The organism is Mesorhizobium sp. M0830 (assembly GCF_040319965.1).
Lineage (GTDB): Bacteria > Pseudomonadota > Alphaproteobacteria > Rhizobiales > Rhizobiaceae > Mesorhizobium.
In genome coordinates this window covers 1-50,354 of record NZ_JAMYOR010000049.1, presented here as the reverse complement: position 1 = coordinate 50,354, position 50,354 = coordinate 1, and the positions used below count along the sequence as shown (strand labels likewise).

Here is a 50,354-nt window from a genome sequence, read left to right as displayed (position 1 = left end):
ATTCACGCAGCTTTACGCTATGGTCTTAGTTCATGTTGAACTCCTTCCGCTGCTCTGCAGCACACTCTCATCGATGAAGACCAGCCGCGCCAAAGCTTTGTGAAGAAGCGCTTTCGCCGCCCAATCCACAGCTGGCGCACGTCGGCTCGTTGCTGCTCGCTGGCCTGCAGAGTTGGAATGATGCACACTCACCCCGCGCATCTCCAGTTCGACGCAAAGCTCGTCCAGCGAATGGCTCGCCGCCCGACAGGACGAGCTTCTGCCTGTTCCCAACTTCCATTTGGTGTTTATTGCCGGCAGAGCTCGCCGCCATGGCCTTCCAGAACAAGGCTGCTGCCTACACGATCCTGTTCAAGGCGGCCGCCGAGACACTGCGCACGATCGCCGCGGACCCCAGGCACCTGGGCGCCGAGATCGGTCTCATCGCAGTGCTGCACAGTTGGGGCCAGAATCTGCACTACCACCCCCACATCCATTGCATTGTGCCTGGCGGTGGCATCTCCCTCGATGGAAGGCGTTGGGTTGCTTGCCGGCCAGGGTTCTTCCTGCCCGTGCGCGTGCTGTCGCGCTTGTTTCGCCGCCTTGGGGCAATTGTCGGGCGAAATGAGAATTGACCTCCGAATGAAACGAAGAACTGACCCCTCTCTATTGAGAGGAAGAATCGATGACGAGAGGGTTTTCATCGCAACCTGCATTGTCTGGAAACGATGCGGGTTGAGGAAATGCGATCGGGGGAAGAAGTTTTGGCCAGGGTAGGGCTTCACGAACGAGGCTGGGGAGCGAAACGAATTTGCGCAGAGTTTGGATGCGCGCGCACGCAACACGCCACTATGGCTTCCTCGCCAACGGTCATCGCGCTGCCAGGCTCGATCTGTGCCGCCGGCTGCTGGCCAGCCCGCAGCAGTTCGAACCGAAGGCCGAAAGCGCCACCACTGAGGGCCCTGCGGTGGCGCATCGCTGCCCCTGCTGCGGTTAACCAATGATCACGCTCGCCATCTGGCGGTACGGACAGACGCCGCCGAGCCCCTTCTGGAACGACACCTCATGATCACGCCTGGTGCGTCCACATCACCCGATACGGTATCCGTCGCCATGCGCGCCGGCACCCCGATCCTTGTCACGCCGCACATAGCCGCAAGCAACCAGCCCGGCAATAGAAAGCATCGCAGCCTGTCCGACGGCTCGCGCCATCACGGTTCCGCGTTCCACCGTACCTTCGCTGTGGCCACATCGTGAACGCCCTTCATCAGCCTGGCACCGACGATCCCGACCGCTCCTCCAGGCTACAATCCCCATAGTAGCCAGACCGTCCCGCGGCTTTGTTCAATCCGGCTTGCAACGGAGCTAGGGTCGGAATTGGGTGACGAGGCCGATCAGGCGGCGCGGTGGTCCGACGTCAGCGAGTCAGCGACACCGTCGGCGAATTTGACGCCGGCTATGACCCTTGGCAACTGATTTTCGCCCTTCAGCCGACGCTAGGTTTTGGCAGCGCTCATGACGAGCTTGAAGACCATGAGCCGGGCCGTCCTGTGCGACAGGCTTCCCTTGGTGCGCACCGTGCGGTGCCGGACGGTGGCGAAGACGCTTTCGATCGGATTCGAGGTGCGCAGATGGTCCCAGTGCTCGGTCGGGAAGTCGAAGAAGGTCACCAGCGCCTCGCGGTCCTTCGTCAGGCAGTCGACGGCCTTGGGATATTTGGCCTCGTATTTGTCGACGAAAATGGCCATCGCAACCTCGGCGGTCGCCCGATCGGGCGCGTCGCGGATCTCCCTGAGTCGGCCTTCATGTTCGGCTGCACCGATTTCGGCACCTTGTTGAGCACGTTGAGGACCTTGTGCTGCCAACACCGTTGATGCCGGGTCGACGGAAAAATCTCCTCAAGCGCCTTCCAGAAGCCGAGCGCGCCGTCGCCGACGGCGATCTGCGGTGCGACCGAAAGCCCGCGGGCCTTCAGATCAACAAGCAACTCGCGCCAACTCTGCGCGCTTTCTCGCACGCCAACCTGAAAGCCGACCAGTTCCTTCCTGCCTTCCGGCGTCGCGCCGATGACAACCAGCATGCAGGCGGCATCATCCTCCATGCGCGCCTGGAGATAGACCCCGTCGGCCCAGATGTAGATATAATGGCGGGCCGAGAGGTCGCGGCGCTGCCAGCGATCATAGTCGACCTGCTACTCCTCCTTCAGCCGTCCGATCACCGACGGCGACAGGCTTGGTGCGTCCTTGCCGAGAAGCGCGGCAAGCGCCTCCTGGAAATCGCCGGTGGAGATGCCACGCAGGTAAAGGACCGGCAGCAGCGCGTCGAGGCTCTTCGTCCGCCGCGCCCATTTCGGCAGGATCGCCGAAATGAAGGTGATGAGGTCCTCGCCGGAGGCCTCCGCGGCCCGGTCGCGCAGCTTGACACGGCTCACCGCAACCGGGCCGATCCCCGTCTGGATCGTTCTCTCAGGACCATGCCCGTGGCGCGCCAAGCGGGCCCGCCCATCGGCCAGGCGCTCGTCGGCCATGGCGGCCAGGAATGCCTCGGCTTCCGCCTCGACGGCCTGCGCCAGAAGCCGCCGGGCGCCCTCGCGCAGAACCGATGTCAGGGGATCATCGAGTGTGTCGGGATGCGGAAGGGAAACAAGGGTGGTATCTGTTTTCATGGCATGTCGCTTGTATGGGGCTTTTTCTATCAAGCGAATAATTCTCCTCTTGATCTCCCCTTTTCTTGACAACGATCGATCGCAACCAGAAGCAGCGGCGATGGAGTTACACTGATGGCTGCGCACAAGTTGTTGATCCGAGGAGAGCCCGCCCTGTCAGCGCTAACCGTCGCGCCGGCATGCTTGTCGGTGGGTCCGTTGGACCCGGACGATGATGCAGTAATCCGCATCGGCAGCGGGGCTCCGAGATTGGGGACCATTCTCCTTGCGGCACTGAGGCCATGCGATATGGCGGGTTCCCACCACCTCGGATCGAAGGAGGATGACGGCCTTTCCGTCACACCCTCATCGACCTGGTCACGATCTTCAGGATGCCGGTCGCAGCAAAACCCCTTCGGAAACCTGAGCGGTCGTTGCCAACTGCCACAGGGATATCAACAGTTTGCGCGCGAGCGCGACGATCATGGTTTTACGCGTGCTTGAACGCCGATCCGCGGTCCGTTCCCGATACCAGTGAGCGAGCGCGCTCTCCTTCTGGAACTGCAGAAAACGCCAGGCCAGTTGGATCATGCCGCGTCGGACCCGGGCATTTCCAGCTCGAGAGAGCCCCTTTTCGCGCCGACGGTTCATCCGGTGAGCCGGTCAGGCCGGCGTAACGCGCGAGCGCCTGTCGATCTCGAAGGTTTCTCGACAGGATTTCGTGGACGAGCATGTCTGCCGTCTCGACGCCGATGCCGACGACGCGCGCGATCAGGCGAACCCTTGCATGGCATCCCGTCTTGGCGGAGGAAGCCGCCTCGAGGTCGCGCAGCCGTTGTTGCTCGATCCCCTTGATCTGCTCCTGAACCATCCGCAGCCGCGCCAAATCGCGACGCAATTCCGCCCGCGTGTTTTCCAGCAATGGAACGCCTTCGGCTGTGCGCAACGCTTCCAGGCGTTCCTCTGCCTTTCGCAACGTCGGCTTGTATGTGCGGATGCCAAATCGAATGAGTATCGCCTTGATCCGATTGATGATACGCGTGCGGTCGCCGACCAGCTTCTCGCGTTCGCGGTTCGGCCGCCTGGCATCCTCTTCCTGAGTGGATGGGATGGCGGCCATGCTGCAGTGTCCCCGCTCGCCCCTCAACCATCCAAGGAGAGTACGCTTGAGCAATTCTGTACCGAGCCGGTCGGTCTTTGCTCGTCGATGCTCGCGGGAAACGCTGACGCTCGCGGAATGAAGACGTGCGTTTTCAAAGTCGTGAGCCCGAAGCCAGCGTGCCAGCCAGAAACCGTCACGTCCCGCCTCGTAAGCCAGGCAAACGCGCGTGATGGAGCTGCCGGCTCGGGAAGCTTCGTCCGTCCAGCGGTGGATGAGAGCCAATAAAGCATCTTCGTCTGGGCCGAGCTTCTTCAGCGGCTGACGCGCAACCGGGTAAGATCCCGGCCACAAGCCAGCTCGAAAGGCTGATCTCAACAACCACAATCAGCGTGTTGTCCTGTTCGAAGCCGGTAAATGAACGGCTCAAGTCGTTTATCCGAGGCATGCGGGCGCTCCATCATTTTGTTCAACAGCGCCGACAGTGCCACTCTCGCCGCTCGCCCCATAGCATCTCCTTCGTGAGGTTCTGGCAGGCTTTGTCACCCGCCTCGATACGCCGCCTTCCTCAAACCGTCATCACCCAGTTTCCGCCATGGCTCCATGCAATGAGGTCCGACATTCAGCCGGCCGCTCCGTCGAGCATGCGGACCTCAGAGAAGCCTCCAGATTCCCCCTTTTTGAGATCGTGATTCATTGCGGTTTGAGAGGAAACCGCGATAGGCAACCGCTACCGCTTGAGTTGCGGAGGCGTGTTGTTGCGTCTGTCGATGAGGGACATGGTCACCGCGAGGCTGCGCGCCATTTCCGCGTTTCGCCTCGCTTTGTAAACAATCTGATCAAACTGCGCCTTCACGAAGCTATCGGCGAACCGGCAGCTTTGAAGAAGTTTCTGCATTGTGGCGGGTCGAACAAGGTCGCATATTTCCTTGAGAGCGTGGCATAACGCGTCGAAGGACCGAGCGGCCTTCTTTTTGAACAGCGCCTTGAGTTTTCTTGCCCCGCCGCTGGGTTGTCGAGCGCACCTTCGGCTGGATGTCGATATGGCGCCGCCTCGTGCGCGACTATACGAGAAGCGCATCGACGTCTCTCACGCCATGATCCTTGTCGCAATGGGCGGCAATCTTAACACCGAAACGCCCATCCCCGATTCTCAAATCGGACTCTAAGCCTACAAAAAAGCCAAGAATCTCCTTCAGCTATGTTGAATTATGATCTCAGATCAGGTCGAAAATGGTGTAATCGACCAATCGATTAAGTCGACGGCACGCTGAAGTATCACCTCGGTCTCAGCAAAGCTGGGTGCAGCGGCGATGACATATCCGATCCAGTCGCGCAGGTCGCCTTTCCTGACAATTGGCGTCTTGGGTTCAACATAGAGTTTAACCTCGGCTATACCTGGTACGGCAGCCGCCCGACTGTCGCCGCCGATCCAATCGAGTGTGCCATCGCGCTCAGGCACTAGGAACCGTGCGGTCGCGGTATTCGATTGCTTTTTGCCCAAGTCCCATTTCTCACCGATGGCAAGCTTGATGTGCTCAGTGATGAGATCGACACCGTCAGCCGCTTGGACGAGTTGAGGGATGGGCGTGCCAGCAAGACGCGGATTGACTTCAATGACAACTGGGCCCTGCTTCGTCCACCTGAGTTCAACGTTCATTGGCCCCCAGCCGAGGCTGAGCCCTCCCAAACAGCGCAGGCAGACTTCGGCGATACGCTCATGGACGTCATCAGTCAGCACGGCGGGGAAGGTGCACTCACGAAAGACGAAATGCGGTGGGGGGCCGCTGTCAGCGGCGGCAATCCCGAGGACCTCATTTCCCATTATCTCCACGCTATAATAGGGGCCGCGTGCGAATTCTTCGACCAGGATCCTCGGCGGTGACCCCAATATGTGCTGCCCACCCAACAGATAGCTCGTATGTTCAGCTAACTCATCAAGGTCGCGGCACAATCGGACACCTCTGCTGCCGGCGCCTACGGTTGGCTTAAGAATTACCGGTAGGCCGAGCTCCGCGGCGGCGCTTTCCACCTCCGCGGCACCCGCTGCCAGGCGATAAGCAGGTATTGGAACGCCGGCCTCTGCGAGGAGCTGGCGTTGAGTGAATTTGTCGCAGCATCGTTCAATGGATATGGGGTCCGGTCCCGGCAGATCGAAATATTGGCAGAGCTTGCCAACTGTCGCATAGAACGGGTCCCCGGCGCACGTAATGCCAGCAATGTCAAAGGTCGCACTCAGCCGAGAACATTCCCGGATCAGTGCATCGAGATTGTTTGTATCGACACGAATTGCCTCAATGCCTTCCGCCGCAAGATAGTCGTACTGAGCTGGATCAGCCGACAGGGTAATTGGGTGAAGATCAAGACGCGGGGCCGCTTGGACATATAGGGGACCGTTATACCTTGAACCTTCAAGCAGAATGAGCGCTCTTCTTGCCATTGACGAGTTGCCTCCAACGTTGTGATGTGCGGCGGTCCGAGCGTACATCGGCATAAGCTGTTTCAGCCCTGCCTGACGTCAGACCTTGTGGTGAACTTACCATTGTCAGCGATTTGCGGTCGCAAAGTTTCTGTGAATATGCTTGAAGAATTTGTTGCCCCGATTTTCCTGCCGGCGCTGTGGCACGGAGCGTCTTGTCGAATTTTCGGAGGGCTGGGAGGTTCAAAGCCCGCCGGTGACCGCTCGGCGATCGTCACCGGTAAATTCTGCGCCGTGGCGTGAGCGTCGCGCATGGGTAAGGCGCCACGCAAGAGGCCGCCCTCCCCCTTTACGAAAGAGTCGTGGTCGAGTAGCTCAGCCATTCGGCTTTCGCCCTCACAGATCCGGGCGGGCGGATTTCCCGCACCCGGCTCTTCCCGAGGGTAACCCGCGTCATATCCGTGCCTGCGCCCAAGTTCGAGTGATGCGCGGAGTTGGCAGGGGAAGCGCGCCGTCAGGGTCTCGAACTCCGACCAGCCCATGCGCCGGCTTTTCTGGCTGCGCCGTCTCAGACACTGTAGTCATATCCGGCGCATTTGCCGATGGAATCCGTTGAGCGCTGGGTAGTTGTGCGGCCTGCCGTAGTAGCCGTAGTCTCCACGCAGAACGGCGGCGAACCACCTGTGCTGCGCAGCCATTGGCGCGTGCATGAGCCGCCAGGCATCGCCGTCAGCTTGCGCGTCAGGCGTTTCCTTCCCTCTTGTGCTTCACCGATGAACCGGCCATCCCGGGTCCGCCCGCAGTAGTGGGTGAAGCCCAGAAAGGCGAAGGTCTCGGGTCGCCGCTCGCCACGCCGCTGTCGTGAGAGAGCCGCGAACCGCCCAAACTCGATCAACCGCGTCTTGTCCTCGTGGAGTGTCACGCCAAAGCCGGCCAGCCGCGCCTTGAGGGCCAACAGCATCTCCTCTGCATCGGCCTTCTTCTCAAAGCCCATGACGAAGTCGTCAGCGTAACGCACGATCACAACGCGACCGTGTGCATGGCGACGACGCCATTGGTGGGCCCAGAGATCGAGGATGTAGTGCAGGAAGATATTGGCGAGGAGCGGACTGATGCCCGCCCCTTGCGGGGTACCCCTGTCCGTCTCTTGCTTTCTCTCAAGGACGCCAGCCCGCAACCACAGCCCGATGAGCCGTAGGATACGAGGATCAGCGATCCTGTGCGCCACCATCCGCAGCAGCCACTCGTGGCCGACCGAGTCGAAGAAGCTGCGAATGTCGGCATCGAGCACCCAGTTCACACGCTGGCTCATGATCGCTGTATGCAGGGCATCAAGCGCCATGTGGGGGCTCCGCCCCGGCCGGAGGCCGTAGGAGAACCCCAGGAAGTCGACCTCGTAGACAGCACTCAGCACCTCGGCATCCGGAGATACCCAAGTATGGCTACGAACACTTCTGTCGATTTTGTCGACTCCGCCACACAATTTACTTAACCAATGCCCCTTCTCGCCACGGCTGAAGCAGCTGAAATGAAACGGCGACATACTTCTCCGGTTGGATCAGTCCGAATTGGCACGAGATTTGAATCGTTCAATGCGAAGCTGCGGGAGCAGTCTACCGGCCTTGCCAAAAAAGTAGCCTGAACGGAAGGAACACAGCGTGTCGGGTAGGTTTGCTTCCATTCCTGATTTGCGTGATTCGAGTGCGGATGGGCCATTGCGTCTCTCTCACCGCAGTAGCGTCCGGCCTGAGGCGTCTCCGCAGGGCCTTGACTACAAACGGCAGGATTCGAAACTAACTGCACAACCAACTACGGCGATGGACGATCTAGACCGAAGGATCCTTGCGGTACTACAGGAGAACAACCGGCTCTCCTTTGTCGAAATCTCGAAACTTGTCGATTCCTCGGCTGCCTCCTGTATGCGGCGAGTGAACAAGCTGCGTTCGACTGGCGTGATCGTTGCGGATATCTCAATCGTTGATCCTAGGGCTCTTGGCAGATCGCTTACCGTTGTCGTGACAGTAGAGCTTCACCGCGAACGTGCGAACTCTGCTGATTGCTTCAAGCGCGCCATGCGGGCGGCCAGGGAGGTTACGCAGTGCTATATGGTCACGGGCGATGCCGATTTCGTCCTGATCGTCGCGGTCGAAGACCTCGAGGGCTTTGACGTCTTCGTCAGGACAAAGCTCTTTACCGACCCCAACGTGCAAAAATTTAAGAGTCTGATCACGCTTGATTGTCTCAAAATGGAGCCTCGGATCGCTGTGTAGTTGTAGGCTGGTTGCGCTAATCCGGGCCGCTTTTTTGAAGCGCCCACTGCAGATTTTTGTCGGATTGAGTCTAGGATGATAACGGTATCATTCGGTCAAGGCTAGTTTCCGTCCATAAACGTCGGTATTTCGCAGCATTTACGATGGTTTGTGTGCGGCGGGAAGCGCCGTTGACGGGTATGGACAGGGTCAGGAGGTTTTGATGATCGACAAAATGCCGTGCTCGGCCACGATCAGACGCACACCATTGCGGGCGGCGCAGCCAGCGGGACAGCTGCTCAGGTCGGCCTGCGGCGAGTGAAGAGGACGAGATTGTAGGCCACGACCGAGGACCAGACGTAGGTCTTGAAGTGATCAAGGCCGCGCCAGGTGCAGCACCCAGGCCGTAGGCGCGTTTGAGGCAAGAGATGCCAGCTTCGATGCTGGCACGGAAGTTGCGTAGCTTGCGATAGTCCCAGTTGCTCTGTCTGATGATGCGTTCGATCAACGGCCGATAGTGACGAACCTGAAGCTGCCACACCGCGATGAGCGGAGTGCGCGCCACGGCCAATCGCTCACTCGCCTGCTTCAGATTGGCCAAGTCGCGCGGGTGATAGCGATCAGATCGCGGTAGAGTTGGACCTGATTGGGTCGACCGCGGGGCGACTGGATCTTGCGGGCGTGCTTCTTGGCTGCGCGGCAATGATCGCGCCATGATGAGCCCGCTATCGGCCCGCTTCAAAAGGCGCACCATGGCCCGCACGGCATCCCAAGCAGGCTGCTGTCGCTCGGCCCGTGCATAAGTACTGGCGACCCTGTCGTCGCAACTGCATTTCTCGATCGCCTGCTTAAGATTCGGTGGTCGTCCAGTTCGAAGGATCGAGCAATCGACTCCACCAGCACACAGACCTCATGCCCGAACAACCTGCGATCAAAAGGCTGCATTACGCCGCGGACACTAAGTCCACCATCGCGCGTACGGGTAGGCGGCTGGTTCCACATTGGTCAGCGATCTCGGCTTGCCGGAGGCAGCTCCCTTACGGCTCGAGAGTATTGCGTCCGGCCCGCTGATGAGCGCTATCGCGCCCTCATCGCCATTCTCATTTTTGCTTACGCTAGGCCCGGTTGTGCCTCGGTGGTGGATTAGGTTGCGTTCTCGATCGGGTTGGTCTCGGGCCGTATCGCGCTGATCGTCTTTTGCAGCGCCTACTTCTGCGGGCTGCACGACCATGGCAGGCGGGCAAAGGCGCGAACGAGGCTGAGCCCTCTAGGTGGAACGCCAGGTCTTGGTAGCTCAGTTGCCGGTACCGCTTGAGGATCGCGCAACGCAATACCGCTTCGGCGGGCAGGCCCTGCCGTCCGGTGGCTTTGACGCCGACCCGAACCAGGTCTCGCGCCACCAAGCCAAGCAGATCGCGATGCCCGTCCAGCCATTGCTACATCGCCTTCAGCTCGTGGCCGATCTGTCGGTAGCATTTCAAGATGTCCGGTTTTTGCAGCACATCAAATGTCCGCTTCTGTTGGTGGCGTCGAAGCGGTTCACGCCCCGCTCCTGACCTGGGTTTGGCCACGTAGCGACCCGTCTGCATCGTAACGGGCGATAGGTCGTGGTCCGTGGAAGACGGCGAGGGTGCTGCTGGGGGTATTGGCGCACCTTGACAGTGGCCTTGACGAAGTGATGGCGGATCGGGCTCGGCGGCAACTGCAACCTGAGGCGTCCGAAGACGGTGGTGTTGTCGCGGTCGACGATGCGCTCCACCTCGATGCACAGGAGCTTCGAGAAGCGAGCATTATGGGCTGGCAGATACGTTTCGGCGATGAAGCGGTTGGCCGCTTCGATGCCTGCGATACCGGCCAGCGTCAATTCCTTCGGCAGCCGCTCCTGCAGCGTGGAAAAGGCCCGCTCCGAGCGGCCGCGCGCCTCCGGCGAATAGGCAGCGATGTGCTCGATGCCGAGCCTCTGCAGTGCCCCGCCGACCTGGTCGGGCGCCTCCGGTCGTAGAAATAGTGGCTGCCGCGGTCGGTGTAGAGGGTCGACGGCAGACCCTTGCTCGCAAAGGTCTCAATCAGGCCCTTGAAGCTCGAGGCCGTCCCTTCCTCTTAGATCGTGCTCGTCGCGTCCTCCATCGTCACGATCAGGTCGAGCGGCGGCTCACCCGCCAGCCACTCGTGCCGGCTGCCGTCCTGATGCAGCAGCATCCCCTCGCACGGACGCCGTGGCCGCTTGATACGCGCCGACGCGCCTCGCGCCGCTTCGCACGCTCCAAGAAGCCCGCCGCGTGAAGTTGCGCGCCTAGGTAAGGTGTAGCCCCACGCAAAATTGTGGTCGCAAACCAGGTGTTCGTGGAAATGCTTCACGTTCCAGCCAAAATACCGCTCCCGGTAAAGCAAAAGCACCCTGGCAACAGGTCAATCGGACACTGCTGTCGGGCGCCCGGCAGGCGAAGTTCGAAGATGGCGCGGCCGTGCGGCTGGATAGCACCGTGACCTCTGTCGGCATCCGGAAACGCTCGACTGGCTCGAATCACCAAGTCACCCAAAAAAGACGGCGCCGCGCGCATGAACGCATCGGCAAGCTCCTGCCGCCTCGATGACGATCTCGACATCCTGCGGAGTCGCCGGGGACGAGCCCCATTCGCCATCGGCAAGGGTCAGCGCAAACGCCTGCAGCAACTCGACAGGGTCTTGCTGGATGCCCGCCATGAGCGTCCGGTCAGCAATTCCCTGGTCGGAAACGGTCGAGAAAACGCCGTTGTAGCCGACGGTCGCGATCAGGTGGGCAAGAAAGACCCTACGAAAAAGAGCCAGCAGCTCGTTGTCGAGTCTCGGGAATGCAACAAGAGGCGTTGGCGGTCAATTCGTCCTTGATTGCTTCCTGATCGGCTATCCATGAGGCGTGCGCAACCAAACCGTAATCACCGACAGGTCCAATGATCGGACAGAACGCAAGCGCGTCTGCCCCGTTCCGGGAACCGTTGGAAAGATTCCCGGTTTAGCCCCCCCGGGCTGTCGCGGAGGGTGTCCATTTTTCGGTGGCCGGCCGCGCGGCCTGCCCAACAGGCGCAACATGGTAGTTCAAAAGAGGGAATTCGTGATCTAACCGAAGAAATTCTTCGATGTCCTGGGCCGCTCAATGGCCGCACGAAGACTTTCCACCGTCCGGATGGTCTCATCCGTGAGCGCCAGGTTCGTTCATTTGTCCCAACGCCTCTCGCTCGCTCACATCCAGTCGACTCACGACGACTGCCAATCTTCGTGTAGGCGAAAAAGAGATCGAAGTGATGGATGCCGCGATTGTTGTTGAATTCAATGCGCAACGCGAGCAGCGCATCGATCTGGCAATCCACGTTCAGATAATAGTGCTGGACGGTGGCCTTGGCCTCCAGCAGCCTCCGGGCGATTACCTTGCGGGTGGCCGAGTGCGGAACGCGGTTCCCGTCCTGCTTGGCCAGCACGATTTCGGCATGAGCCTGTTCAATCGGAGGGGCGGGGAGAGCTGGTTCAACGGAAGGGGGAAGGAGTTGCAGCCTTCTGATCCTCTTTCGCGCGTTCGACATCCCCCCGGACGATGCGGCTACGCGGACCGTTGCCCTTTAGGGTCGACACGTCGATGTCGTATTCTCGGGCGAGACGGAAACGGGATTGTGTTGCAACGTTTTGAATACCGGCACTGTAGCAGGAGAGCCCATGACATTTTCGGAGGAAGGACCGCCAGTTCGGTCCGTCAGTGATCCTGCTTTGTGTGCGCTGTTATCTGGCCTTCAGGTTGCGTTCTTGCCAAGCGCCGTATTGCGGCGCGACACGGAGCGGCGCCCTTTTTGGGCAGGGGTATCGTCGCCCCCAGTTTGGCGATCAGCTTCAGCCAAGTAGCGCCGCCTCCAATGGTGCGGGCGTTCCATACGCCGCGCGATGAAATGGCGCAATTGGTGAGAGCTAACGATCTGTGCCGCAGACGGGCACGGCTGCGTGCTCTTGCGATCGCCGGGGCCGATCAATCCCTCAAGGCCGCGAAAAATGGCGCTAGCCGGCGCTCTAAATCAACTTGCCTGTTCCCACCCATGGTCGGTCACTCGAAAATCCGACTTCTTATGAAACACCGGTGCTACCTCTTGAGAAGCCTCAAAACGCCACTTGGCCAAAAATCTGCAAAGAGTAATGTTAAATATAAGTGCGTATCCTTAAATTATGAGATAAGTTGCGGTATTTCATTTTTATCTCGACCAATTAACAACCTTAACAGTTTCTTCACTTGAATTTTGGGAATATTGTTAAATAATTGCGGCATCCTAACCCCGGCAAGATGAGCGGGCTGATCGAAATTCAATTTGCTAGCTTGTTGAGGAATGCGACGGGTGTTAGCGGCGTGCACGCGCGCTGTGAAGCAGCTCTCAGCGCGCCGAGAAACAGTTTCTTAACAGGAGATTGATATGGATTATGTGCAATATTTTGCCGAACGAATCGAGCAACTCAAAAGCCGCGGCGACTATCGTGAATTTGCCGACCTGGAGCGTCAGTCTGGCAACTTCCCTAAGGCTTGGCTCAATGGGCCTGATGGCCGAAAAGAGATAACCAATTGGTGCAGTCACGATTATCTCGGCATGGGGCAGCACCCCAAAGTGGTATCGGCAATGAAGCGCGCCATCGATGCCAACGGTGCAGGATCGGGAGGATCCCGCAACATTGGTGGCACCAACCATTATCATGTCTTGCTCGAGCGGGAGCTTGCAGATTTTCACAATAAGGAAGCAGGATTAATTTTTGTTTCCGGCTTCAGCTCAAACGATTCATCATTGAGTACATTAGCATCGCTGATGCCAAACACAGTTATATTTTCCGACGCGCACAATCACGCTTCGATAATCAGTGGATGCCGAAATAGCCGGGCCGAAAAGCGCGTCTTCCGGCATAACGACGTTGCGCATTTGCAAGAACTTTTGGGCAATGTAGATCCTGCAAGACCAAAGATTGTTGTTTTTGAATCCATATATTCAATGGATGGTGATATTTCGCCGATCAAAGATATCTGTGACGTGGCGGACGAATTTCGCGCGATGACGTTTCTCGATGAAGTTCATGCGTCGGGACTCTACGGTCCGAAAGGAGCCGGCATTGCCGCAGAACGTGGCATCATGAATCGTCCAACCATCATCGAAGGGTCGCTGGGTAAAGCGTTCGGCTCGATGGGCGGTTATGTGACCGGACCGGCTTCCATTGTTGACAGCATACGAAGCTTCTCGACCGGTTTTATTTTCACCACGTCGCTTGTACCGGCGGTGGCGGCGGGTGCGCTGGCTGCGTTGCGCCATCTTCGCGGTTCAGATTCAGAACGAATTGCTCTGCGCCGGAAAACGAACCTTCTAACCGGATTGCTGAAAGAGGCGGGCATCCCGGTCATGCCGACGGAAAGCCACATCATTCCTGTGTTGATCGGTGATCCGTTCCGTTGCAAGGAAGCGTCCCGTCAGCTTTTGGATCGGTATGCGATATACGTTCAGCCAATTCTGGCGCCTAGTGTTCCAGCGGGAACCGAGCGGTTCAGGGTGACGGTTACGCCCGCCCATAGTACGACAGATATTCGCAAGTTCGTCGATGCGCTCAGGCAGGTTCTGCTGGGGGACAATCTCGGCAAGGTTGTCTGAGGCATAATGCAGGGGATGATAAGGCGGCGCCGCTTCGTCGCCGCGATCCGGCGGAGGTTCAAATTCGCCCCTTCGAGATGCGGCTCGAGACGCCGCCAGGATACCACGCACAGGTCGACTTCGCGCGAGTCCAGCGATCACCCTGGTGCGATACGCGCTTGTGTGGCTGTTCTGGCTCATGTATTCGAAGGCATTGGCGCGGAAGAGTTCGCCGTTTGCTATGGCCCTACTTGATGAATGGCACGGCCGAGCCGCCGCGCCGGACGTGGTGAATTGGATGCCGTAGCACCTACGGAATGAAGGAGCGGCGGCAGCCGAGACAGCGGTGCGCCCAGTGAGGGCCACCTTCATGCGTACCCTTGTTTGTTATGGACGAGACCTTTTCCCTTGCCGGTGGAAGCCGCCTGGTTCAATGACTTGACCAACGTCACGCAGCAACAGCATGTTGCCGAACAGAGAGGCCTTGACAGCAAGCTCCATTTCCGCGCTTAGGACGTTGTCGGTGCGTACGGTGTGAATCTTGTAGGGAACAGCCGCGATCAGGTGCAACAGGGAAGTCTCTCGAGATTGGTCGTGGCCGTCGTCAACCCGCTGCATGATAGGCTGTTTGCCGAGGCCTGCAGCCAGTTCGCCAAGACCGACAGGATGGACGCTAGGTTGTTGGCGGTGATGGGGCTGCTCTCAATCCAGCCGAGACGATGTCAGCTTAGCTTGCAATGGAAGCGCTGCAGGAGATGATCGGTGCACGCAATGCCGCCAGTGCCGAACGCATCGCGCTCATCAACCGCTTGGCGGCGCTTCAAAGCCCCTTCCTGCGCGCCGAACTCAAGCGCAGGCTTACAGCGATCGAGCGGCATCTCGTGCGTCTCGAAACGGAAACCGGTCGCCTGATCTCGCACTCCGCCGCTAGACCATCTTGATCTCGATCCCAGGCATTGGGCCGACCACTGCCATCACATTCCGGGCCGGCCTCGAAGAGATGGGTACACTCAACGCCAAGCAGGAGGCCATGCTGACGGGCCCCGCCTTGTCGTCCATACAGTGTCCGCGCCAAGGACAATGCACAATCAGAGGCGGACGCACACAACTTCGGCCTGCGCATGACGCTCGACATGCCCCCTGAGCAGGTCTGTTTGGACCGGAGACATCGCGAACAGGTGTGCGAGGACATCGCGAACAGTTTGGCGTGCTTTGCGCCGGGAGGTTCGCGATGCCATTTGGGAACACCAGCGTGATGGATGGGAAGTTGGAGTTTGTGCGTCTTGCGGTGCAGGATGGCAGCAATGTCAGTGCGCTTTGTCGTCGTTTCGGGATTGGCCGACCCTGTGGTCACAAGTTGATCGCGCGGTATCGCGCCCATGGCGAGGCCGGGCTTGCGGAGCAATCGCGCCGTCCAGCGACGAGCCCGGCGCGCAGCCCGGATGCGGTCGAGGCGGCGGTTCTTGGCATGCGCCGGGCGCACCCAGCCTGGGGCGGACGCAAGATCTCCAAGGTCCTGCGGCGCGAGGGAACCGGTTCGCCTGCGCCTTCCACGGTGACCGGGATCCTGCACCGCAATGGCGTCGAACTGGGTTTGCTCGGGGGTGGAGCCAAGCCGTTCGGGCGCTTCGAGCATGCCGCCCCCAACGATCTGTGGCAGATGGACTTCAAGGGCCATGTCGCATTGCGGCAGGGCGGCCGGCTGCATCCGCTGACCGCGCTCGACGACCATTCGCGCTTCTCCGTCGTGCTGCAGGCTTGCATCAACGAGACCGGCGAAACGGTCAAAGCCCACCTGATTGTCGCCTTTCGCCGCTATGGACTGCCGCAGCGCATGGCTTTCGACAACGGCCCACCGTGGGGAGATGGCGGACGAAGCAACTTCACACGCTTCACCGTCTGGCTGATCGAGCACGGCGTCGCCATCTCTCATTTCAGGCCTCTGCATCCGCAGACGCTGGGCAAGGAAGAGCGCTTCCACCGCTCGCTCAAGGCCGAAGCGATGGCCGGACCTGCTTTCGAAAATCTCGATCGCGCGCAGAAAGCCTTCGATGCCTGGCGCGACCTCTACAACACCGAAAGACCTCACGATGGCCTCAAGGGTTGCGTCCCCCTCGACAGACACACACCCTCGCCGCGATCCTTCTGCGAGGCCGTCGAAGCTTTCGACTACCCACAAGACGCCATCGTTCGCAAGGTCCAGAAAGAGGGCCGCGTCGCCTTGTGCGGCTACATCCTGCGCTTCTCCAAGGCATTTGGAGGGAAAGCCGTGGCCTTCACCCCCACCGGCAAGGACGGCGTCTTCCAAGCCTTCTTCAGACATCAGAAAATAGAAACAGTCGACCTCAACCTCTGCAGACGATAAGTGACAAAACTGTTCGCGATGTCCTCGCACACCTGTTCGCGATGTCTCCGGTCCAAACACAGGTCAAGGCGATTGTGCACGATTGCATTCGGCGCAGCGGATTAAGAAACGCCTACGTCCAGATGATGTGCACCCGGGGCGTACCGCCCCAACGCAATCGTCACCCCCGTGCCTGCAAGAATCGATCACAGCCTTCGCCCTTTCGTCTGGATTGCCAACGAGGAACGGCAGCAGACCGGCATCGCGATGATCATCGCCAAGACGGAGCGAATCCCACCGGGTCGCTCACCCCGCGTATCAAGCACTTTCATTGGCTCGACCTGACGATGGGCATCTTCGAAGCCTACGACCGCGGTCCGTTGGTTCCCGTGCTGCCCGATCGTGGTGGCCAAGCGGTTCTTCACAAAGGCGCTGGGCGTCATGGCCGACCAGACCGCGTTGTTATCGACGGACCATCCGGGAGGCTATCATTTCCTGTGACGCCAACAAATCGCTTGCAGCATCGCTCTCGGCGCAGGCTCAAACCGATCAGTCAAACAGGACCATCGGCGTATCAACCGCGTCGGGCCAATGCTCGGCTTCAACTCATCCACATCAGCCGCGATCATCCTGTCCGGCATCGAAATGGTCCATATGATGCCCAGGCCAGATACGCCTTCAATCCGTCCGTCCTTGGCCGAGCAGTTCGAAATTTTTTTCCGCTTAATTGGCCTCGTTTCAGACCTTTTTGCGTTTCACTTCAATCGTTACAACAAACCTCCGCCGACTCCCTCGGTTTGCCGGGCGGCCCTCGACCGAATTTTCGAGGCATCGCCGGCACGGGCAGGACGGCGCGATCGCAATCTGTCGAGCGTCAGCCGTTGCGGAAGGTATAGCCGTAACCGTTGATCGCCGGCGCGCCGCCAAGATGCGCATAGGGGATCCTCGATCCTTTTGGAAAGAAGCCTTTCTGAATGAGTCGATCATCCCTTGCATAGATTTGCCCTCGTAGACGGGATCAGTAATCATACCCTCAAGCTGCGCGCACAGGCGGATGGCTTCATGGAATGCCATAACACGGGCCTGCGTACTCCTCGAACAGCACCACGTCATCGTCGACGAGTTCCATTCCGAGATCGATAAGCTTGGCTGTATGGCCTGCTGCCGGTTTCGTGGACACCGAGATAAGGTGTTTAACGGAACTGGAGAGTTGGAATGCAAAGAAGGAAGTTCAGCCGCGAGTTCAAGCTTGAGGCGGTGACCGTGCAAACGACAATGTAGTCGAAGGCAAACCCCAGCTGCTTCTCCTGGGCGCGCACCTCCTCCGCAAACCCGACATAGCCGAGGCCGCCATTCTCGTGCACAGACGCCCCGGCAGGTATCGCATAGGGTCTGCCGCCCCTTGCCTTTGACCTCATAGAGCGCTTTTCCCAACTGCGGCGGATGCCGATGTCAAAACCCTCGTTGACCAGGCGCACCTCTGCTCCCTTGATCCGGCTCAAGAGAACTTGCCGACCCGGTCGTAGACGGCATCGTCATGTGGCACCCAGCTCTCCTGAACCAGGAAGCATTTCATGCCGATCTTGGCGGCGACCGCGGCGACCATCCGCGTGTGGTTGGACTGCACGCCGCTGATGCAGACAAGCGTATCGGCATCTGAGGAGATCGCGTCGGGAATGATGTATTCGAGCTTGCGCAGCTTGTTTCCGCCGAACGCAAGACCGGAATTGCAGTCCTCGCGTTTAGCGTAGATTTCCACCCTTCCCCCTAGACTAGACTAGATGCTTGCCGAGGCCATCGAGCTCTCAATGGGCGTGGGTCCAAAGGTGAGCGGATAGCGTTCGAAATTTCCAGCATATCTTCTCCAGCAACACGTGATCGAGTTTGAATTGAGCTATGCACGAGCCTTTCCAATAGACGTGTTTGATGGCCAGCTGCGCCCGGACGTTCCAGAAAGAGCTTCACCATTGCCGCCAGTAGAAGTTCCGGGATGCGGTCACCTTTGCCCATGTCAAGCGCACCTATTCATCGACAATCAGCCCAACATCCGCGGTTCATCCAAGTGGCGGGAACCGAGCTCTGTTCTTGTCACTGATGAGCCTCAAGGGAGCAAAAGCGATATGGCTAGCATTTGATTTTGGACCAAATCTGCAGATCCACTCGTCGCCTCATCATGGTCCGGCGGCTGGGATCCAACCCCCTTGCAACTGTCGAGATGCTCAGCCCTTTGCCCAGCTTCGCGAACGCCGCCAGACCGCCAGATCAGAAGAAGCACGCTGCCGAAATACGCCGACTGAAGGAGCAACGAACAAGCCAGCGTCGTGACGACTACTGTGCCGATGGAATGAGAAGCGAAGTAGACAGTCAGTGCGGTGCTGCACAGCACCAGCCCCAGGACGCGACAAAAGATTTTTAAGGGCAACGCCGTTCTCCTGGTTTGTCTCCTCAGATCATGCTGCGACCTGGTCGGCCGCAACATGGGTCTGGCAGTTCTTCGGGCAGACGCGGCCGCAGGCTCCGCAGCCAATGCAGCGGCCGGCATGGTCGACGACCATGATCATGCGATTGAGCTCGCCGTCGAAATCGTCGTCTTCGCCGTCGCAGGCGCCGAGGATTTCACCCGCGTCATCGACGCCGTAAAGATGCATGACCTCGCGAGAGCAGACTTTGAAACAGCGGCCGCAGCCGATGCAGGTCGTGCCGTCTATGGCGGTGAGATATTCCGGCATCCATCCGGAGCCGTCGCGGGTGATGAATGTGCTCCTCATCGTAACTTCTTCATTGCAGCGAGCTCTCTCTTGGCACCATCCAACTCGGCAAAAACGGCCGACGTTTCCTCGGCAACTTCCTCTATCGCCGTCCATTTTCCCGGGAGATCTTCTGCAAGGTCGCGCAATTTCATCTTGGCAATTGCCGCGCGCAGCTGAAGCTTTCGGACTTTCGTTCCCATCTCATCCAGCTTTGACATAGATCCTCTCGAAATCGGTGTCTTCACGCCCGTGCCACGTCGCGATGGGCTTCAGTGGCTGAGGTCGCATCGTCGACCAGTTTCGTACCGGCCTCCGCGAGTTGCCGGAACGTATCGAAGCCGAACCGATGGACGTCTGGACAGAACGACGAGCTGCCCGACCGTGAAAGGCACGGGCTCGAAGTTTTTACGGTTTTCATCTCCACGATTGGCGATGTCACCGGGCGGAAACGCTCCGCAATCGCAAGCCCGACGGCGGTGTAAAACATATCGAGCCTCCACAGCAGGTCCGGATCGGGATCGCGATGATGGGGATCGCACGGCGCTGTTTTCTGGTGATGATGAAGTCGCCCGGCAGTTCGGCGTCCGATTTGCCTTTCCCACGAGCCATAGGCGTCTTGAGCACGGATTAGCCGCACGAGGCATCTGACAAAAGGCATGGCAAGGGCCGCCTCGTCCGCGTTGATAGCCCGGCTGACCAGCATCAGACATTTCGCCCTTCTCCTTATTTCAGTCCTCTTCCTCGAAGCACGATGTCTGTTTTCTGGGACGCCTACTTCGGGCACACTTGCGCAGCCGACGCATGGCTCGGCGCCGCTGATTCCACGCAATTGATGGCCTCGTGGCCGACTTTGAACACCTCCTCGACTGCGAGATCTTCCACGCGAACTCGCGTCGAACATCACTTCCGCCGCAATGCGGCCACAGGTCATGAAGATTCGAGCCTCGATCCTGCTGCAAACAATCGGCCAAGTGCTGCATGGACCCTCCTTGCCGCGGTCATGCCAGGGAAATGGACGAATTGGCCAGGTAAGGCATTCGACCAATTACCCTTTTTTATCTTTCTTCCTCGGCCGACCGCGCTTTGGCACCTTCCGGAAACTGTTTTGCGCAGCGGCAAAGAGAGCGCCGCAACAAGCCTTCGCACCCCTGTACTTGGCGAAGGCCTGCAGCAAATCCGGCAAATGCTGCTCTTTCAATTCGGCCGGGATAGGCTCCGGACAGTCCAGCGACGTCAGTGCCAGTTCGACCAACTCGATCGCGCGATCATTGTTGCCGTTCTCGTGATAGTACCGGGCGACTGCGGGATAGGATCGGAACTTCGGACTGTCGCCTTGCGGGGGATTCAGCGCCAGGATGTGTTCGGACAGCTCCTTGCCCATCGCGAAGCGCTCGGCAGGGGGAAGGCGCGAATGGTCATTGACCGGATGGAAAAGTTGGTCTAGCGCCGAAACCATCCAATCCTCGGAATTTTTGTCGATCGCGTCGCGAACCAACTGGCGCATCACGGGCAGGCCGGTCCACATGTCTTCTATTTTGTGAAGCAACAGATGTGCATGGGCCAGGCGCAAATTGAGGTCGTCCGGCATCAAGGCAATGCCCTCTTCGATAGCCCAGAGCGCCGTCTTCCAATCTTCCAACTTCACCGCCGCCCAGAACCTGTCATCGATCGGCTTCGTCAACGCTTGTCCGCGCGCCAGGGGTTCGCTTGTTGCGATCCGCTCCTGATCGGCAGCTTTCGCTTTGTTGCTGGTACGCCAGCTGCCGTTGAGCACTTTCGGCAAAACCTCACCCAGTTGGCTCGGATGACCGATAAAGGCAATGCAGCCGTCTCGGTCGACTACGAACGAGGTCGGAACCCCGACGCAAAAGCTGGGTTCCCTCCAAAGCTTCTTCATTTCGCCTGTGTAGTCGAACGCAATCCGATGATTCAGATCCGGGCACTTTTCGGCCAACCACGCGTCCAACTTGGTCCGGGCCTCGATGGCCGTTGGAGCGTCTTCATCAGCCGCGATCCCGACGACCTCAAGTCCGCTGTCCTTGTATTTCTCCTGTAGCCGCATCAGCTCAAGCATCTCCGCCGCACATAGTTCGCACCAAGTTGCCCAAAATTCGACGATATAGACTTCGCCGGGCTGGAAGTCCGCAAGGGGCTCGCCACGCAGCCAGTCCTCCACTTTGATCGAAGGAGCCGGAGACCCCATCCACAACATCATCTTGCCCTCCAAAGCTGTTGCCAAAGGTTGCGTGACCTTATGCGCAAGCTTGTTCCCTCTTTGAGACGGGGCACGAGGGTTCAGCGAAGAGAGACCATCGCTCGTCTTGCGCATCTGCGTGCAGTCAGCCTTCACTCAGTTTTGCTGAATCTCAATTCGCAAAGGCCGTGCCAACGCGCTCAGCGTGCGGTAAACGCTGATAAATATTAAAAAAGCTGCCGGGGGGCGCCGAGATAGGCGGTTGTATTAGTCGCGACATGTTTTCTGTCACTGTCAGGTCTTGGACACGCATCACCCGCTTTCCGTCGGCACAGAAGCGCGGCCACGGACGTCTCGACATAGGCCGAACAGATGCATGACCGTTGGCTACCGCCAGCCTCGTCATCATCGTCCCGCCGCAAGCCTTGCTTTAGCTTCTTGCCGTTTCGGTCGCTCAGGTGGTAGCGCAACGCCATTGCGATTGCAGCCGCCGCTCCATCCGAGCATCGCCTCTGCCCTACCTCTTCCGCTTTGCGCTTGAATTCCTGGTGGCGACGCAGGAGTTCTTCACGACGACGCCCGTCATGTCCGGCTGCGGGTCGCGAGTACCGTCATCGCCAGATGATGATCGTGGCGAAGGCCAGGATGAGTGCCGGCGTGCCGGGCCGGTGACTCTCCCGGATTCCTACTTTTGTTGTTCTGTGTCCCTGTGCACAGGCCCTATAGGGACCGCCTGGTGCGAATGTGAGCGTTGTGGAAATTGATCGGCCTCAAGGCCACTCGGTCGCCACGCGGTGGGCCGGGCAGACTGAAAACGCCGAAGATGCGGCCGCCCTCGCCGCTGACCCGGTTACCATCCCAGGCGATCACACGTGATTGATGCCACCGTTCGCGCCGAGGGCCGGCAAGAGCGCGACCGTCGGACTCAAAGGTCGGTGCCTTGGCCGCTGCACGGTCGTTGCGTGTTCCGTTCCCGGCCAGTGGTGAGGGAAATCGTGATAACGCCAATACGATGAGGCTACGGTCCGTACGCGGCCTGCCGCGCTGAAACGACTCTCTTTCTCGACCTGACGCCGGCTCAAGTATTGGTGTTTTGAGCGCATTGAGGACGCCTGGGCCTCAGCCCGGCCGTTTGTCTGCGCGTTACCTTGTCTCAGCGAGCAGACACCGAGCGCGTTAGAGGCGTCCGGCAATGTTCTTCGCGCCTGCGCTTGCAAATTGCTTATGAGCTTCGCGAAACTTGCTCGTTTCCGGCGACCTTTCTCCGACTTCGCATCAGGGTAGGTGACCAGGGGAGTAGAGCTTGGAACAGCATCGGTGCTACTTCAGAACCCGTCAGCGGGCCAAAAACAGCGGCAAAGGCGTGCCAACTATCCATCTTATCACGCTACCGGAGAGCCGCTCGCGCAACCAGCGGCTGCCATAAGCGCCCATGACGATCACGTCGGCAGACGTGTCGATTGCGTGCTGCGCTAGCACCTTGGCCACCGGTTTGCCGCGGCTCGCCAGCCGGTCGACCCAAACCCGAGCACCGTGCCGAGTGAGATAGGCAGCGATGTCGGCTCCCGGCTCGGCGCCGTTTCCGGTGCAGGTCGCCTCCGGATCGACGACTGCGACACGAACTTCCTCAGCACCGGCTAGCAGATGCAGCGCTTCTCGAATCGAACGGGACGCCTCGACTCGCGAATCCCAGCCGACCAGCACGCGCCGTGGAGACAGAGTCGCCTCAGCGCCCTCCGGTACGACAAGCACCGGCTTTCCCGTGTCGAACAAGCTGCCGTTGATAACAAGGGGTCCGAGACTAGTCTCGTTGAGAAGTGCGGGGCCGACGATTGTCAGGTCGGTGCAGAGCGCCCGCTGTCGCACCGCGTCACCGACGCCAGCCTTGTCGCAGTGTTCGGTGTCGACATCATAGCAGCGCCACGTGGCTCTCAGCACTTTGTGAATTTCCCTGCATGTCTTTTCCAGGTTGGCCATCTCCTGTGAAAATTGTTCCCGTGCGGCAATGTGGTGTGTGCGATGTCTAGACCACTCGGGGATGCCACCGCCCAACGGCGGAGGGGACCCAATAAGCGGAGGCGACATCAGGAGCGGCGGAGGCGATATAATTAGTACGGAAAGATACGCGCCGACCTCGGCGCACAAGCGAGCAGCTATTGCGACGTCCTGATCGGAATGGTCAGCTCCCGTCACACTGAGTATTTTCTTGAAGGCCATCTGACTGCTTCCCCCTGAGATGTCGGGCCCGTAGCGCGTTTCGCACCGCAAGACTTGCCTTCCAACGAAGACGGAGAGTGGCACACCATCCGTTCGCGATTCAGTCGTCCAGCTTCTCGAGCGAGTAGCCGGCAGACCTGACAGTACGAATGACGCTACCTGGCGAGGCCGCCTTCAGCGCCTTTCTGATCCGGCTGATATGGACGTCGACAGTGCGTTCACCGACATGGATATTGTCCGGCCAGGCCGCGTCGATCAGCTCGTCTCGGCTGAAGACCTTGCCGGGAGCCTCAAGAAATTGCCGCAGCAGGTTGAATTCGAGAGGTCCGAGGTGGATGTCGTGGCCATTGCCGCGAACTCGGTGGGCATCGAGCTTCATCTCAAGGCTGCCGCAGCAGAGCCAGCTGCCATTTTCGATCCCGTTTGAACCCGGCTTCGGTAGCGCCAGCTTCGTGCGTAGATAGTCGAGCAGCATCGCCGGCGTGAAGGGCCGCACAAAGCTCTCGTCAATACCTGCCTTCAAGAGATCGAGCTGCTGGTTTTCGGCGCCGGGCGCGATCAGCGCAATAACCAGCAGGCCTCTGTTCCGGAACTCCGCCTTGAGCTGGGCACAGATGGTAGACCCTGTCGAGCTTGCCGGCTGGCAGTCCAGCACCACGGCCTGCGGCTCCCGTTCACTGGCTAATGCCAGCGCTTCCTCCACGCTTCTGGCCAGTTCAATCCTGAAGCCATCCACCCCCAGAATGTGGCTGTAGTACAGATACAACTCCGCATCTTGCGAACAGATCAGTACCCCTGGCTTCATCAGCGCTACCCCAAGAACCATATCGGCCTGGACCGCCTCAATTGAGAGGGCTGGCCACCGCATGTCCTCAAGACCTGACATGATCCCCTCGATCGAAAGTCGGTTGCATCACGCCCGCGCCACCTCGGGATGAGCCTCAATGGCTGCGGTGGCATCGCCGGCCAGTTTGGTACCGGCCGCGGCGAGCTTCCAGAACGTCTCGAAACCGAACCGGTGGACGTCGCGCAGGGTCTTGGACAGAACGACCAGTCGCCCGGCCGTGAAGAGCACGCGCCCGAAGCCCTCGTGGCTTATCTCCATCATCGGCGATGCCATCAGGCCCGTGCGCTCCTCAATCGCAAGCCCGACGGCGGTGTAGAACTTATCGAGCCTCCACAGCACGTCCGGATCGGGATCGCCGATGATTGGAATTGCACGGCGCTGTTCCCTGGTGATGATGAAGTCGCCCAGCAACTCGGCGTCCGATTTGCCTTCCCATGACCCGTGGGAATCATTGGCACGGATCAGCCGCACGAGGCATTTGACGAATGGGGTGGCAAGGGCCGCCTCGTCCTCGGTGGCGGCAGGGCTAACCTCGGCATCAGACATTTCGCTCACTCCTCATTTCAGCCCTCGTCCTCGAAGGAGGGTTTCTGTTCAGCGACACCTGCCTGCGCCAGCACCTTGCGCAGCCAAGGGGGAGGACACGTCCTGAGCATCATCTGCGTGCGCAACAGCACCTCTTGGATGGTCTGGGGCTGCGGCACTTTGATCGGATGGTTCTTTGCGGAAACAAGTTTGGCTGCCGAAGGTCCGCCGATCGCCAGACAAAACAGGAGATGACAGCCCTTCAGCGCCTCCACCTTCGGGGTGATGCGGTCATCGCCCTCAGTTCGGTGCTTCCCGCTCTCGTCGGAAACGTCATCGAAGGCCACGGCTTCGACGAGCTTCCACTCCTCGCGCATCACGTCGTAGACAGCAAAGCGCCTGGCCGAGCCGAAATGGGCGTTGATGTTCTTCATGTCCTGCGTGGCGATTGCCACGCGCAATGCGCCGGCTTGGCGTTCCGGCGTCGGTGCGTGAACCTCGTCAGTGACGAGCGAGAGGCGACGGACGGAGCTCATCTGGCATTTCTCGCTTACGGAGTGGATCAAGCGCCACAGGCGTCGGCGCGTGCCCGTTGGCTTCGAAAATGTTGGCAACCTCGAAGATCAGGTCGCGGGTCCCTTGGTAGAGGATTATGAGCTTGTGCTGGGCCCCGAGCCGGTCGAAGATCGGGAAGCCGACCCGCATGAGCGGAATGCCGAGGCGCTGCGCCGCCTGGCGGCCGTGGGAATGAGTAACGAGAAGATCAGTGCCGGCGCCAAGCGCTTCCAAATCGCCGAGATCGCCGATTTGAACCGACTGCGCCGGCACTTCCTCCAGAATTTTCGACACAGCGGCCGTTGTGACCGCCGCCGCGATTTCGGAGCCCATGGCGATGAAGAAGCTCGCGAGTTGGTAGAGTTGGTCTGGTTCAGCAGCGATCGCAATTTTCTTGCCTCCAAAGTGGAAATGTCCGTCGAGCAACGCGTCCTGCAACTGCGCCCGCCGACGGCGCACCTCAGCCGGCGCCGCCTCGCCCGAAACTGCGGACAGCAGCGAGACGAACCGGTCGGCGTCCCTCAATCCAGTTAGCGACCGGAACAGCACGTAAGGCACGCCGGTCAACCTCTGCAGCAGCTCGGCCGGGCGGCGCATATGCTCACCGATGGCGACGCATTGCACAGCCGTGCCAAGCTCGCGGATATCCTCGACGCTGGTGCCGCCATAGGTGGTCGTGACCCAGCGGTCGGGCACCGCACCGTCGAGCGAGCCGGAGATGTCCGGCAGAATCACCGGCTTCAGTCCAAAGCTTTCAACCATCTCACGCAAATGCTCGATGTCAGCCACAGTGAGGTTCCAGCCAGGCAGGATCACGATTTTCTTCGACTGCCGCGCCTGCTCGCCGGGCCGCGTAATCCTTTCGATCATAGCGGTGACAGCCCTGGCCCAGCCCTCTTCGATCGCGCCGTCGAAATCCGGTGTGTTGGCTAGCACCACCTCCGTACCCGCGAGTTCTTTGGTGCGCTTCAGCCTGATATTGGCGATATCTCCTGCGCAGTCTTCGCCCCGGGTTTCCACCAGCGCAGTCGTGCAAACCCCGATCAGCGTTGGCTTTGCGCGGGCCTTGAGGTTGAGTATCGCCTGTTCCAGATGGTCCGCCCCGCCAAGGATCGTCGCCACCTCATCCATCGCCGTTGTCTGCAAGGGGATGGCTTCGTTGAAATGTCGCACGAAGAGCACGAGCGCGAAGCTGGTGCACCCTTGGCTGCCGTGGAACAACGGCATCGCGCCGTCGACGCCAAGAAAGGCCAAGGCGGCACCCAGCGGCTGCGATGACTTCAGCGGATTGACCGCCGCCGCTTTGGTCTGGGGAAGGATGCGGACCATCTGCCTTCCTCAACGCTCGCCGAAATCATCGGCCGTCGTGCCGGCGAATTCCTGGACAACATGCAAAGTCGCGGTCTCGCTTTCCGTGCGCGGCCGTTCCTCCCTCACCGCAGGCTGGCAATCCCATGGTGCCGGCTCCCGCACCTGCCCCCAGATCGGGTTGTGAATGGCGATGTCGATCTGGCGTACGAGTTCCACCATGCCGTCATAGCCGGCGTAAGGGTGTTGGCGCTCCTGGTTGATATCGAGCCAGGGTGTCTTGGCCTTCAGGGCGATAAACTGCGTGCGCCCGCCCGACAGCATGATATTGGCCTTGTGTTCGGAGAGCATGGCGTGAAGCTCGCGCGGCGCCATCTGCTCGAACATGTGGTTGTCGTCCTTGAGGATCTGCTTGATGCGCTCCTTGTCTTCGACGGTCGACTTCTTGACAGAGGTGCCGACGATCTCGATGCCGATCTCCATCAGCGCATGGACGACCGACCAGGACTTCACGCCGCCGGTGTTGAGCAGCACGCGCTTGCCTTCGAGCCTCGGCCGGTAGGCGGCTAGCTTCTTCCAGGCGATCGCCTCTTCCTCGGCAATCAATACCTCGGTGCGGCCGAGGATCTCCGGATCGGCGCCCTTCTTCACGAGCAGCTTAGATATTTGTCGGAGCGCTTCAGAGGTGGCGCTGATGCCGTAGAAGGAGCCTTCGAAAAACGGGATGCCCCAGCGCTGCTCCATCTTGCGGGCGAGATTGATGAGCGCGGTCGAGCACACCACCATGGCCGCCCGGGCGCGGTGCGCGCCGGCAATGTCCAAGTAACGTGCGTCACCTGGAATGCAGGCGCGCACCCGGATCCCGAGCCGATCCAGCAGCGGCTTCACCAGCCAGAATTCGCCCGAGAGGTTGAATTCGCCAAGAATGTTGATGTCGTAAGGGCCGGCATCGTCGGGCTCGACCGTGCCGATGACATGCTCGAGCAACGCCTCGCCGGCAAGCTTGTTGCCGAGATTCTTGGAGCCGACGAAGCCCGGCGCATTGACCGGTACCACGGCCAAGCCGAACTTTTCCGCCGCGCGCTTGCAGACGGCCTCGATGTCGTCGCCGATCAGCGCCGTCACGCAGGTCGGATAAACGAAGATCGCCGGCGGCCCATAGGCTTCCTTGATCTCGCGGATCGCTTTGAAGAGCTTCCGCTCGCCCTGCCCCATCACCACGTCGAGTTCGGTGAGGTCGGTCGTGAAGCTTGTGCGCCACAGTGTTGGCCCGGACGAAGCCGCACCGCGGTTGTCCCAGGAATTGCCCTCGCAGGCGAGCGGCGCATGGATCAAATGCGCAACGTCAGTGATCGGCTGCAGCACGATCTTGGCGCCATCGAAGGCACAGCCGCCGGCCGCCGCCCCGGGGGTCAGTGGCTTCGAACAGCCCTTTTTGCGCGCCTTGGCATTCTTGCCGCGGTTCTTCTCGCAGGCAGGCTCATTGAAGAGATCCTGGATTTTGGCTCTGAGCAAGGACATTGCGTCGGTCTCCAAAGTCCCTCGGGAAGACGACCGGCCAAAGCCGACCGTCACGCTTAGCGGGTGAGGTCATACGAATAGTCCGTCACGCCCGTCTCGCTTGTCTCGCGATCGAGCTTGTCGAAGATCTTGTCGAGGATCGTCGTCAGGACGCGCAACCCGCCTTGGTAGCCCATAAGCGCAAACCGATGGTGATGGTGGCGGTCGAAGATCGGAAACGTCAGCCGGATCAGCGGCGTGCCGGTGTCGCGCTCCAGATATTTGCCATAGGAGTTGCCAATCAGCAGGTCCACCGGCTCGGTGAAGAGCAGCGAGCGCATCGCCCAGAGGTCCTTGCCCGCCCAGACTTGAGCACCCTTGCCGAAGGGCGATGATGCAAGCAGTTCCTTCAACTCCGCTTCCCATGCCGAGGTGCCGTTGGTGGCGAGGCAATGGGTCGGCTCGCCCCCCGTCTCCATGATGAAGCGGGCCATGGCATAGACAAAGTCCGGATCGCCGTAGATGGCGTATTTCTTACCGTGCAGCCAGGATTGACTGTCCGCCATGGCATCGACAAGTCGGCCGCGCTCCAGGCGGATTGCCTCGGGGATTTGCTTGCCGGAAATCGCGGAGACCTCCATCAGGAAGTCGTCGGTCGCCTGGACGCCGAGCGGGTAATGAAACGAGGCAGTCGCCTGCCCTACCCCCTCGCAATACTCCAGTGTTTTTCGGGTGTTGTAATGCTGTAGCGAAAGTGTCGCCTCGGCGTTGAGTGCTTTCTTCACGTCTTCGATCTTCGTGCCGCCGTCGTACATGCGGTATTCGCCGTCCGACGGCGTGTCGAACTGGTCAGAGGCGTCTTGGATGAAGGTATATGAGACGCCCAGCAGATCGAGCAGGCGCTTGAGTTCCCGGTTGTTGCCGACACAGAACCCGTCGAAGCCCGGAATGATGTTGATGGTTCCCTCGGCTTCCGTTCGCTCCTCGCCCTTCCAGAAATGCTCCAAAATGCCCTTAACCGCAACGTCATAGCCGTCGACATGGCTGCCGACAAAGGCCGGCGTGTGGGCGAAGGGCACGTCGAAGTCGCGCGGGACCGAGCCTTCGTCCTTGGCGTTCTCGATGAAGCTGTGCAGGTCGTCGCCAATGACCTCCGCCATACAAGTGGTCGAGACGGCGATCATCTTTGGGTCGTAGAGTTGGTACGTGTTGGCGAGCCCGTCGACCATGTTCTTCAGGCCGCCGAACACTGCCGCGTCCTCGGTCATCGAGGAGGAAACCGCCGAAGCAGGCTCCTTGAAATGGCGCGACAGGTGCGAGCGGTAATAGGCGACGCAGCCCTGGCTGCCGTGGACGAAGGACATGGTTCGCTCGAAGCCTGCGGCCGCGAACACCGCGCCGAGCGGCTGGCAGGCCTTGGCGGGGTTCACGACAAGCGCTTCGCGAGCAAGGTTCTTTTCGCGGTATTCCCACGTCTTGGTGAATTCGCCTTGGTCGGCAACGATCTGGTCCGGGTGAGGACATTCGAAATTCAGCCTCTTCTCGGCGAGCATCTGCCTGTATTCCGGCTCGCGGAACAGGGGCGCGTGGTCGAGAACTTTTTCAGCCGACTGCGGCATGGGTGGTTACCTCTTTCCATCTGGCCCGCCATAGGGCGGCACAGGGACGTCGAAACGTTTCAGGTCTCCCGCGGACAAGCGGCCACAGGCGTTCACTGCCTCCCGGCTTCCGGGAGGCCAGGGTTTCATTCGGCTGCGATCGCCGCCGACGGCTCGGCTTTTTTCTTCCAGGGAGCGTCGTAGAGGTTCCAGACCGGGTTGTTGATGGCCAGGTCCATGTCTCGGGCGAAGATGGCGAAGCCGTCGTAGCCGTGATACGGGCCGGAATAATCCCAGGAATGCATTTGACGGAACGGTATGCCCATCTTCTGGACCGGGTACTTCTCTTTGATGCCGGAGCCCACGAGGTCAGGACGGATCCCCTCGATGAACTTCTCCAGCTCGTAACCAGTCACGTCGTCATAGATCAGTGTGCCCTTCTTCACGTAGTGGCCGGTGCGCTGATAGTCGTCGTTATGGCCAAATTCGTAGCCAGTGCCGACGATCACCATGCCCAGGTCCTCATATGCCGTGACGACGTGACGGGGGCGCAGCCCGCCGACATAGAGCATCACCGTCCTGCCTTCGAGGCGCGGCCGGTACTTGGCGATGACCGCATCGACCAGCGGCCGGTATTTGGCGATGACCGCCTCGGCCTTGGCCTCGATTTCCGGCCCGAAGTGCTTGGCTATCTTGCGCAGAGAGGCTTCAGTCTGGGAGGGGCCGAAGAAATTGTACTCCATCCAGGCGATGCCATAGTTTTCCTCCATGTGCCGGCAGATGTAGTTCATCGACCTGTAGCAATGGATGAGATTGAGCTTCGCCTTTGGCGCTCGCTCTATTTCGGCCAGCGTAGCGTCGCCCGACCAGTTGCCGACCACGCGCAGGCCCATCTCCTCGAGCAGGATGCGCGAAGCCCAGGCGTCGCCGCCGATGTTGTAGTCGCCGACCACATTGACATCGTACGGGCCGGCCTCGAACTCGACCTCCTTCTTCTCGAACACCCAGTCGCGGATCGCGTCGTTGGCGATGTGGTGGCCGAGGGATTGCGAGACGCCGCGGAAGCCCTCGCAGCGCACCGGCACGATTGTCTTTTCGTGCTCCTTGGCCTTGTTGCGGGACACAGCTTCGGTGTCGTCGCCAATCAGCCCGATCGGGCATTCGGATTGCACAGTCATGCCCTTGTTCAGCGGAAATAGTTCCTCGATCTCGTCGATGATCCGTTCCAGCTTCTTGTCGCCGCCGAAAACAATGTCCTTCTCCTGGAAATCGGAGGTGAACTGCATGGTGACGAACGTGTCGATGCCGGTCGTGCCGACGTAGTAGTTTCGGCGTTGAGACCAGGAATATTGCCCGCAGCCGACCGGGCCGTGCGAGATATGGACCATATCCTTGACTGGACCCCACACCACGCCTTTCGAGCCGGCATAGGCGCAGCCGCGAATCGTCATCACGCCGGGGATGGACTTGATGTTCGATTTGACCTCGCATTCGGAAAGGACCTCGCTTTCCTCGCCAGCCTCGTCGCCGCTTTTTGCGACGCTGAGGTGCTTTCTGCGCCGCTTCGCCGACTTGTCAGGATATTGCGATAGCACTTCCTCGATAAGCCTCGCATGGAGGCCACCGTCATTCTCGTATTCCAGGCTCATGGGACCCCTTTCAAGGTTCAGGGTGACGCCTCACCGACGAGGCGCCATTCTTTGAAAGGCGCACCAGGTCAGGCGGCGCCTCATGTCGGCAGCGGTCGCTACTGTGCGGCCGCCTTGGCCGCTTCCTTGACCTGAAGCTCGGCAAGCATCTGCTCGTCGGTCTTCATGATGCCGAAGTCGAGCAGCATGTCCTCGAGCTCCTCCATGGTGATCGGGGTCGGGATGGTGCCCTGGCCCGAATTCCCATGGATCTTCTCGGCCAGTGCCCTGTATTCCCCGGCCTGCTTCGAGTCCGGCGCATACTGGATCACAGACATCTTCCTGAGCTCGGCGTGCTGGACGATGTTGTCGCGCGGCACGAAGTGGATAAGCTTGGAATTGAGCCTGGAAGCCAGCGCTTCGGCGAGGTCGAGCTCGCGGTCAGTTTGGCGCTCGTTGCAAATCAGGCCGCCGAGCCGCACGCCGCCCGAATGGGCGTATTTCAGGATGCCCTTGGCGATGTTGTTGGCGGCATAGAGCGCCATCATCTCGCCGGACATGACGATATAGATTTCCTGCGCCTTGTTCTCGCGGATCGGCATCGCGAAACCGCCACACACCACGTCCCCGAGCACGTCGTAGGAGACATAGTCGACGTCGTCGTAGGCGCCGTTCTCCTCGAGGAAGTTGATCGAGGTGATCACGCCGCGGCCGGCGCAGCCGACACCTGGCTCGGGTCCGCCCGACTCCACGCATTTAATGCCTTTGTAGCCGACCTTGAGCACGTCCGCGAGTTCCAGGTCTTCCACCGAACCTTCCTCTGCCGCGAGATGCAGGACCGTATCCTGCGCCTTCGCGTTCAGGATCAGGCGGGTGGAGTCGGCTTTGGGGTCGCAGCCGACGATGAGGATTCTCTGCCCGAGGTCGACCAGGGCGGCGAGCGTATTTTGGGAGGTGGTGGACTTGCCGATGCCGCCCTTGCCGTAAAAGGCGATCTGACGCAAACCTGACATGTAGCTTTCCTTCCTTCGTTCCCATTCATCGCGGCTGCCGCGACTTGAATGCCGGTCGGGCAGCTCTAGCCGCCTCGCACCTAAGGAACTCAAGACTCATGCCAATTTGGCTGATCCAACCGAAGAATAATTTCATGGTTGCTTTTCAGGGGTTTAGCTTGAGTTCCAAGAAAGGATCGTCGGAACAGCCCGTGTAGCGGACGCGACATTGGCGACACAAAGCGTCGGATCGCGATCCTCAGTCACCGAATTCGGTTGAACCGCATCGTTGAATTGAGGTGGACGAACAGCATCTCGACCCTCTGCGATGCTGCGAACTCTTCTGTGCCCGCGAGCTGACGTGCTTGCTCAACGCGTGTCCAAGTGGACACTCCGCCGACTTTGCGCGCGATCCTGGCATACCACCGATCCACGGCCACTCATCCGGTGCCACAGGCGGATGGTCCCGCTATATCAGCAATTCGGGGGTCTCGGCTCACTTGTCGGCACAGGAGTTCAGTATCGGCGTCATCGCCTTCACATGTCCGTCCATCCGCTCGAGCACTTTCGCTGCGACAACGTCGCGCTCAGCCAGACGCCACCAGTACTCGTTGACGAGTTTGACCGTCTCGACCACTGCCTTCAGGACTGCTGGCTCCGGAAGCCGTGCACGGTTCGCAAATGCTTTCCATCGCGGTGCTGCCAGCGCCTTGAACGAGCGCTCTCCTCCAAGCGACAGCGCCATGGCGTCGGCGGGAATATATGGCACGGTGGATAGGAGGTCGTAGATTGGTGCAAGCGCCGGCTTGTCGCCGTTACCGGGATAGATCAAAGACCAGTTTTTCAGGTGCATGTCGCCATTGCCGGTGATGACGGTCAGTGCCAGGCGGCGGACGAACTCGAGAGCCACCGTAGGCGAGACGGCCACGCCAAGAGCCAAGGCTATGTCGTGATAAGCAGCCCCCTCATATTTGCGCGAAGGGTAGACACCGAAGACCTGAGCGAAATCCTCGATGTGTATCCTCTCGCCACCGGCGCCGCGATCGAAGCGTTTGACGAGAAGGACCTTGCCGTCAGACAGCGTGTTGAATTCTTCGGGAACGCCCTCAAAATCGGACTTCTCGACCAGTTCGCATTCAGGAACGTCCATGCCGATTGCTGCTGCCAGCGCCAGGTTGGCGAATTCGTTCTCGGAAACGCCCGGAAAGGCCGTCGAAGGGAACTTGGCGATGTACCGGCCCTGCTCGTCGTCCATCGGCAAGGTAAGGCCGCCGCCTTTTCCAGTGTTCTTCATGACCGACAGTTTCATCTGCACGCCGGCAAGCGAGAACCGTGCCTTGGGCTGATCCTTTGAAGCGTCCTGTGAAACCGCTATCGCGCCGTCACTGGGCAACGCCCGTACGGCTCCCGGCAGATCGGCGCCCAGCGCCGCTAAAAGGTCGAAATCATTGCCTGGCCGCACATTGCCTTCGTGGTGCCTTTCCATCGCCTCGCGCAATTTCTCCTCCGGCAGGAGGTTCGCGAAGAAAGCGGGCAAGGCGCTTGCCAGAGGCTTCGGATCTTTCCGCAATCCTCCCGTCGCTGCCCGGAACGACAGGCTGAGAACCGGAAAGCCGCCCGTCGCGCGGTAGGCCTCATCGAAGTTGAATGCATTGAAATCGCCCGGCGTCCTGACGATTGTGCCGATCTTCACTGCGTTCAAGAGCACGTCCAGCGACGGGATCGTCTTAGGTGCGCGAAAGACTGGAGGCATGATCGTCATCGTCAGGTTGAGAAACAAAGGCGGGTCGATCGTCATCATCATGCGGACGCAATAGAGCCTGGACAGCCGGCACCATGACTTGCGGGACCAGCATCATTTCCAGGCCGAGCGCGCGAGCGATATTCATCAGCGTCGTCGCACGTGCGGCTGCGGCTCCCTTTTCGATGTCGCGATAGCGGGGACGGGATATACCCGCTAAGTCGGCGACCTGCTCCTGCGTCATGGCAGCGGCCAGCCTCGCCTGCCTGAAAAGCCCACCGATTTCGCGTAGAATTTCCGATTGAGGGTCCATATGATACGTAAACGATCCATTCCAATGCTAGATGATATGGCAGAGTATCTTATCCAGTGATCGAGTCAACACGTTATGATCTGTTCGCGTATCATGCATCAGCCTTATGATACGTAAAGAGATCAATCATCCTGCATTTAGCGCCGCCCGACGGTGAACGCCGTCCGAAACTGACGCCCGATCAGCCCTCCGGAACTATCGGAATGTTAAATCAAGGCGGTCCGGCAGCTGAAATCGCTCGTCTCTTCTCGTCCATACGGCCGGCCGCGCTGACTGGGGGTCAATGTGGATCGCCACTCCTGTTGCAATGGCTTTGTACCATGCACTCCCTGCCGGTCTCCCGCCGCACCTGGTGTTCCGACCCTTTTAGGGGCTTCTCGCTCTGCGTGACCGGTCACCCTGATCAAGCATCGACATAGCCGTCGAATACCGCTTTACTCTCGGCTGTCCGTTCGGGGCATGGCGGGGTGCCTCCCCGATCACGATGCAGCACCCGAACAACCCCGCGACCAGGCAATCCCCCCGCTTCCGAGACTTTCTCACTCAGTAAGACTAGCGCCCGCCGCACGTACGGGCGCCGCCGGCGTCAACCGGCGGGCAGGTGCGCCGAGGGCAACAAGCGCGCCTGACGCAACGCCACCAGATCAGCCGAGCCGGTGCAGAAGCAGGCGACGGCCAACTGGCGGATAAGGATCTCGAAATGCGCAACAACGGCCTCGGTGGATACCGTAGCCGCGCGCAGCACGCCGGCTGCCTGCCCCGCGATGTCCGCGCCCAGGCGGATAGCCTTGGCCACGTCGACGCCGTCGCTGATCCCGCCCGACGCGATCAGCTTCACCGCTGGCATCGCCCGACGTACCGCCTGCACGCTGGCCGGGGTCGCAATCCCCCAATCGGCGAACGCCATCGCCACTGCGCGGTCGGCGGCATCGCGGGCGCGCTCGCCCTCCACCGCGGCCCAGCTGGTGCCGCCGGCGCCGGCGACATCGATCACCGCCACGCCCGCCTCAACGAGCGCACAGGCCACCGAGGCGGACAGGCCCGACCCCACTTCCTTGGCCACGATCGGCACGCCGACGCTGCGCGCGGCGCGAGCGATCTGCGCCAGGACGCCGCGCCAGTCGCGGTCGCCCTCCGGCTGTACTGCTTCCTGCAGCGGATTGAGATGGACGATGAGTCCATCGGCCTCCAGTGCATCCACCGCCCGGCGTGCAAGGTCCAGGCCGTCGGGCTGGAGCAGTTGCGCGGCGCCGATATTGGCAAGCAATGGAACGTCTGGGGCTAGGCGGCGCAGCGCGCGCGTCAGCCCATGGGAGTTGGGGGATTGCAGGCTCACGCGCTGCGAACCGACGCACATGGCGATCCCCAAGGCTTGCGCTGCCTCGCTCAGATGCCGGTTGATGGACTCCGCGCGTGGCATGCCGCCCGTCATGGAGCTGATCAGCAGCGGCGCGCGCATGGTCTTGCCAAGCAGCGAGGCGCTCAGGTCGATCTGCGTCAGGTCCAACTCGGGCAATGCGCAGTGTTCGAAACGAATGTACTCCCAGCCAGCGGCCTTGGCCCGTGCCGTTCGCCGATCCAGCGCGATGTCCAGGTGGTCGTCCTTGCGCCGGCTCAAGTTGGTGTCGCTGATGCTCACTCCTTCCGCCGCATCGGGCGACGGCGTTGCGTCGGGCCGGACCGACGGCAGCGCGCGCACGCCGCCGTTTCCCCCGCGTTCAGGCGGGCGCACGCTGGCCTCCGCCCGCAGCGTCGCTGCGGTAGCGGCTGGTCGAGGTCTCGTAGTACTGCGCGCGGACTGCCGCCATGGCCTCGATCAACGGTCCCCACAGCGCAGGAAAGCGTTCTTGCGCCATCACCCGGTGCAGCATGCGTGTGTGGCCGGCCAACTCGTCGTTGAGGAACTCCACGACAGGCATGGCGGGATAGCGCTGCAGCAGCAGGATCGCCGCGTTGTCGGCCTCGCCGGCCGATCTATCCTTTTCGCGTCCATGCAGGTCGTTCTGCAAGCGCCCTATCGCGGAGATGAGCCGCAGGACCTGGCGAAACGCCGGACGCGCGCGCAAGGTCGCCATGTCCAGCCCCCACAGCAACGACAGGCAACAGAACACGTTCGTGTAGGCGATCGAATCGATGCCGTTGTGCAGGTACTCGGCGTAGGACCAGCGTTCCGCCACTGCCGCCTGCGCGTGTCCGGCGCGCAACGCCGCGCAGTAGCACCGGGTATCGTCGAGAAGCTGAGCATAGTCGCGACGATCGTAGGCGAGCGCGGCGAGCGAAGCGCGCAGCACAGCACAGCCCTCGAATCCGGAAAGCGCGCACGGCACGCCCTGCCCCAGCGCCTGCTCCACCGCGGCGAGCTGCTCCGGCGCGATCAAGCCAAGGTCGTTGCAATCGTCGAGCCAGAACAGCAGCGCCAGTTCGCGATAGAACGCCACGATCAGCGTTTCGTCCTGCGGATCGCGGCCGGTGCGCGCGCTGGCGTCGCGCAGGCTCGGGTGGATGCGCTGCAGGATGTACTGGCCGCCCCTGACCGCTTCCACAGCATGCTCGTCGGCGAACCCGGTCAGGGAACGCCCCCACTCCAGCACGTGCTGCAGGGCGCGATCGGTCGGGATCATGGCCCCGCTCCTGCTCCCTCGGCCGAGACGTGCCGCCCCCAACGAACCGCCAGCCACAACCCGGCGAGTTCGGCCACCCGCACCACCCGGGTGGGGCAATACAGTCCCTTGCCGATCCACAGCGGCGTCTGGGGCGATGCATGGGCTGCGTGGCGGGCGAGCATCCACTTCAGCGCACGCCCCACCGCCTGCGCGATGCGCCGGCGCCCTGCCGGTTCTTCGGTCCCGTCTATCACGTGCAACGCGAACAGCGCATAGGCGGTTTCCTCGAATGTGGACGCGCGACCGGCGCCCCAGCCGCCGTCGTCGCGCTGCGTCCGCAGCAGCCCCGCCAGCGCGCGCTCGTCGCGCCACTGGGGCTTGCCTTGCGCGAGCGCAGCGATCGCATGCGCGGTGGGATACAGCCACGAAACGTGCCATTTTTCGTTGTCCCATAGACCGTGCGGGTTGCGATTGGCTTCGACGTAGGCGCTGGTGCCGGCGGCGGGCTTTCCCAACATTCGCAACGCATGCAGGGCATGGATGTTGGTCGACACCGAGGCATTGCGCTCGCCCGGGAAGGTGACGAAGAGCTCGCCGGTTTCGAACTGGCGCAACGCGTCGGCCGCCGGGTCGCGGCCTGCAAGGCGAAGGACGCACAACGCAACGGCGGTGTCGTCCGCATCGGCCGCGAAGTGCAAGGCCGGGCCCAGACCGCGGACTCCGAGGCGGGCGTCGAGTTGCGCGATGACCACTTGCACCGCCTCGGCGAGCGCGGGATGCGCGAATAGACCGGCCAGATGCAGGGTGTACAGCGACCAGCATGGCTCGAACACATTGATTGGCCAGACGTTGGGAACGACACCTTCGATGCCGCTGCGCGTCGCCCGCGATGCCGCCTGCAGATACCCGTCGGTGCGCCAGACTTGCGCCGTTCTTCCCTGTGTCACGGCGTGCGCACGCCACGCAGCGGTGGCCGCCGGACTGATGCCGATGCTGCCGTCGTCGTCCGGGCATGCGGTGGCCGGCGACGTCCCCCAGGCTTCCCAGGAGTGCAGCAACGGATGGCCGCTCGGCAACGTCGCCACATCCCCCAGCTTGACCAGGCGTGCTTGCCGCAACGGCAACAGCGCCGGGTGGCGCGGAAACGCCAAGCCGCCCAGCAAGGATGCGGCCTCGTTGCACAACTGCGGCAGGATCAGCTCCGCGCCGATGGGCGCGTCTTCCGGCACCGAATGCGCGTAGGGATCGGGCTGGCGCTCGAGGAACCGGATTGCAGCCTGGGCTGCGTCGGCAGCGTCGGCAGCGTCGGGAAGAGGATCGGCACGCTGCAATGCCAGCAACGCCGCCCAGGTAGGCGCATGGCGAAACAGCGGGAAGTCCGCACTTCCCCATCCGCCATCGGCCTGTTGCTGCGCGATGAGCCACGCGTATGCGTCGTGCCGACCGGTGACGTTGCCGTCGAACTGCAGAGCTCGCGCCGTGTCGTATACGGACGGACCGACGCTGCCGCCGTCGCTCATCTCGCTCAGCAGATGACGCAATTCGGAAAGGATCTGTTCGGACAGCGCGTTCACGCGGTATGTTCCTTCTGCAGAGGGCTAACGAGAACAGAAACGGGCAGACGCCGCGCACGTCGCCGCCGACACGGACACAGTGCAGCATGCAGCGCCCGCCGGCCGATCGCACCAGCACAGGGGCGAGTCCTTACGGATGGGCGCGCTCATGCGCATGGCGCGGACAGATAGGCGTTGGCCCGCTGCAGCATCTGCGCCAACCCTTCCGCACGCGGCCCCAGAGTGGCGATGGCCTCCCCGGCGTCGTGCAACAAATACAGGGCGAACTGGCGCGCTGCCTGCAGCCCCATGATCGACGCGCAGGTCGGCTTCTGCGCCGCCGCGTCCTTGCCGGGGGTCTTGCCAAGAGTCGCGGTATCCGCCGTCGCGTCGAGAATGTCGTCGGCCACCTGCAAAGCCAGGCCAAAACAGGCGGTGTAGCGATCGAGCGCAGCATACAGCGCAGCGTGCGCGGCATCCTCCGCGATGGAGTATAGCGCGCCCATGCGAACCGACGCCCGCACAAGCGCTCCGGTTTTCATCCGGTGCACCGCCAGGATCCTGTCCAGCCCGGCGTGCTTTCCGACCAGCGACAGATCGATGGCCTGCCCGCCTGCGGCACCCTCGGCGGACACCGCCTGCGCCAGTTCGCGCACGAGCGCGATACGGTTGTCGCCCGGCGCATCCAGGCTCGCCAGGGTGAGGAAGGCGTGGGCCTGCAGCGCATCGCCGACCAGGATCGCAGTGGCTTCGCCAAACTTTACGTGCACGGTCGGAAGGCCGCGGCGAAGCACGTCGTCGTCCATCGCGGGCAGGTCGTCGTGGACCAGGGTACAGGCGTGCATCATCTCGATGGCGGCGCAGACGTCGTCGAGCATGTGCGCCGGCGTGCCCGCCAGTGCGCCGGCAGCCAGACAGAGCAAGGCGCGGGTGCGCTTCCCGCCATGCAAGGTGGCGTAGCGCATGGCCGCCATCAGCTCTGTCTTACCGTCGTCTTCGGCGCAGAGCAGACGCCCCAGAGCCTGTTCGACCCGCTTTGCGCCGTCCTGCATCCAGATCTCCGGGAGCAGCCCGCCAGAGGCGCCGCGCGCCTGCGCGCCCAATCCGCCGAATGCGGAAACGCCAATTCGGTCGCGTGGAGTGGAACCGGTCTGCATGTTGTTGATGTCCTTGTAGCTGAGACGGCCACGGCGAGCGCAAGTCGTCACGGTGTTGCCGGCGTCACACGAGTGCGTGCGCTGAGTGCAGCAATGCCGCGCCCCGCCGGCGCCGCTGCCTTGCCACACAGGGCATGCGATGCCAGCTCATGAAAAGCCTATTCGAATTTTCATTGACGGATGTGCGGTCGGGTAATAGCGCCGGCCCTTTTCGACGTCGCTCAGCAACTGCGGCCGCACCCCGGCCTTGTGCATGGTCAGCGCCAAGGCGATGCAGAACTGCACCATTTCCAGCCATACCAGGTGGTAGCCGATGCAGACGTGTGGGCCGGTACCGAACTGCAGCATGTCAACCGGCCGGATCGGCTCTGTGCGTAGCAGCCACCGCGCCAGGCGGAACTGATCAGGCGCCTCGTGCAGCAGCGCCGAGGTCGAGAAATGCAGCAGCGGGATGCATAGATGGGTGCCCGCGGGAATGCGCCGTTGGCCGAGTTGCAATTCCTGCAGCGCGCGACGCGGCAGGAGCGTGGTCGCCGGATGCAGGCGCAGTGTCTCGCGAAACAGCGCCTCGGCGACCGGACACTGCGCCAGGTCCGCGTGCAGGGTCGGCACCGCGCCCACGCGTTGCGCCTCCTCGACCAGGGCGTCCCACAGCACAGGCTGCCGCGCCAGCTCGATCACAATCCAGGCCATCGTCGAGGCAGTGGTGTCGTGACCGGCAAGCAGCAGCAAGCGAATATTCGCGATCAGGACGTCATCGGAGAGCGGACCGTCGCTGCGGTCGAAGGCGCTCACCATGTCGTTGATCAGCCCGGTGCGCGCGGCATGCGCGCGCGCATCGCGGACGAACCGGCGCAACTGCGCGTCGATCCAGTCGCGGGCGGCACGGCCGCGCCGCAAGGGCAGTCCGGGCAGGTCGACCGGGGGGGCTACGATCAATTGCAGCAATTGCCGGTACTTGCGATGCCATCCCGGCAGATCCTGCGCGGGGATTCCCATGAGGCTGAAGATGAGCTTCAGCATCAGGTCCCCGGTTTCGCGCAGGATGGTTACCTCGCCGCGGGCGCGCCACGCCTGCACCCGCGCCTGGATGACGGGCGCGAACAGGTCGCCGATCCCGGCCTGGGTCAGTCCCTTGGGCAAGAACGCTGCCTTGATGGCATCGCGCGCCTGCCGGTGCGCGCCGCCGTCCAGGGCAACCAACGTTCCGCCAAGCAATTCGGGCGCGATCTCTTCGATCAGCGCCGAGGACACGTCCTTGTGCTTGAGCAGTGAGAAAGCGTCCGGATCCACACAGGTCATCAGATGTCCGGCAGGGCCGAAATCCAGCCAGAAGTGGCTGCCCAGCGTCCGTTGCGCGCGCTCCAGCAGGCGCGGCAGGTCGCAGACAATGGCGGGAAGATGCCCGACCAGGGGGAAAGCGCCAGGCATGACCGGCATGTCGCATCGCAGCCGGTGCCGACGGTTGAGTGGGTTGAGCAGCATGTCCATCAGCAGCGCGCCGCCGCCGCCGATTCGGTATCGCCGGCAGGGCGCGCGGCGCAGCTGTTGCCACCGTCGGCGTATGTCGGCACATGCGCCAGCATGCCGCCGTCGATGCACACGACCTGGCCGGTGATGAACGCAGCATCGTCGGAGAGCAGGAACGCCACGAGTGCGGCAACGTCCTCGGGACGGCCGACGCGCGGCAGGAGCTGGTGCCGGCGCAGATGCCGTTGCATGCACTCGTCCAGCTTGGCGAGGAGACGCTCGGTCATGATAAGACCCGGCGCAACCGCGTTGCAGCGGATCTGAGAGTGACCGTACTGGGTGGCGAGCGAGGCCGACAGCATGTTCATCGCCGCCTTCGACGCGGCGTAGGACGTCTGCGCCGTGTCACCGCTGAGCCCCTGGCACGACGACATGTTGACGATCGCGCCACCGCCGCGGGCGATCATCCGTGGGATGGCCTGCCGGCAGCAGAGCAGCGTGCCGCGCAGATTGGTCGCCATGGTCTGATCCCATACCGCCAGGTCCAGGTCGAGGATGGCGCGGTCGCGCGGGGTCAGATGCATGGCGCTCGCATTGTTCACCAGCAGGTCGACCCCCCCGAAGTGCCGCTCCGCCGTCTCGAACAGCGCTGCCACCGCCTGCTCATCAGCGATATCCATGGCTATGGGCAGCGCGTGGCCTGCTTCGGCCGCGATCTGCGCGGTGCAGGCGATGGCCGCCGAGCCATCAATGTCGGCCACCACCACTCTGCCGCCCCCGCGCGCGATGGCGAGAGCGCATGCCTTGCCGATGCCGGCGCCAGCGCCGGTCACCACGGCCACCTTGCCTTCAAACCGTCCCATCGTGTCTCCTGAATTGCACTGGTCTTTCGCAGCATGCCGCTCGGCCTCCACCGGAGAAGGCGCAGGGTCGGCGCTGGCGCGCTCGTCATGGCCAGTGTCGCTCTCGATGACACGAATGGCGGCGACCGGGCACTGGTTGGCCGCAAGCCGCACGGCGGCGTGCAGCGCCTGCGGGACCGTCGCCACGCACACTTCGGCCACGCCGTCCGGTTCGCGCTGGCGAAAGGTGCCCGGCAGCGTCAGCACGCACTGCCCGGTCGTTCCGCACAGATCCTGATCGACTACGACGCGCATCTCAGCCCTCCTGCCCATGCAGCCGTACCGGCAGCGCGCGGAATGTCCTAAGGAACGCGGAGGGCTCCCGGGTCGGCTGCTCGGCCAATGCCAGCGTGGGGAAGCGCGCCTGGATCCGCGGCAGGCTCTCGGCCAACTGCACCCGGGCCAGTTGCGCACCAAGGCAGAAGTGGATGCCGTGGCCGAAGGTCAGCATGATCTTCCCGTCGATCGACATGCCAGGACTGGTGCCGTAGAACCGCACGGGATCGAAGCGATCGGGATCGGCGAAGGCGTCCGGGTCGCGATTGCCGGCCGCGATGAGCACGCGCACGTCCGCGTTCTTCGGGATCACCACGCGGCCCAGTTCGATGTCGCGCTGGGCGATACGCGGAATGGAGCTGAACATGGCGGGCGCGTCGTAGCGCAGGGCTTCTTCGACGAATGCCTTCACCCCCACGGCATCTCCCTTCAGCCAATGCCGCTGTTCGGGATACGCCAGCATCGCCAGGACCGCATGGCCGATGGCCGCGGCAGTGGTGGCGAAGCCGCCCAGCAGCATGCCCCAGAGCATGCTGATCAATTCCGCATCCGACAGCATGTCGGAATCGTCGTCGTGTGCGCCGACCAGCATTGACACGATGTCGTGGCGGGAATCTGTACGCTTGCGCTGTATGAGGTCGCCGAAGTAGGCCTGCACCCTGGCGCTGGCCGCGTCCCCCGCGGCGAGCTGCGGATCGCTGGCGTGCGGGCTCAGGCCTTCCAGAATGGCGCTGATGCCGCCGACGAGCCCCAACATGTCTTCCTGGGGCATGCCGAACAGTTCGCCGAAAACCAGCATGGGCAAGGTCAGCGCGAATTCCCGATGCAGGTCCACCGCCTCCCCGCGCTCCAGCGCGGGCGCCATGCCGTCCAGGCGCGCTGCGACGATGCGAGCGATGGTCGGCCTCAGCTTGTCGATCTGGCCCATGGTGAAATCGCGCGATATCAGCCGGCGCAGACGCGTATGCGTTGGTGGTTCCTTCATCGCTAAAGTGGACGCCAGCAAACTTAGCGACAGGCTGGTCGCCGCCCGCGGGAAATAGCGCGCCAGTTCGCCTGGCGCCGGCCCTCGAAAAGCATCGCCAGTGGCTTTAAGCGCCCAGTAGATGTCGGCGTGGCGGCTCAACAGAAAGAGGCCCGACGCCGCGCGATGTACCGGATCGTGCTCGCGCAACCACCGCATGAATGGGTACGGGTCCTGAATGCACGCTGGCGACGCCAGTTCGGCGAAGGCGTCCCGGCATGCTGCCGTGGTTTCTTGCACGTCCATCTTGGTCACCTGTTGGCTGGCTGATCTGATCGGCGCGCGGCAGGCGCGCCGGCAATTCGGAGAACATCGCGATTCCTGGTGGCGTCCGCGCATCACCAGAGCACCGGGAACTCCTCGAACCCGCCAGTGATGATCTCCTTGCGCAACTTCAGTTCGTCGGGCGCCACGGCCAGGCGCAGCGCGGGAAAGCGCTGGAAGATCGAACCGAACACCGCCTTGAGTTCCAGCCTGGCCAGCGCCAAGCCGACGCAGTTGTGCGGCCCGTAGGAGAACGCCAGGTGCGGGTTTTCGTCACGTCCTATGTCGAAGATTTCCGGGTCGTCGAAATGGCGCGGATCGAACGACGTCGCCGGCAGGCCGACCAGCACCTTGCTCTCCGCGGGAACATGCACGCCCGCGATGGTCACGTCGGTCCTCGGATAGCGCATGATGCCGTCCCAGCCGGCGCCCGGCGGGTACATGCGCAGGATTTCCTCTACCGCCTTGTCCACCAGGGATGGATCGCCGATCAGGCGTTCGCGCTGTTGCGGATGGCGGAACATGGCCAGCAGGCCGAATTCGATCTGCGCGACGGTGCTCTCGTGCCCCGCCACCAGCATGCCCGCCGCCAGGCCGATCGCCTCTTCCTCGGTCGCCTTGCCCTGGTCGACCGCCGCGAGCAGATCCGTCAGCACGTTGTCGCCCGGATCCTGGCGCTTGTCCCGCATCTTGCCGCGAATGTAGGCGCGGAGTTCTTCCCAGGCCAAGCGCGACGCGCTTCGCGGGCCGCTTTCATGCTGGTGCGTCATCACCTCGTCGGACAGCCCGGCGAAAAAGGCGTGGTCCTCGTAGAGCACGCCCATCAGCGCGCCAATGACCATGGCTGGAAGCGGAAAGGAGAGGTGGCGCCGCAGATCGGCGGGCTGGGGCTGGGCCGCCAGCGTCTCGAACAACTGCGCGGCGATCGCCTCGACCTGCTGCGCGAGCTGCTTCACCCTGCCGTTGCTGAAGGCCGGCGCCACGATCGTGCGTAACCGCGTATGCTCGCCCCCCTCGTGCGAGACCAGCCATCCTGGCGAACCGAGAATCACCGAATCCGGGGTGAATGCGGCCGGCGGCATTCCCGCGGGCCGGAACGCCGCGTCGGACAACACCGCCTTGGCCTCGTCATAGCCTGTGACCCACCAGCCTTCGTGCCCGGACGGGAAGCGCACGCGGTGGATCGGACCGTTGGCCCGCAGCGCCAACATCTCGGTCGAGGGCTCAATGTGATCGACGCGCCACATCGGCAGCGTCGGCAAAGGTTGTTCGGGCATGATGGCACTTCACTCGGTAGCGATGGAAGGGCGGAAGGTGACCGGCGGACGCTGCGGCAGCGAAGACCTAAGACGGCATGTAGACGACGTCGTCCGGAGGCAGACCGATTATCAAGATCGGCTAACGCGTAACTGTCTAGGCACATCGCGCGGCGAGATGCAGAACATTATCCTGTACCTTCGAGGTCAGGATAAAGTCCGGGTGGTGGGCCTTTGACTCGCCGCCGGCCAAGATTTCCTGCGCAAGCGTCGACAAGGGCGGCGAGCTGTTGGGTAAGGGCTTTCGCCGAGGCCCCCCTGCCCATAGACGCTATCCGACGCAGATTTGACATTTTGCTTTTCTTTCTTCGTTCCATTCGTGTCATCCACGAAATGAAAGTCGGTCGGCGGCTCCCGGCCCGCAACGAAGGTGCTTCAAATCTCGTGCCAATTTGGCCGCAGCAGAAAAAAATCGTGGCAGCTTCTCAGCGGCTTAGCCTGAGGCCAGAGAAGAACTAGGCGAAATAAGCCGGTGTCGCGGGCCAACAAAGGCGACGGAACAGTGTCGGACAGAACGCCTCGGGCGACCTTTAGGTCGGGCCTGCGACATTCTGGTCCAGTTTCGAACATAAGAGGGCGGCAAACAGACACGATTGGGGAATTCGATCCTCACGGCGCCAAGGCGCTTGCCCAAGAGCGCGCGCTCATGTTGCTGCGAGAGGCGCGTGTTCGCGATAGCCGTGCTGCGCACCCATGAACGCTAGCGGCACACGCTACGACTGGAGTGCCCGCCAGCCTCAGGTGGTGCATCGGCTCGGCTTCCGGTTCTTCTTTGCCCAGCCGGGGCTGAAGCGCCGAATATCCGCACCAACAGCATCGTTGTTGCCTGTGTGACGAGGCGGCATAGCGCGCTCCCGGTCTTCTAAGACACGGCCTCCGAGAAGAAGGGGGCGGTCCAACAGCACCTCTATTTGAAATGGCACGCCGCTTGCTGCTCCTGGTTAGAGCACCATCAAATTACGATGAAAGCGACTTGCACCATGCCCGACGCGCGAAGCTCTAGACAGTGGCCTGAGGAGACGGTGCCCGTTCCCGCTGAACATCGGGACATCGTCTCCTCCGGAAGGCCGTTCTCGGTGGCCGCTTTGCGCATGGCCGGTCCGATGCCGGCACGCCAACACGGGCCGCTCGCGCAAATGCCGTTTACCGGTTCTGTTCAGCATGGGAGTGCCCAAGGGCCCCGTCAAAGGGTCACCCAAGCCAAGGCCGGCGGGTCACTGCCACATATCGACAACACGCTGAACCAGTCCAGTGACCCGAGTCTGTTGCGTAATACATTCGAGGCCTGCACATGCTTGCGATATTGGCTACTTCCGGCCGCTATCCCTTTTCCCCGGGCACGATCGCGGGTGACCGATCCCGCTTCCGGCGCCATAGCCGTGGAAAGCAAGCGGCTCGACGGTCTCCAGCTCGCTCAGATCGATTGCGTTCGCGTGGCCAAGACCAGCCGCCAAGACGTTCCCATACGTCGGGATGGAAAAGGAAGTTGCGAGCCGCCGAGGCCCTCATTCCGTGCCCGAGCATACGAGCCTTTGCTCGGAATTGCGCCAGCCTATGCCAGAATTCAACGGCAGTTTTCTTCTTTAGGAGCAACTTGATGACAGTTCAAAAGAAAGTTCCCTTCGTCACCTTTCTCACGCGCGTTCACGATAAGTCAGTCCAGGGGCCAAATCCATATCGCTGGGAAGAAAAGACATCTGACGACTACTTTGCCGGCAAGCGGGTCATCCTGTTCTCGCTGCCTGGCGCCTTCACACCAACCTGCTCGACCTACCAATTGCCCCAGTTCGAAGAGCTCTATGATGAGTTTGAGAAGGAGGGAATTGACGCGATTTACTGCCTCTCAGTCAACGACGCCTTCGTCATGAATGCGTGGGGGAAGTCCTTGGGCCTGAAGCAGGTCGAGCTCATCCCCGATGGCTCAGGCGAGTTCACACGCAAAATGGGCATGCTGGTCGCCAAGGACAATCTCGGCTTCGGGATGCGCTCTTGGCGCTACGCCGCCCTGATCGACAATGGCGTGGTGGAGCACTGGTTCGAGGAGGAAGGTTTCTCCGACAACTGCGAGGCCGACCCCTATGGCGTCTCATCCCCGCAAAACGTTCTCGAAACGCTGAAAGCCGCCGCTTGACCTAGAAAACGTCTCACTGGTGCCAGTGCCGGCCCCAAGAGGCTCCTCGACAGGATTATCGCGCTCACCATGCAATCCTCAGCAAGCCTGCTTCAACGCCAGAAGCAATCCATGGTGGCATCGCCTCAACTCATTGAGTCGATTCGCTTGCTGCAACTGGCGCATACTGAACTGCATCAGTTCGTGGAGCGGGAAATTGAGAAGAACCCGCTCTTGGAATCTGCATCAAGCGATGGCGGGCCTTTTGACGACGTTTCGATTTCGGGAGCGGATCAGCCTGTCGGCCCTAGGGCAAACGCCGTTGAAGGACCGACCGGGGGAGGTTCGCCTGAACGGCTCGGGCAATGGAAATCACTTCGCAACACGACCAACAACCCGCCCGGCAATGGCCCTTCCCTCGACGAGTATGCCACCCTCGCCGAAACATTGCACGACCATGTCGCTCGTCAGATCGCCCTCACTGCGTTCACACCACAGGAGCGGCTGATCGCTGGCCAGCTTGCCGCCGATCTGGAAGACACTGGCTATCTTCGGGCAAACCTTTTGGAGCTGGCCGAGAGCCTAAATGTCCATGAGGCTGTTGTGGAACGGGTTCTCGGAACCTTGCAGCAATTTGATCCACCGGGAGTTTTTGCGCGAAGTCTCAGAGAATGCCTCGAGATTCAGTTGCGCCAGCGAAATCGGCTCGACCCGGCAATGGCAGCTTTGGTTGCCCATCTTGAAAAGCTTGCGCGACGGGATTTTGAGGCACTGAAGCAGCATTGCGGCGTCGATGAAGAAGACCTTCTCGACATGATGCATGAGATTCGGGCGCTCGATCCCAAGCCTGGGAACAGATTCGAATCCGGTGCGTCTGAATCAATCATACCCGACGTCTGGGTCACGCCCTCGCCGCAAGGCGGGTGGCAGATCGAACTTGATCCCGCCACGCTGCCAAAGCTGCTGATCAACCAAACCTATTATGCCGAAGTCACGCGTCAAACTGCCCAAAATTCGAAAGATCAAGCATTTCTCGACGAATGCTTGCAAAACGCGAACTGGCTAATCCGCAGCCTCGATCAGCGCGCCAAGACGATTGTTAAGGTTGCGGCTGAAATCGTGCGTCAGCAGGATGCCTTTTTGGAACACGGCGTCGCCCACCTGCGGCCTCTCAATCTTAGAACCGTCGCTGACGCGATCGGCGTGCACGAGTCGACGGTAAGCCGGGTGACCTCGAACAAGTACATGCTTACCCCGCGCGGAGTTTTTGAACTGAAGTATTTTTTCACCGTCGCGATCGCGTCCTGCCAAGGCGGCGATGCGCACTCCGCCGAAGCTGTCCGGCATCGGATCAAAGCGATCATTGCCGCAGAATCTCCCGGTGACGTGCTTTCCGATGAGGACATCGCTGTCCGGCTGAAGGAAACCGGCATCGATGTTGCGCGCCGCACCGTCACAAAATATCGCGAAGCAATGAACATACCCTCCTCCGTGCAACGCCGCCGGGAAATGCGCTTGTGTTTTTAGATTTGGGTCAAGGCAGCCAACATCACGTTGCATTGCATCAAAGTGGAGACTTCGTTCATGACCCAATCCGCAGCAGGTGTCATGGACGCTGTTCTGCACCCAGAAAAGCCCGTCCCACCGTCTGGTCCCGCATGGGGTGCGGTCATTTCGCTTTCCTTGGGCACCTTCGGGCTGGTCACGGCAGAGTTTCTGCCTGTCAGCCTGCTCACGCCCCTCGCGCATGATCTCGGTATCAGCGAGGGAGCGGCTGGACAGGCGATGACGGCGACAGCTATCGTCGGGGCGATCTCGGCGCCGACGGTGGCCATCATCACAAAGCGCCTGGACCGCAGGACCGTCATGTGGACCATGACGCTGCTGCTGATCCTGTCGGACGTTCTGGCGGCCGGCGCGTGGTCGCTGGCGGTTCTCCTGACTGCACGCGTCGTGCTCGGCATAGCGCTCGGAGGCTTCTGGTCGATGTCGGCAGCACTGGCGATGCGGCTCGTTCCAAGCCACCTCCTGCCGCGCGCCATGTCGATCATCCTCACCGGCGTTTCCGTAGCTACCGTCTGCGCAGCTCCAATCGGCGCCTATGTCGGCGATATCTGGGGATGGCGAAGCGCCTTCATGCTCGCCGCCGCCGGCGGCGCGGCTACACTGCTGGTGCAACTCATAACCATTCCGAGACTGCCTCCGATTGGAGTGGCTAGCTTCCGCAGCCTGCTGGATGTGGCTAAGATTCCGATGGTCAAGGTTGCGCTTTTGGTCGTCCTGCTGGTCGCTTCCGGCCACTTCGCCGGAATCACCTATATCCGCGCCTTCCTCGAGAAGATTCCCGCGCTGGATGCAGAAACGATCTCGCTTGTGTTGCTTGCTTTTGGCATCGGCGGATTTTTCGGCAATCTGGCCGGCGGGCTTCTGGCCGAGTACAGTCTCAAGGCAGTCGCGGCCCTTGCACCGCTGCTCATAGCGATAGCCGCTGTTTCGCTGCTGACGGCGGGAGCATCGGCCTTGGCCTCGGCGATTGCTGTTGCCGCGTGGGGGTTTGCCTTCGGCGCGGTGCCAGTGGGATTGCAGACGTGGATGGTACGGAGGGCCGTTCCCGAGCAGGCCCAAAGCGCCGGTGTGCTGCTGGTCACAGTATTCCAAGTGGCAATCGCCGCCGGCGCGATTTTCGGCGGACTGTTGGTGGAGAATGCGGGGATTACCAGCGCCATTGCCTACAGTGCTGTTGCCACGTTCGTCGCTGCCCTCATAGTGTTCGTGCTCGGCCCGAAGCGCGAAACCTAGACCGCCTGACAGAAGAGGCCTCAGCAGCGCAGCGGGACGAGAGATGCGATGCACAGCGCGGCGCGGTCCTCCGCACGATTACGCATGGACCAGCGCAAGCGCCTCGCCGGCTTCACCTCCGGGCCACGCGACCTTCGCCGCCAGACACGCGAACCTCGCCGGCACCGGTTTCCATTTGGCGTCGGTGAGCGCTGCCGGCGCGATGGAACCCTTGCTGGCGGTCATATCCTTTACGACAAGCAGGCATTATGGGCAAGCGACAGCTACGCGCCGGCCAGGGCAATCGCTTCGGGTTAACGTGTGGTGCGTTTGGGGTGCGAATATGATTCATGGGAGGCTTCGTGATTTGCGGAGCCCTCT

General features: G+C 61.4%; 41 protein-coding genes and 11 pseudogenes. 13 read left to right on the top strand and 39 right to left on the bottom strand.

Annotation, left to right across the window (positions count from 1 at the left end):
- Window positions 1–232: 232 nt before the first annotated feature.
- Window positions 233–584: pseudogene (locus NKI20_RS24550) on the top strand (IS91 family transposase); the annotation flags it as partial.
- A gap of 230 nt (window positions 585–814) precedes the next feature.
- A pseudogene (locus NKI20_RS24545) lies at window positions 815–1,048 on the top strand (IS91 family transposase); the annotation flags it as partial.
- A gap of 20 nt (window positions 1,049–1,068) precedes the next feature.
- Here NKI20_RS24545 and NKI20_RS24540 read toward each other — a convergent pair.
- From NKI20_RS24540 to NKI20_RS24525, 4 genes and pseudogenes are all read right to left on the bottom strand, one after another.
- Entirely contained in the window at window positions 1,069–1,191 is a 123-nt protein-coding gene (locus NKI20_RS24540; RefSeq protein ID WP_352835155.1) for a hypothetical protein, read from the bottom strand.
- A gap of 182 nt (window positions 1,192–1,373) precedes the next feature.
- Window positions 1,374–2,644 (bottom strand): annotated as a pseudogene (locus tag NKI20_RS24535) (IS256 family transposase).
- A 366-nt stretch (window positions 2,645–3,010) separates the two neighbouring features.
- Window positions 3,011–4,170, bottom strand: a pseudogene (locus NKI20_RS24530) (IS110 family transposase).
- Between the two features lie 282 nt (window positions 4,171–4,452).
- Complete coding sequence (locus tag NKI20_RS24525; RefSeq protein ID WP_352835149.1) at window positions 4,453–4,620, bottom strand: hypothetical protein; 168 nt, start codon at window positions 4,618–4,620, stop codon at window positions 4,453–4,455.
- Between the two features lie 92 nt (window positions 4,621–4,712).
- On the opposite strand from NKI20_RS24525, the pseudogene NKI20_RS24520 reads away from it, so the two are divergent.
- Window positions 4,713–4,823: pseudogene (locus tag NKI20_RS24520) on the top strand (IS5/IS1182 family transposase); the annotation flags it as partial.
- A gap of 121 nt (window positions 4,824–4,944) precedes the next feature.
- On the opposite strand, the gene NKI20_RS24515 reads toward NKI20_RS24520, so the two are convergent.
- Both NKI20_RS24515 and NKI20_RS24510 read right to left on the bottom strand, forming a co-directional pair.
- Window positions 4,945–6,162, bottom strand: coding sequence for an ATP-grasp domain-containing protein (locus tag NKI20_RS24515; RefSeq protein WP_352835146.1), 1,218 nt, complete (start codon window positions 6,160–6,162; stop codon window positions 4,945–4,947).
- A gap of 547 nt (window positions 6,163–6,709) precedes the next feature.
- Window positions 6,710–7,684, bottom strand: coding sequence for a reverse transcriptase domain-containing protein (locus NKI20_RS24510; RefSeq protein WP_502898154.1), 975 nt, complete (start codon window positions 7,682–7,684; stop codon window positions 6,710–6,712).
- A 115-nt stretch (window positions 7,685–7,799) separates the two neighbouring features.
- Here NKI20_RS24510 and NKI20_RS24505 point away from each other — a divergent pair, with 115 nt between their 5' ends.
- A complete protein-coding gene (locus NKI20_RS24505) occupies window positions 7,800–8,411 on the top strand; it encodes an Lrp/AsnC family transcriptional regulator (RefSeq protein ID WP_352835143.1) in 612 nt (203 codons plus the stop codon).
- A gap of 278 nt (window positions 8,412–8,689) precedes the next feature.
- Here the strand turns inward: NKI20_RS24505 and NKI20_RS24500 are convergent.
- The 3 genes and pseudogenes from NKI20_RS24500 to NKI20_RS24490 form a co-directional block, all read right to left on the bottom strand.
- Window positions 8,690–9,357 (bottom strand): annotated as a pseudogene (locus NKI20_RS24500) (hypothetical protein); the annotation flags it as partial.
- A gap of 242 nt (window positions 9,358–9,599) precedes the next feature.
- A pseudogene (locus NKI20_RS24495) lies at window positions 9,600–9,892 on the bottom strand (hypothetical protein); the annotation flags it as partial.
- A complete protein-coding gene (locus NKI20_RS24490; protein ID WP_352835140.1) occupies window positions 9,868–10,254 on the bottom strand; it encodes a hypothetical protein in 387 nt (128 codons plus the stop codon). The gene NKI20_RS24490 and the pseudogene NKI20_RS24495, both read right to left, overlap by 25 nt.
- 502 nt (window positions 10,255–10,756) lie before the next feature.
- Between NKI20_RS24490 and NKI20_RS33800 the strand changes: the two are divergent.
- Window positions 10,757–10,912: pseudogene (locus NKI20_RS33800) on the top strand (ISNCY family transposase); the annotation flags it as partial.
- Between the two features lie 10 nt (window positions 10,913–10,922).
- Here NKI20_RS33800 and NKI20_RS24485 read toward each other — a convergent pair.
- From NKI20_RS24485 to NKI20_RS24475, 3 genes are all read right to left on the bottom strand, one after another.
- On the bottom strand, window positions 10,923–11,093 hold the full coding sequence (locus NKI20_RS24485; RefSeq protein ID WP_352835138.1) for a hypothetical protein: 171 nt from the start codon (window positions 11,091–11,093) through the stop codon (window positions 10,923–10,925).
- 212 nt (window positions 11,094–11,305) lie between these two features.
- Window positions 11,306–11,947 (bottom strand): 2-oxo acid dehydrogenase subunit E2, encoded by a 642-nt coding sequence (locus NKI20_RS24480; protein ID WP_352835135.1) that lies wholly within the window; start codon window positions 11,945–11,947, stop codon window positions 11,306–11,308.
- Window positions 11,892–12,053 carry an E3 binding domain-containing protein gene (locus tag NKI20_RS24475; RefSeq protein ID WP_352835164.1) on the bottom strand — a complete coding sequence of 54 codons (162 nt, stop codon included), beginning with the start codon at window positions 12,051–12,053 and terminating at the stop codon, window positions 11,892–11,894. The genes NKI20_RS24480 and NKI20_RS24475 overlap by 56 nt, the downstream gene beginning before the upstream one ends.
- 764 nt (window positions 12,054–12,817) lie before the next feature.
- On the opposite strand from NKI20_RS24475, the gene hemA reads away from it, so the two are divergent.
- Complete coding sequence (hemA, locus tag NKI20_RS24470; protein WP_352835132.1) at window positions 12,818–14,029, top strand: 5-aminolevulinate synthase; 1,212 nt, start codon at window positions 12,818–12,820, stop codon at window positions 14,027–14,029.
- Window positions 14,030–14,395: 366 nt separating this feature from the next.
- Here the strand turns inward: hemA and NKI20_RS24465 are convergent, their stop codons facing one another.
- On the bottom strand, window positions 14,396–14,578 hold the full coding sequence (locus NKI20_RS24465; protein ID WP_352835129.1) for a hypothetical protein: 183 nt from the start codon (window positions 14,576–14,578) through the stop codon (window positions 14,396–14,398).
- Between the two features lie 167 nt (window positions 14,579–14,745).
- On the opposite strand from NKI20_RS24465, the gene NKI20_RS24455 reads away from it, so the two are divergent.
- From NKI20_RS24455 to NKI20_RS24445, 3 genes and pseudogenes are all read left to right on the top strand, one after another.
- Window positions 14,746–14,949: a hypothetical protein gene (locus NKI20_RS24455; protein WP_352835126.1), complete on the top strand. Its 204-nt coding sequence runs from the start codon at window positions 14,746–14,748 to the stop codon at window positions 14,947–14,949.
- A 290-nt stretch (window positions 14,950–15,239) separates the two neighbouring features.
- Window positions 15,240–16,373: an IS481 family transposase gene (locus NKI20_RS24450; protein ID WP_352835123.1), complete on the top strand. Its 1,134-nt coding sequence runs from the start codon at window positions 15,240–15,242 to the stop codon at window positions 16,371–16,373.
- A 387-nt stretch (window positions 16,374–16,760) separates the two neighbouring features.
- A pseudogene (locus tag NKI20_RS24445) lies at window positions 16,761–17,078 on the top strand (transposase family protein); the annotation flags it as partial.
- 148 nt (window positions 17,079–17,226) lie between these two features.
- On the opposite strand, the pseudogene NKI20_RS24440 reads toward NKI20_RS24445, so the two are convergent.
- The 26 genes and pseudogenes from NKI20_RS24440 to NKI20_RS24315 all read right to left on the bottom strand — a co-directional run bounded on the left by NKI20_RS24440 (window position 17,227) and on the right by NKI20_RS24315 (window position 45,046).
- A pseudogene (locus tag NKI20_RS24440) lies at window positions 17,227–18,150 on the bottom strand (1-aminocyclopropane-1-carboxylate deaminase).
- A gap of 303 nt (window positions 18,151–18,453) precedes the next feature.
- Window positions 18,454–18,831, bottom strand: a complete 378-nt coding sequence (locus NKI20_RS24435; RefSeq protein WP_352835120.1) for an exopolysaccharide production repressor protein — start codon at window positions 18,829–18,831, stop codon at window positions 18,454–18,456.
- Window positions 18,803–19,120: a ferredoxin III, nif-specific gene (gene fdxB / locus NKI20_RS24430; RefSeq protein WP_352835117.1), complete on the bottom strand. Its 318-nt coding sequence runs from the start codon at window positions 19,118–19,120 to the stop codon at window positions 18,803–18,805. Before fdxB ends, NKI20_RS24435 begins: the two co-directional genes overlap by 29 nt.
- Window positions 19,117–19,320, bottom strand: coding sequence for a CCE_0567 family metalloprotein (locus NKI20_RS24425; protein ID WP_352835114.1), 204 nt, complete (start codon window positions 19,318–19,320; stop codon window positions 19,117–19,119). Before NKI20_RS24425 ends, fdxB begins: the two co-directional genes overlap by 4 nt.
- A gap of 23 nt (window positions 19,321–19,343) precedes the next feature.
- On the bottom strand, window positions 19,344–19,805 hold the full coding sequence (locus NKI20_RS24420) for a DUF269 domain-containing protein (protein ID WP_502898153.1): 462 nt from the start codon (window positions 19,803–19,805) through the stop codon (window positions 19,344–19,346).
- Window positions 19,806–20,147: 342 nt separating this feature from the next.
- The gene (locus tag NKI20_RS24415; protein ID WP_502898155.1) at window positions 20,148–21,314 is read right to left on the bottom strand and encodes a TlpA disulfide reductase family protein; all 1,167 of its coding nucleotides are present in this window, start codon (window positions 21,312–21,314) and stop codon (window positions 20,148–20,150) included.
- A 1,317-nt stretch (window positions 21,315–22,631) separates the two neighbouring features.
- Window positions 22,632–23,234, bottom strand: a complete 603-nt coding sequence (locus tag NKI20_RS24410) for a universal stress protein (protein ID WP_352555895.1) — start codon at window positions 23,232–23,234, stop codon at window positions 22,632–22,634.
- A 379-nt stretch (window positions 23,235–23,613) separates the two neighbouring features.
- Window positions 23,614–24,399, bottom strand: coding sequence for a response regulator transcription factor (locus NKI20_RS24405; protein WP_352545596.1), 786 nt, complete (start codon window positions 24,397–24,399; stop codon window positions 23,614–23,616).
- A 27-nt stretch (window positions 24,400–24,426) separates the two neighbouring features.
- Complete coding sequence (locus NKI20_RS24400; RefSeq protein WP_352835106.1) at window positions 24,427–24,906, bottom strand: NifX-associated nitrogen fixation protein; 480 nt, start codon at window positions 24,904–24,906, stop codon at window positions 24,427–24,429.
- A gap of 17 nt (window positions 24,907–24,923) precedes the next feature.
- Entirely contained in the window at window positions 24,924–25,421 is a 498-nt protein-coding gene (nifX, locus tag NKI20_RS24395) for a nitrogen fixation protein NifX (RefSeq protein WP_352835102.1), read from the bottom strand.
- The gene (gene nifN / locus NKI20_RS24390; protein ID WP_352835099.1) at window positions 25,387–26,769 is read right to left on the bottom strand and encodes a nitrogenase iron-molybdenum cofactor biosynthesis protein NifN; all 1,383 of its coding nucleotides are present in this window, start codon (window positions 26,767–26,769) and stop codon (window positions 25,387–25,389) included. The genes nifX and nifN overlap by 35 nt, the downstream gene beginning before the upstream one ends.
- A gap of 9 nt (window positions 26,770–26,778) precedes the next feature.
- A complete protein-coding gene (gene nifE, locus NKI20_RS24385) occupies window positions 26,779–28,269 on the bottom strand; it encodes a nitrogenase iron-molybdenum cofactor biosynthesis protein NifE (RefSeq protein WP_352835096.1) in 1,491 nt (496 codons plus the stop codon).
- 56 nt (window positions 28,270–28,325) lie between these two features.
- Window positions 28,326–29,867, bottom strand: coding sequence for a nitrogenase molybdenum-iron protein subunit beta (nifK, locus tag NKI20_RS24380; protein ID WP_352809202.1), 1,542 nt, complete (start codon window positions 29,865–29,867; stop codon window positions 28,326–28,328).
- A 125-nt stretch (window positions 29,868–29,992) separates the two neighbouring features.
- A complete protein-coding gene (nifD, locus tag NKI20_RS24375) occupies window positions 29,993–31,495 on the bottom strand; it encodes a nitrogenase molybdenum-iron protein alpha chain (RefSeq protein ID WP_352835091.1) in 1,503 nt (500 codons plus the stop codon).
- A 98-nt stretch (window positions 31,496–31,593) separates the two neighbouring features.
- Window positions 31,594–32,487: a nitrogenase iron protein gene (gene nifH / locus NKI20_RS24370; RefSeq protein ID WP_023706403.1), complete on the bottom strand. Its 894-nt coding sequence runs from the start codon at window positions 32,485–32,487 to the stop codon at window positions 31,594–31,596.
- 475 nt (window positions 32,488–32,962) lie between these two features.
- Entirely contained in the window at window positions 32,963–34,219 is a 1,257-nt protein-coding gene (locus NKI20_RS24365) for a type II toxin-antitoxin system HipA family toxin (protein WP_352835088.1), read from the bottom strand.
- Window positions 34,194–34,520 (bottom strand): helix-turn-helix domain-containing protein, encoded by a 327-nt coding sequence (locus tag NKI20_RS24360; protein WP_023766866.1) that lies wholly within the window; start codon window positions 34,518–34,520, stop codon window positions 34,194–34,196. The genes NKI20_RS24365 and NKI20_RS24360 overlap by 26 nt, the downstream gene beginning before the upstream one ends.
- 586 nt (window positions 34,521–35,106) lie before the next feature.
- Complete coding sequence (gene fni / locus NKI20_RS24355) at window positions 35,107–36,159, bottom strand: type 2 isopentenyl-diphosphate Delta-isomerase (protein ID WP_352835161.1); 1,053 nt, start codon at window positions 36,157–36,159, stop codon at window positions 35,107–35,109.
- Between the two features lie 79 nt (window positions 36,160–36,238).
- Window positions 36,239–37,141, bottom strand: a complete 903-nt coding sequence (locus NKI20_RS24350) for a terpene synthase family protein (RefSeq protein ID WP_352835084.1) — start codon at window positions 37,139–37,141, stop codon at window positions 36,239–36,241.
- Window positions 37,138–38,697, bottom strand: a complete 1,560-nt coding sequence (locus NKI20_RS24345; RefSeq protein WP_352835081.1) for a hypothetical protein — start codon at window positions 38,695–38,697, stop codon at window positions 37,138–37,140. The genes NKI20_RS24350 and NKI20_RS24345 overlap by 4 nt, the downstream gene beginning before the upstream one ends.
- A 146-nt stretch (window positions 38,698–38,843) precedes the next feature.
- A complete protein-coding gene (locus NKI20_RS24340) occupies window positions 38,844–39,833 on the bottom strand; it encodes a polyprenyl synthetase family protein (RefSeq protein WP_352835078.1) in 990 nt (329 codons plus the stop codon).
- A gap of 147 nt (window positions 39,834–39,980) precedes the next feature.
- Complete coding sequence (locus NKI20_RS24335; RefSeq protein WP_352835075.1) at window positions 39,981–41,324, bottom strand: cytochrome P450; 1,344 nt, start codon at window positions 41,322–41,324, stop codon at window positions 39,981–39,983.
- The gene (locus tag NKI20_RS24330; RefSeq protein WP_352792614.1) at window positions 41,324–42,166 is read right to left on the bottom strand and encodes an SDR family oxidoreductase; all 843 of its coding nucleotides are present in this window, start codon (window positions 42,164–42,166) and stop codon (window positions 41,324–41,326) included. Before NKI20_RS24330 ends, NKI20_RS24335 begins: the two co-directional genes overlap by 1 nt.
- Before the next feature lie 168 nt (window positions 42,167–42,334).
- Window positions 42,335–42,460 (bottom strand): annotated as a pseudogene (locus NKI20_RS24325) (ferredoxin); the annotation flags it as partial.
- A 1-nt stretch (window position 42,461) separates the two neighbouring features.
- Window positions 42,462–43,751: a cytochrome P450 gene (locus tag NKI20_RS24320; protein WP_352835072.1), complete on the bottom strand. Its 1,290-nt coding sequence runs from the start codon at window positions 43,749–43,751 to the stop codon at window positions 42,462–42,464.
- A gap of 92 nt (window positions 43,752–43,843) precedes the next feature.
- On the bottom strand, window positions 43,844–45,046 hold the full coding sequence (locus NKI20_RS24315; protein WP_352835068.1) for a cytochrome P450: 1,203 nt from the start codon (window positions 45,044–45,046) through the stop codon (window positions 43,844–43,846).
- Window positions 45,047–46,682: 1,636 nt separating this feature from the next.
- Here NKI20_RS24315 and NKI20_RS24310 point away from each other — a divergent pair.
- From NKI20_RS24310 to NKI20_RS24295, 4 genes are all read left to right on the top strand, one after another.
- Complete coding sequence (locus tag NKI20_RS24310; protein ID WP_352835065.1) at window positions 46,683–47,216, top strand: peroxiredoxin; 534 nt, start codon at window positions 46,683–46,685, stop codon at window positions 47,214–47,216.
- A 69-nt stretch (window positions 47,217–47,285) separates the two neighbouring features.
- Window positions 47,286–48,722 (top strand): RNA polymerase factor sigma-54, encoded by a 1,437-nt coding sequence (gene rpoN / locus NKI20_RS24305; protein ID WP_352486903.1) that lies wholly within the window; start codon window positions 47,286–47,288, stop codon window positions 48,720–48,722.
- Window positions 48,723–48,779: 57 nt separating this feature from the next.
- Complete coding sequence (locus NKI20_RS24300) at window positions 48,780–49,994, top strand: MFS transporter (protein WP_352486902.1); 1,215 nt, start codon at window positions 48,780–48,782, stop codon at window positions 49,992–49,994.
- A gap of 84 nt (window positions 49,995–50,078) precedes the next feature.
- A complete protein-coding gene (locus tag NKI20_RS24295; protein WP_352835060.1) occupies window positions 50,079–50,291 on the top strand; it encodes a hypothetical protein in 213 nt (70 codons plus the stop codon).
- Window positions 50,292–50,354 lie beyond the last annotated feature (63 nt).

Excerpts from the sequence above, each read along its gene's own strand:
- NKI20_RS24330 (WP_352792614.1), bottom strand. The coding sequence starts at position 42,166 with ATGGGACGGTTTGAAGGCAAGGTGGCCGTGGTGACCGGCGCTGGCGCC.
- NKI20_RS24435 (WP_352835120.1), bottom strand. The coding sequence starts at position 18,831 with ATGTTGCGGCCGACCAGGTCGCAGCATGATCTGAGGAGACAAACCAGG.
- hemA (WP_352835132.1), top strand. The coding sequence starts at position 12,818 with ATGGATTATGTGCAATATTTTGCCGAACGAATCGAGCAACTCAAAAGC.
- NKI20_RS24455 (WP_352835126.1), top strand. The coding sequence starts at position 14,746 with ATGGAAGCGCTGCAGGAGATGATCGGTGCACGCAATGCCGCCAGTGCC.
- NKI20_RS24485 (WP_352835138.1), bottom strand. The coding sequence starts at position 11,093 with ATGGCGGGCATCCAGCAAGACCCTGTCGAGTTGCTGCAGGCGTTTGCG.
- rpoN (WP_352486903.1), top strand. The coding sequence starts at position 47,286 with ATGCAATCCTCAGCAAGCCTGCTTCAACGCCAGAAGCAATCCATGGTG.
- NKI20_RS24405 (WP_352545596.1), bottom strand. The coding sequence starts at position 24,399 with ATGTCAGGTCTTGAGGACATGCGGTGGCCAGCCCTCTCAATTGAGGCG.
- NKI20_RS24360 (WP_023766866.1), bottom strand. The coding sequence starts at position 34,520 with ATGGACCCTCAATCGGAAATTCTACGCGAAATCGGTGGGCTTTTCAGG.
- nifN (WP_352835099.1), bottom strand. The coding sequence starts at position 26,769 with ATGGTCCGCATCCTTCCCCAGACCAAAGCGGCGGCGGTCAATCCGCTG.
- nifD (WP_352835091.1), bottom strand. The coding sequence starts at position 31,495 with ATGAGCCTGGAATACGAGAATGACGGTGGCCTCCATGCGAGGCTTATC.
- nifE (WP_352835096.1), bottom strand. The coding sequence starts at position 28,269 with ATGTCCTTGCTCAGAGCCAAAATCCAGGATCTCTTCAATGAGCCTGCC.
- fdxB (WP_352835117.1), bottom strand. The coding sequence starts at position 19,120 with ATGAGGAGCACATTCATCACCCGCGACGGCTCCGGATGGATGCCGGAA.
- NKI20_RS24310 (WP_352835065.1), top strand. The coding sequence starts at position 46,683 with ATGACAGTTCAAAAGAAAGTTCCCTTCGTCACCTTTCTCACGCGCGTT.
- NKI20_RS24320 (WP_352835072.1), bottom strand. The coding sequence starts at position 43,751 with ATGGACGTGCAAGAAACCACGGCAGCATGCCGGGACGCCTTCGCCGAA.
- NKI20_RS24400 (WP_352835106.1), bottom strand. The coding sequence starts at position 24,906 with ATGTCTGATGCCGAGGTTAGCCCTGCCGCCACCGAGGACGAGGCGGCC.
- NKI20_RS24340 (WP_352835078.1), bottom strand. The coding sequence starts at position 39,833 with ATGCAGACCGGTTCCACTCCACGCGACCGAATTGGCGTTTCCGCATTC.
- NKI20_RS24480 (WP_352835135.1), bottom strand. The coding sequence starts at position 11,947 with ATGTCGAACGCGCGAAAGAGGATCAGAAGGCTGCAACTCCTTCCCCCT.
- NKI20_RS24525 (WP_352835149.1), bottom strand. The coding sequence starts at position 4,620 with ATGCAGAAACTTCTTCAAAGCTGCCGGTTCGCCGATAGCTTCGTGAAG.
- NKI20_RS24420 (WP_502898153.1), bottom strand. The coding sequence starts at position 19,805 with ATGCTGGTCAGCCGGGCTATCAACGCGGACGAGGCGGCCCTTGCCATG.
- NKI20_RS24425 (WP_352835114.1), bottom strand. The coding sequence starts at position 19,320 with ATGTCAAAGCTGGATGAGATGGGAACGAAAGTCCGAAAGCTTCAGCTG.
- nifH (WP_023706403.1), bottom strand. The coding sequence starts at position 32,487 with ATGTCAGGTTTGCGTCAGATCGCCTTTTACGGCAAGGGCGGCATCGGC.
- NKI20_RS24450 (WP_352835123.1), top strand. The coding sequence starts at position 15,240 with ATGCCATTTGGGAACACCAGCGTGATGGATGGGAAGTTGGAGTTTGTG.
- NKI20_RS24335 (WP_352835075.1), bottom strand. The coding sequence starts at position 41,324 with ATGGACATGCTGCTCAACCCACTCAACCGTCGGCACCGGCTGCGATGC.
- NKI20_RS24415 (WP_502898155.1), bottom strand. The coding sequence starts at position 21,314 with ATGTTGTGGATGGGGTCTCCGGCTCCTTCGATCAAAGTGGAGGACTGG.
- NKI20_RS24300 (WP_352486902.1), top strand. The coding sequence starts at position 48,780 with ATGACCCAATCCGCAGCAGGTGTCATGGACGCTGTTCTGCACCCAGAA.
- nifK (WP_352809202.1), bottom strand. The coding sequence starts at position 29,867 with ATGCCGCAGTCGGCTGAAAAAGTTCTCGACCACGCGCCCCTGTTCCGC.
- NKI20_RS24540 (WP_352835155.1), bottom strand. The coding sequence starts at position 1,191 with ATGGCGCGAGCCGTCGGACAGGCTGCGATGCTTTCTATTGCCGGGCTG.
- NKI20_RS24510 (WP_502898154.1), bottom strand. The coding sequence starts at position 7,684 with ATGTCGCCGTTTCATTTCAGCTGCTTCAGCCGTGGCGAGAAGGGGCAT.
- NKI20_RS24365 (WP_352835088.1), bottom strand. The coding sequence starts at position 34,219 with ATGCCTCCAGTCTTTCGCGCACCTAAGACGATCCCGTCGCTGGACGTG.
- NKI20_RS24315 (WP_352835068.1), bottom strand. The coding sequence starts at position 45,046 with ATGCCCGAACAACCTTTGCCGACGCTGCCGATGTGGCGCGTCGATCAC.
- nifX (WP_352835102.1), bottom strand. The coding sequence starts at position 25,421 with ATGAGCTCCGTCCGTCGCCTCTCGCTCGTCACTGACGAGGTTCACGCA.
- NKI20_RS24295 (WP_352835060.1), top strand. The coding sequence starts at position 50,079 with ATGGACCAGCGCAAGCGCCTCGCCGGCTTCACCTCCGGGCCACGCGAC.
- NKI20_RS24350 (WP_352835084.1), bottom strand. The coding sequence starts at position 37,141 with ATGATCCCGACCGATCGCGCCCTGCAGCACGTGCTGGAGTGGGGGCGT.
- NKI20_RS24515 (WP_352835146.1), bottom strand. The coding sequence starts at position 6,162 with ATGGCAAGAAGAGCGCTCATTCTGCTTGAAGGTTCAAGGTATAACGGT.